The organism is Agrobacterium sp. 22-221-1, from assembly GCF_053522445.1.
In genome coordinates this window covers 56,542-111,016 of record NZ_JBNWCL010000007.1, presented here as the reverse complement: position 1 = coordinate 111,016, position 54,475 = coordinate 56,542, and the positions used below count along the sequence as shown (strand labels likewise).

Sequence of the window (54,475 nt, the reverse complement as noted above, 5' to 3'; positions counted from 1 at the left end):
CGGCACGCCACCGAAAAAATAGACCGTATTAAGCTGGCAGATTTGTCGATGACAGTCTGCTTCCCGGACCACCACGTCCTTTTGGACGAGAAAGGCAATCTCTCATGTTCGGAATTTCTCCGCTCGGCTGGATCCATACGCTTGGAAGCCTGCCGGCCATTCCCGCCGCCGTTTACATGTTTGCCCGCCACGGTCGAATCGTTCCCCGATCAGCGCCAGGCACTCTTTATCTTGTCTCCATGCTGATTGGCGCTGCGACGGTCTTCCTCGTGGCGCATCAGCCGATCAGTTACGGCGTTGGCGTCCTGACCATCCTGTTCCTGCTCGCAGGTTACGGCATTGAAGGTGTTCTGGGTTCAACGCGCGCGGCCAAATATATTGAAACCATCTGTCTCAGCATCAGTGCGTTTCTTTTGATGGTCCCGACGGTCAGCGAAATCCTGCGCCGTGTTCCAGACGGTCACCCTCTGGTTACGGACCTGAAATCGCCGCTGCTTCTCGGCGCTCAGGCAGGGTTGCTGGCGATCCTTGTGGTCGGCCTGACCGCCCAAATCATCTATCTCACACGACAAAACAGAAACGCCGCGAACTAGTCGCGGCGTCATCTTTACAGGACCGTGTAGAGTATAGTCCTTATTCCCATTCGATCGTGCCGGGCGGCTTGCTTGTCACGTCATAGACGACGCGGTTGATGCCGCGTACTTCGTTGATGATGCGGGTTGCCGCACGACCAAGGAAATTCATGTCGTAGGGATAGAAATCCGCCGTCATGCCATCCACCGAGGTCACGGCGCGAAGCGCGCAGACGAAGTCATAGGTACGGTAATCGCCCATGACGCCCACGGTCTGCACCGGCAGCAGCACGGCGAAAGCCTGCCAGATGGTGTCGTAGAGACCGGCCTTGCGGATTTCATCGAGATAGATCGCATCCGCCTTGCGCAGAATATCCAGCTTCTCACGGGTAATCGCACCGGGGCAGCGGATTGCCAGGCCCGGACCGGGGAAGGGGTGGCGGCCGATGAAGCTGTCCGGCAGGCCGAGTTCACGGCCGAGCGCGCGCACTTCATCTTTGAAGAGCTCGCGCAGCGGCTCGACGAGCTGCATGTTCATCCGCTCGGGAAGGCCGCCGACATTGTGGTGGCTCTTGATGGTGACCGAGGGGCCGCCGGAGAAGGAGACGCTCTCGATGACGTCAGGATAAAGCGTGCCCTGCGCCAGGAAATTCGGTGCGCCCTTGCCGTCGGCGGCAATCTTGGCCGCTTCGGCCTCGAAGACCTCGATGAACAGGCGGCCGATGGTCTTGCGCTTCACTTCCGGATCGGAAACGCCCGACAGTTCGCCGAGGAACAGGTCGGCGGCATCCACATGCACAAGCGGAATATTGTAGTGGTCGCGGAACATGCCGACGACCTGCTCGCTTTCGCCAAGCCGCATCAGGCCGTGGTCGACGTAAACGCAGGTGAGCTGGTCGCCGATCGCCTCATGAATGAGGATGGCCGCAACCGAGGAGTCGACGCCGCCGGAAAGCGCGCAGAGCACGCGGCCGGTGCCGACCTGTTCGCGGATCTTGCGGATCATTTCGGCGCGATAGGCCGCCATCGTCCAGTCGGATTTGAGCCCGACGATCTTGTGCACGAAGTTGGAGAGCAGCTTGCCGCCGTCAGGCGTATGCACCACTTCCGGGTGGAACATGGTGGAGTAGTAGTGACGCTTCTCGTCCGCGGCGATGGCGAAAGGTGCGTTCTCGGAGGTCGCGATGACCTCGAAACCTTCCGGCAGCTTCGTCACGCGGTCGCCATGGCTCATCCAGACCGGATAGCTCTTGCCCTGTTCCCAGAAGCCGTCGAACAGCGGGCTTGCCTTCTTGATGTCGATATCGGCGCGGCCGAATTCCGCCGCATGGCCACCCTCGACCACACCGCCGAGCTGCGTGCAGAGCGTCTGTTGGCCGTAGCAGATGCCGAGGATTGGAACCTTGCTGTCGAACACCGCCTGCGGTGCACGCGGGCTTCCTTCCGCCGTGACAGATGCGGGGCCGCCGGAGAAGATCACGCCCTTGGGCTGAAGCTTCTCGAACGCCTCTGCGGCATTCTGGAACGGATGGATTTCGCAATAGACCCCGGCTTCGCGGATGCGGCGCGCAATCAGCTGCGTCACCTGGCTGCCGAAATCGATGATGAGAATGCTGTCGGGATGGGCTATCTGGGTCATGGCGAGCCTTTAAAGAAAATGGCGGCTTTAGGCAACCCGGAAGCGGGCGTCAAACAGCGGAAATTTGCGAAAATCGCAAGGTTCTAAAGGGCAATCGCGCCGTCCTCTATGGCGCGGCAAAGCCGGTGGACGGCATCCGCCAGCTTTTCATCGATGATGTGCAGGTACTCCGTCCAGTCGTCCACATGGTTCACATCCACCTTGCCATCGGAAATGCCGCGCAGACTGACGAGCGGTACGCCGAAGCGCTGGCAGGCTCTTAATACCGCGAAGGTTTCCATTTCCACCATATCGGCGTCGATCAGCCCGTAGGCCTCGCCCGAAACGACATTGGCGCCCGTGGAAAGCCGCGCCTCGGCAATTTCGGGTATCCGCAAAGGCAAGGCCACTTCTGCGGGCAGATCGAGCAGCGGCGTGCAGCCCTTTTCGAAACCGAAGGCGGAGGCGTCCATGTCGCGATAGGAAACCGAAATCGCCTGATAGATGCCGGTTTGCTCCAGCGTCCGCGAACCGGCGGAACCGAGCGAAACGACGAGGTCGGGCAGGTGATCGGCCGCATCGAGACCGGCAAGAACGGCCGTGACCGCAATCGCCGCCTCGACCGGGCCGATACCCGTCATCAGCGGCGCAATGCGTGCCTGGAGATGGGGACCGTATTCGGGGGAAGCCGCCATGACGAAGAGGACGGATTTATCCGCAACATGCAAAAGCCGGTAGCTCATCCGGTAATATCCTCGCGCCCCTTCACCACCATCATCGTGCCCGTCATGGAGGCGATCAGCTTCGCCGGTCCGTCGGACAGCGCATAGGCGCGGCCATCGGCGACGATCAGGTTGTTCCCTGGCTTGATGATCTCGCCGCGAAACAGGAACCGCTCGCCGCGCCCGGGCGACATGAGATTAACCTTGAACTCGATGGTCAGCAGCGAGGCTTCCGGCTCGATGATCGTATAGGCGGCATAGGTGCAGGCGGTGTCCAGACCGGCGGCGATGACGCCGGCATGCAATATGCCGTGCTGCTGCGTCAGCTTTTCATGAAAAGGAAGCTCGATTTCCACCAGCCGGTGTTCGATACGGCTGATCTCGGCGTTAATCGCCTGCACCACGCCCTGCCGCGCAAAGCTTCTTTCTATCCGCTGACGAAAATCGCCGGGATCCGTGATCTCCATGGCCTACCTGCCTGCTTCTGCCTCATCGCAAACTGACATGGCGCGTGGCGGCAGGCAAGGCAAGGGCGGTGCGGGGATTTAGTTCAACATGCCGATGCTTGCATTCAACACCGTGGCAAAGGCGACCCACACGGCATAGGGCACAAAAAGCCACATGGATATGCGGTCACGACGGTAGGCGAGCGCCACAAAGGCGACGATGCAGATCAGCATTGGAATAATAATGATGAGTGCACCTGCCGGGCTCTGCATTCCGAAAAAAATCGGAGACCACAGGAAGTTCAGCACCATCTGCGTGAACCAGAGCCGCATGCGCGTTCCCATCGGCTTGCGGATCCATGTCCGTGCGCCGGCAATGCCGATCAGCACGTAAAGCGCGGTCCAGACGGGTCCGAAAATCCAGTTGGGCGGATTGAAGAAAGGCTTCTGCAGCGATTGATACCATTCGCCGGGCACATTGTTGACGCCGATCAGCGCCCCCACGGCAACAACAGCAACCACAAAAACGACATAGACGGCAAGGTTTCTCATGATCCGTCCAATGCGCCGGCCGGGCTTTTGTTCCCCTTTCTTTTCAGTATTTTAGCTGGACAGACGCACGATGTGCTGGTCCCACGCCACGTCACTGCGCCGGGTCTCGAAAAAGCCGTCATAGGAAGAAACCGCAATGCCTCTCGCGGCGGGCGCGACGCCTGCCGCTTCCCGCACGGTTGTCTCGGAAACGACGCGCCCGGTTTTCGCATCCAGCGTCACGGCGGCGTTGCCGTTGGGCGATGTCAGGCCCACCAGCCCATCGCGCCGGTTGACGGCGATGGCCCCGACATAATTGGCAAGGCGCACCGTCGTTTCTTCCGGCAGATCGACGAAGGTGAGAGCCTCGCCCCTGGAGAAATGGCCGACAAGCGGCGGGAGATCGTTGCGCGGTCCCTCATATTGGCAGGCGAACCAGATACGCCCGTCATCGCCGAGATCGACATGGCGGGTGGAAAGCTGCCGCAGATGCGCCGGCATGGCGTGTTTCTGGATCACTTGCCCGGTCGAGGCGTCCAGAAGCACGAGGGACGGCTGCATATTGTCGATATTGAGTTTGGTTCGGCCGAAATCCGGATGGGTTTCGATGCCGCCATTGGCGATCACGATCAGCCGGCCGTCATCGCTCACCGTCATGTCATGCGTGCCGATGCCATGCGCATCATATTCGCCGATGCGGGCAAAGCCGTTGCGGGTGTCATAAAGCCCGATAACGCCGCGATTGCCGTCGAAGTCGTTTTCGCTGGCATAGAGGATTGCCCCGTCAGGGGAGAATTGCCCGTGGCCGTAGAAGTGGCGGTTTTCCGGCGTGTGTATCACGGTCGGTTCGCCACGCCGCGCGGGGTCGAAGGCCATGAAGAAGGTGCCGGGCCGGCGCGCAAAGGCCACGGTCATGCCGGTCGCGTGGCTCGTCGCCATTCCATGGGCGCGGGCAGGAAGCGCCACGCGGTCGATGATCTCGCCGCGTTCGCTCACCGTCGCAATGCCGTAGGACCCGTCGCGGGCGCGGAAGGCGGAGGCAAAGACCGCGTCTGTCCGCTCCAGCGCATAAAGTGAACGGGGAGCCAGCGCGGCGAGGAAGGGAACTCCCGCCGCTTTGATGAAGCTGCGCCGATCTATCAGCATCCGTTTGGTGCCGGAGATCATCGGCTCAGTCCCCATCGGCGAAGGAAAAGCCGGAGCTGAGGCCGATGGCGCCGCCATATTGATCGTTCAAGCGGTAGATCAGGTCTTTGCCATTGAGCAGCAGATAATCCACCTTGGCGCGCTGATCGTCCTGATCCAGCGCCTTTTGCACATCCGTATCGATGGTCCTGGCAACGCGGATCATCGATTTGGCGATGAAATCGATGGAGTTGACGATGGAGCGTTGATCGGGCGGTACGAGTTCGACCATATCCGCCGTGTGCAGCAGGGCCTGAACCGCCTTGATATTGGTGGAAATGCTCTGCCATGTCAGGCCGGAGCGCCAATAAATGGCGGTGCGGGGAAATCTTGCCTTATCCGGTCCCTTGTAGAAGGTTTCGATCCGCTGGTCACGAATGGCTTCGGAGCCATGGACGAGAATGCCGAGCAGGGCGACCAGCGCCTCGCGCTCGTCACGAAAGACGGGGTTGTCCGCTCCGGGCTGCGTCCAGTTTTTCTGCGCGCCGTCAGGTGCATTCCAGCTGTCGGAAAGTTCCGCCGCCACATTGGCGATGTTGCCGGCGATGGCCGCACCGTAACGGCAGCGGAAATCACCCTTCCTGTCGAGCAGTTCTTCCGCTCCGGTTCCGTAAAGCACGAACTCAAGAGCGCCGAGCCCCTGCGCCGCAACGCTCTTGCCGCTCAGGCCATCCGCACTCGTGACGCTCTCGTCCTTTTCGGTAAGATAACGCTGCACCTGTTTCAGCCCGAGACCCTTCTTGTCGGGATAATAAAGCACACGTTCGAAACGGTTCTTCTCGATGACAGGGCCGACACGCACGATCTCGATGGTCGACCAGCTTGACACCGTATCGACAAAGGCAGTCTTGGCCGCCGCTGCGGTCGTTTCGGAGGGGGCGGTGCAGAAAGCTTTCATGCGGCCTTCCAGCGTCTCCGCCGACTGCCGGAAGCGGTCATAGCCGGGACGGATGAAGCCGTTCACCGCCTTTTCCATCACGCCTAGCACCTCAACCGGGTCGAGCGGCGGCGGCGGCATCAGTTCCACATCCTGCGCCCTCGCCGGCGGCGTGGTCAGAAGCAGCAGCACGGACATGACGCCCGAAATTTTTCGCATGGCATTTTTCATCAAAGGGACTCCAGAAAGGCCAGCAAAGCCTGCCGGTCGGATTTTTGCAAGGCGGCAAAGGCGTCGCGCGCTTTTTGCCCTTCGCCACCGTGCCACAATATCGCTTCCGTCAGGCTGCGCGCCCGCCCGTCATGCAGGTAAAAACCGTTGCCATTGACCTTTTGCGTCAGGCCTATGGCCCAGAGCGGCTGGGTTCGCCACTGCCGTCCGCTGGCTTCGCCCACCTGCTGGCCATCGGCAAGTCCCTCGCCCATGTCATGCAGCAGAAAATCGGAATAGGGCCAGATCAGCTGAAAAGAATGCATGGGGTCGGCAGCGTCGCGGCGTGTGACGAATTTCGGGGTGTGGCAGCCCGTACAGCCGGAGGCGTAGAAAAGCTGCTTTCCCTGCAGGATCGTCGGATCATCGACATTGCGGCGCCGCGGCACGGAGAGATTTTCGGTGTAGAAGGTCACGAGATCGAGAACCGGATCGGGCGCTTCCACCGGCCCGAGCCTCAGCTGCACGCCGGTCGGCATGGCGAGACAGTCCTTCTGGACGTCCGTGCAGTCGCCATAGGCATTCGGCGCATCCGGCGTGGAAATGCCGATATCGTGGGAGAAGGCGCTGGCGCTCTGGTCTCGCACGCTCGCATTCTGCGCTTTCCAGCCAAACCGCCCGAGTTTCACCTCGCCGGTGCGATGGTCTTTGACCCATGCGGGACGCCCGGCAATGCCGTCGCCATTGTTGTCGTCCGGGTCGGCCTTGGCCAGAATATCGGCCTCGGCAATGGCCTCGATCAGGCCAAGACCGAGGGTGGGCATGGCGATGCGCGCCGAAAGCGTCGTGTCGGCACCGAGCGGACCATATTGCAGGTTCGCCACGGCATAGTCAGGCTTGCGCAGCATCACCACCTCGCCATCCGCCAGCTGAACCGGCTCTTCCGTATAGGTGATGACCGGTTTGCCTTCGGCGGCGAGGCCGGGAATGGCCAGGTTCTGAAGCTGCCGGCCATAGGTCTCATCGGGAAAATTCAGGACCTGGTGGCTGGCAATGGCCTGTCGTTCGGCTTTATTGCGGGCCGGTCGCGCCAGCCGCAGAAACAGTGAGACGGCGTCTTCTCCGGCAAGAGGCGGTCGACCCCTGCCATCCTTCACATGGCAGGTCTGGCAGGATCGAGCGTTAAACAGCGGCCCGAGCCCGTCCGAGGCCTGTGTGGAGGACGGAGAGGAGACCCAGAGCTTCTGGAACAGCGCATTGCCGAGCTTGAAATCCTGCTTCCGTTCGAGCGGCATGGTGGCGGAAGGATGCGAGAACGCGCCGCTGTCGGCCTTGCTGGTGCTGGTCGTCGCTCCGCCGGCCATGGCTTCGAAAGGTTCCGGCCCGGTAAAATCCGCCGTTGGCGCGGTGACGGCCAGCACACGGCTTCGATCTTTTTCCGTCAGGTCGTCCCGAAGCGGTTCGGCAAGCGCCATCGACGCCACAAGGCAGGCTGCCCCGGCGAAGAAGAATGGCTTGCGGATCGGCGGCAGCAAAAATTGCATGACAATAAGGGCGGGTGAAAAGTAACGGGCCGCAGCGATCTGCGGCCCGTTTTACCGCTTATTTGAAGACGGCGTTCGGATTGTCGAGGCTGTCGGAGCCTTCAAGCTCGATCTTGCCGAGATCGAGCGCCGCGATGACGCGTTCGACAGTCTTTGTCTGGTCGAGAAGGCCGTCGATGGCCGTCTGAACCACGGCGTTGCCTTCCTTGTTGCCTTCGCCGATCATCTGGTCATAGGCCTCGACGGTCTGCGCGCGCTTTTCCATCGCATGCATGGCGTCGAGCGTCTTGTTCAGCTTCGCCAGCATCTCGTCGTTCAGCGCCTTGTCCTTGGCGCCGACCAGTTCCGACAGCGAGGAGCCCGTCATCTTCGTTCCGTCTGCGCGGGTATAGTCGCCGGTATAGGCCGAGGCGATACCGATCGCGTCGTAAAGATGCGAATTGTAGGTGTTGTCGGAGAAGCAATCATGCTCCTCTTCCGGATCGTGCAGCAGAAGGCCGAGCTTCATGCGCTCACCCGCCAGCTCGCCATAGGAGAGCGAACCCATGCCAGTGAGAATGGCGGTCAGGCCCGCTTTCGGATCGGCTTCCACCGTTTTCGTGGCTTCGCCTTCCGGCGCCCAGGCATCCACCATCTCCTGAAGATCCTTGACCAGCAGGGTCGAGGCGGATTTCAGGTAATCGGCGCGGCGGTCGCAATTGCCGTTCGTGCATTTCGCCTTGTCGTAATCGGTGTAGGGGCGGTTGCCTGCGCCCGGTCCGGTGCCGTTCAGATCCTGACCCCAGAGCAGGAATTCGATGGCGTGGTAACCGGTCGTCACATTGGCTTCGACATCGCCCGCCTCGTGCAGACTTTCGATCAGCTCGGGGGTGATCTTGGAGGCGTCGACCTCTTCACCGCTGATCTTGATCTTCGGATTGGCGATGATGTTGGCAACGTAAAGCTCGTTCTCGTCGCTTTCCGTGCCATAAGAACCGTCGACATAGTCGATCAGGCCTTCATCCAGCGGCCAGGCATTCACCTTGCCTTCCCAGTCGTCGACGATCGGGTTGCCGAAACGATAGACTTCCGACTGCTGATAGGGAACGCGGGCCTTGATCCATGCTTCCCGGGCGGCCTTCAGGGTTTCTTCGCTCGGCGTTGCGATCAGCGCATCGATGGCCTTGTCCAGCGCCTTCGCCGTGGTCAGCGAATCCTCATATTTCGCATGCGCGACATCGGCATAATGCTTGACGACGGCGGCCGCGTCGGTGGCGGCCCGGGCGGGAAGCGCGGTGAAAGCCGCAGATGCGGCAAGAAGCGCAAAAGAAGCGCTGAGAATGGTTTTGCGGATCATGATCCCTCTCCTTCGGCAGGCGTGAAATGACTTCGCGCCGCGGCAAGCGAGTTCTGACCCAATCACAAACTTGTGTCAAACATTCTAGTTTAGAATGCTTTGAAACAAGACCTGGTGTTGTTTTCCAAGTAAAATCAGTGCTTGCAAAGACGGTGTTATGCTTTGCGTTTCATCAAGCAGAAGAAGAAGCCATCCGTATCTGTGGTTGCAGGCGTCAGCGTCACCGTCTTGCCGTCGGAAGAATGCGGTTTATTCGCGTTGCCGCCGAAAGTCGTCTGCCAGCGTTCCAGTGCGGAGCCGATGGAAAATTCCGGATTTTCCGCGCAGAAACGCCTTACCTGCTGTTCGTTTTCTTCGGGCAGAACCGAACAGGTGACATAAAGCAGCTCTCCGCCCGGGCGTACGAAGCCCTTGGCCTGCGAAAGCGCCTCGCCCTGCTGCTGCACGCGCTCTTCCAGATTGCGGGCCGTCAGCCGCCATTTGGTGTCGGGCCGGCGACGCCATGTCCCGGTGCCGGTGCAGGGCGCGTCCACCAGAACGCGATCGAATTTCTCCTGGAACGGCGTCAGGCCGGAGGCGCGGTCGTGCACCTGCACATTGCGCGTGCCAGCCCGCTTCAGCCGTTCGATGATCGGCGCAAGGCGCTTGCGGTCGGCGTCGAAGGCGTGGACCTGGCCCTTATTGTTCATGCTGGCCGCCATGGCCAGCGTCTTGCCGCCGCCGCCGGCGCAATAATCGAGGATCTGTTCGCCTTCATGCGCGCCGGCAAGATCGGCAACGATCTGGGAGCCTTCGTCCTGTACTTCGAACCAGCCCTTCTGGAAGGACAGTTCGGCAGTGACGTTCGGCAGGCGGGAAGGACCTTCGCCAGCGGGGATGCGCACGCCCTGCCGGGCGATATGCGTGGCTTCCGCGCCGCTTTCTTCCAGAGCCTTCAGCACCTTGTCGCGCGTTGCTTTCAATGTGTTGGCGCGCAGATCAAGCGTGGGCCGCTCATTCAGCGCCTGCGCCTCGGCGAGCCAGCGCTCTCCAAAGGCGGTTTCGAAGGAGGATTGCACCCATTCGGGTATGTCGCCCTGAATATGGACCGGTGCATCGCTGAGGGAGCGGGACAGAAAGGCCTGCTGCCTTTGTTCATCCGGTGCGGCCGGGGCGAATTTGTCGCCGTCGAATTCCGCCGAAAGGTCCGAAAAGCTCTTGCCCCATTGGCGCAGCAACACGGCATAACCAAGCGAGGCAGCGCTGTCGTCATCCATCAGCCAGGCGTGCGACAGTTTCATGCGCAGCGCGTCATAGACGATGTTGCCGATTGCAGCCCTGTCGCCGGAACCGGCGAAACGATGGGCAAGGCCCCAATCTTTCAGAGCATCGGCGACGGGACGCCTGCGTCCCTCAATATCCGCCAATACTTCGATTGCTCCGGCCAAACGCCCGCCTAAACGCATTGTCTACCTCGTTCTTGTGCTAAGCCCGGTTGGTAGACGCGAATGGCGGCGAGGGCAAGGCTCAATCGGCCTTGACGACCTCGTAGCAGACCTTGGCAGTGCCGGAGTTGATCATGCCGATGTTCTTGGCGGCTGCCTTGGAAAGATCGAGAACGCGGCCCTTGATGAACGGCCCACGGTCATTGATGCGCACCACAACGGCCTTGCCATTGCGCGCATTGGTCACCTTGACCTTGGTGCCGAACCGCAGCGAGCGGTGGGCGGCGGTCAGGTTGGCGGCGTTCATGCGCTCGCCCGAAGCAGTCTTGGAGGTCAACGCATACCACGATGCGCCTCCACAACCATTTGCCGCATTCGCCTGAAGAGGCGCAATGATGGAACAGGCGGCGATAGTTGCAGCGGTGAAAGTTATACGACGGATATTCAACAAACTGTGCTTCCCTGAAAATCGGCCCCGCGCCGATTGATTGTGCCCTTGCTAAACGGCCATGAACTGGCCTGAACGCCTTTTGATGCGAGATTGTAGGGCGAGGGAAAAATGGCGAAAAAAAGCTGACCTCAAATCACGAACTGTTACAGTCTGTAATATTCGTGATCGTTAGCCGGAAAGCTGTCGGCAGGGCATCCCGTCGAAAAGCTGGAAAAAATAACGCAGAATCAATGGATAACGGAAATGCTGTTGCAGGTCACGGCTTCGTGAATCCAGTTCACGAAATGTGAGTGAAATATTTTTCTAATGACTACGATTTTAGTGATTTTTGGATGGTTAATAAAATCCTAATTGGCTGAAATAAGACGAAAACCATCCGCAAAAGTGGGATTGGAAGGATTTTTCATCGCTTTTCAGGGTGGGATTTTTCAGCCTCGCCAGAGGCCGTTTTCCCACAATTGTCTGAGGGAGAACCTGTACTCCGGAAAGCGGAAATCGAAGCCCAGATCGCGTATTCTGGCATTGGAAACGCGCTTGTTCTCGCCATAAAAAGAGCGCGCCATCGGCGTCAGATCGGCGGTCTCGAAGGCCTGCTCGGGTGGCGGTTCCACCCCTATCAGCGATGCTGCGAAACTCACCACATCCTGCGGCGGGCAGGGTTCGTTGTCGGTCACGTTGAAGATGCCGCGTTCGTTTTTCCGTGCCAGAAAGGCGAGTGCGGCACCGATATCCTCGACCCGGATGCGATTGAACACCTGATCTTTCTTGACCAGCCGCCGTGCCGTTCCCTTTTCGAAATTCATGAAGGCATTGCGTCCGGGGCCGTAAATTCCGGAAAGGCGCAGGATGGAAAGCGGCACAGCCACCTTTTCCGCTGCCGCAGTCCAGGCGGTTTCCGCAGCCACTCGTTCCACGGATCGCGCGGAGACCGGGCGGCAGGGCGTTGTCTCGTCCACCCAGGCGCCGCCATGGTCACCATAAACGCCGACGGTGGAAAGATAAGCGACCCATTTCAGGTTGGGCATGAGCTTTTTCAGATCGCCGCCCAGAAGCGCAAGCAGCGGATCGCCATCCTTGCCCGGCGCGACGGACTGTACGAGATGCGTGATATTGCCCATTGCGGCGACGAGCGCGTCATTGAGCTGAACGCCGTCGAAAAGCAACGGCGTCATGCCTGCGGCGGCGAGGTTTGGGAACTTGTCCTGGCTGCGTGTGGTGCCGGAAACGCTTGCTGCTTCGGTTCTCAGCGCGTTAGCGATGGCTTTCCCCGAATATCCCGCGCCGAAAATCATCACATGCATGCGTCACGCCTCTGCCAGTTGCCATTCCATTTCCGCCTCCGGATCAGGCTCCGGTGCGCGACCGGCAGAGTATGTACGGAATTCGTCCCTGTCCATAAGCCGTGACAAAGCCCATGCGGCCATGCCGCGTACTTCGGGCGAAGGGTCGGTTTCGGCAAGCGCCTTGCATCGTTCCACGAATTGCCGGTCCGCGGAGTTGCCCGCCGCGATCAGCACATTGCGGATGAAGCGATTGCGGCCGATGCGCTTCACCGGCGAGCCGCTGAAGAAACCGCGAAAGGCGGCGTCATCGAGCGTGAGCAGGAAGGCGATGGAGGGTTCCTTCAGATCCTCGCGCGCCTGCAATTTCATCTCGGAGGCGCTGGCCGCGAATTTGTTCCATGGACAGGCGGCAAGGCAGTCGTCGCAGCCATAGATGCGATTGCCGATCATCGGCCGGAATTCGTGCGGGATCGGCCCCTTGTGTTCGATGGTGAGATAGGAAATGCAGCGGCGCGCATCCAGTTGATAGGGCGCGGGGAAGGCGGCCGTCGGACAGGCATCGAGACAGGCGCGGCAGGAGCCGCAATGGTCCCTCTCAGCCTCGTCAAGACAGAGTTCGGCCGTCGTGAACATGCTGCCGAGAAACAGCCACGAACCATGGGTGCGGCTGACGAGGTTGGTGTGCTTGCCCTGCCAGCCGAGACCGGCGGCGGCGGCAAGCGGTTTTTCCATTACCGGTGCGGTATCGACAAAGACTTTCACATCCTCACCGGCGCGCGCGGCAAAACGGGTGGCGATTTCCTTCAGCCGCCCCTTGATGACGTCGTGATAATCGCGATTGCGGGCATAGACCGAAATGGCCGCCTTGTCGGGTTTGGAAAGCAGGCCGCGCGGATCTTCTTCCGGACCGTAGTTCAGCCCGAACATGACGATGGAGCGCACGTCTCCCCAGAGCGTTTTCGGCTCTGCCCGGCGGGCCTCGGTTTCCTCCATCCACGCCATCGTGCCGTGATAGCCATTGTCGAGAAACTGTCTCAGCCGTTCCGGTGCGAGCGGAATGCTGTCTGGGGCAGTGATGCGGCAGAGATCGAAGCCAAGCGAAAGCGCTTCCTGACGAACGAAGTCCGTCAGTTTACGCGCGCGTATTCGCTGCTTTTCGCTCGCGACGTTGATGGTCGTTTCTCCTGCGGGTTATTCTGCGGCATATATAATGCATGTCGCCCGAAAGTGTGCAGCGGTTTCGGGACAACGACATGCTTTAGATACAGCCGCAGGCCACAGCAAATAACCGGGAGGCCAGACCTCAGAAGTCCAGATCGGCGTAGTGGGAGGAAGGGGCAAGGCGCGGAATGCGCTCGCTGAGGAACGGCCGGAAGGAAGGCCGGGATTTCACCCGCTGATACCATTCCTTGGCAATCGGCGCTTCGAGCCAGTTGATCTCACCGAGATAATCCAGCACCGAGACCGCGGCAGCAGCGGCAAGATCGGCATAGCTCAACCGGTCGCCGGCCAGCCAGGTGCGTGAACCGGCCAGCCATTCCAGATATTTGATGTGCTGGCGAATATTGTTGCGGGCGGTGCGCAGCAGCTTGGAATCCGGCGGTCCGCCACCCTGCGCTGCCGTCATCTGCAATTTATAGACCCGTTCCCGCACCAGCGGCCGGGTCACGTCGTTTTCCATCTTCTGCAGAAACCATTCCGTCAGGCGGCGGATTTCTGCGCGCTGAAACGGGTCTTCTGCAAGAAGCCGACGGTCGCGCTTCAGAACCCCGTGCGTTTCGTCAAGAAATTCCGCAAGCACATAGGGCCCGCTCAGCGAGCGCATATTGTCGTCCAGATAGACCGGCAGGGTACCAGCAGGATTGAGCGCCAGAAACTCCCGCCGTCTTTCCCACGGCTGCTCTTCCACGAGATCGGTCTGGAACCCGTATTCCGCGAGGATCAGACGAACGAACCGGGATGCGGTCGACATCGGAGAGTGATAGAGAGTTGGCATCGGTACTCAATTTTTACGATTGGTTGTCATGATCGGCATTTGCCGAAAAACTTTTTCAGTTTCGCTTCATCAAGACGCTATAAGAGCTTGGCTACTTTAAAACAAGTTTAACGCAATTGCCTTCCATTGCCACTTTCCCCCTGAAAAGAAGGATACCTCATGGGTGACCAATCGATCATCAGCGCGCTTCTGCTGGGTATTATCGAGGGTCTGACGGAGTTCATTCCCGTCTCCTCAACGGCGCACGTGCTGCTGGCCGGGCATTTCCTCGGCTTCAAATCACCCGGCAACACCTTTGCCGTTCTTATTCAGCTTGGTGCGATCCTTGCGATCCTTCTTGTTTATTTTCAAAAGCTTGTGTCGATTGCACTCGCTCTGCCGACAAGCGCGAAAGCGCGCCGCTTCGTGCTGGCCGTTGCTCTCGCTTTCCTGCCGGCGGCGATAATCGGTGCTTTGGCGCATGACTTCATCAAGACCGTGCTGTTTGAAACGCCGATGCTCATCTGCGTGGTGCTGATCATCGGCGGCGTCATTCTGCTCGGCGTCGACCGCATGCCGCTGAAACCGAAATATACCGACATCATGGACTATCCGCCGTCGCTTGCCTTCAAGATCGGCCTCTTCCAGTGCCTTGCGATGATTCCCGGCACGTCGCGGTCCGGCGCCACAATCGTCGGGTCGTTGCTGATGGGAACGGACAAGCGCTCCGCCGCCGAATTTTCGTTCTTCCTGGCGATGCCGACCATGCTCGGCGCTTTCACGCTCGATCTTTACAAGAACCGCGATGCGCTGAGCTTCGATGACGGCGCGCTGATCGCCGTGGGTTTCATCGCCGCTTTCGTCTCGGGCCTCTTCGTCGTTCGCTCCCTGCTGGATTTCGTATCGCGGCGGGGCTTTGCACCCTTCGCCTGGTGGCGCATCGCCATCGGTTCGCTGGGACTGATCGCACTTCTGGTTCTGGGTTGAACCAGGGGCGGGAATAATCTCCGTTCGCGACGAACGAGCAGAAAAAGAAAAAGCGCCCCCGTAGAACCGGCGGCGCTTTTTCTTTGAAACTTTTAAAGGCCAATCAGTTGGTGCTGATCGAAGCCGTTGCGCAGGGGTCGACGCCATAGGCGGGAGCGCAACCGCTCTTACCCGCTGCAACCGTTCCCGGCGCCATGAAAGAACCCGCCAGAACCACCAAAGCCGCACACGCAAAAAAGAGTGCGATAGATCTGCCCATTTTATGATTGCCTTTCAGACGTTCGTTCGCGCGGATCATGCCGCCGTGTGTGAATTGAGTGGTCGGGATATGTTTGGAATGTGGCGAATATCAATAAAGCAGCTTGTTGAATACCGGGTTAATACGAAGTCTTTTCCACAGTTGCGCTTGTGCCACGCTTGCCTGTGGAGGCCGGACCGCCGTTAACTTTTACCCGGCTTTGCAAAACAGCCCTGGTTCACTCAATACCTCCCCTGCAGTTGAGGGGAAAATGCACGAATAGCGGTTTGGTTGCAATTGAATTGCGCAAAAACAAAAAGCGGGAATGGCTCCCGCTTTCGTTTATGATCGATGAAGCTGAAGGTGGGCGTCAGGCCGCTTTTCCGGCATTGGAGAACTGGCCGTGCGGGCGGTATTGCACCATGTAGGAAGGCAGAATGGACGCGACGCGAACGGGAGTGATGCCGATGCCTTCCAGCGTCAGGCCGTTCTTTTCGGCGTCAGTGGAAACGACATTGTCCTTTTTCAGCATGGTCACCTGATCGGGCGTCAGCGGCGGCGCAATCAGCGGCACCATTGAAGCGATCTTGCCAATCATCGACGCGACGCCGAAGGGCAGGTTGACGAAGGGACGCTCCCGATAGGTTGCGGCAAGAACCGCCTCGAGACAGTCACGGAACGTCATGACATCCTGACCGCCGAGTTCATAGATCGCGCCGGGCTTCAGCTTGCCATCGACGCCAAGGGCGACGGCTTCCGCGACATCCTCGACATAGACCGGCTGGAACCTGGTTTTCCCGCCACCGATCAGCGGCAGGAACGGCATGCCGCGGGCCATCTTTGCGAACTTGTTGAAGAAATCGTCTTCCGGTCCAAAAATGATCGACGGACGCAGGATCACGGCGCCAGGCAGAATGGAATGAATGGCGGCCTCGGCGCGGCCCTTGGTGCGGCCATAACCGGTCGGCGAACTGGCATCGGCGCCGATGGCGGAGATATGCGTCAGCGTCGCACCCGCGTCGCGGGCCGCCTCGGCAATGGCTTTCGCGCCGAATTCCTGTATGGCGTCAAAGGTGTTGCGACCGCTTTCGGTCAGGATGCCGACGCAATTGACCACATGGTCGGCGTCTTCCACGGCTTTGACGATGGAATCGCGATAACGCAGGTTCGCCTGGGCGAAGGAAATCTGGCCGACATTGCCGAGCGGCTGCAGGAAACCGGCGAGATCCGGGCGGCGCACGGCGACGCGGATGCGATAACCGCGCTTCGCAAGTATCCGCACGACATGCCGCCCGACAAAACCCGAACCGCCGAAAACGGTGACGAGGGGTGGAAGGTTGGCCAAGGTCATGGGAGGCTCCTCAGAAGCTGTCGATAAAGCGTTTTTCAGTCTCTTAGCCCAAAGCCGCGCGCGCGTGAAGAGATGTTGTCGCGAGGCTAAAAGCCGGTTTGGGAAATGCGGTTGACGGTCGTCAAATTCCTTCGACGATCATCATCTCCGCATCCGCGACTTCCTGGCGGATTTTGGCCGCGGCCTGATATTCGGGAGAATTATAGCAGTCGATGGCGTGCTGCACCGAGGGGAACTCGATGACGACGTTGCGTGCACGCGCCTTGCCCTCCAGCTCGGTCAGCGCGCCGCCACGGGCCAGGAAATTGGCGCCGAACCGCTCGAAAGCGGGCTTTGCCGTCGTGACATAGTCCTTGTAACGCTCACTATCGCGCACATCGACGCGGGCGATCCAATATCCCTTTGCCATTTCATCTCCTCCGATTGTCGTTACTGATTGGCCGGAAAGCTGGCGCGCAGCATGTCGTCAAGAATGGCGCGGGCCGCCGCTTTCGGGTCTTCCGCCCTGACGATCGGGCGGGCGACGACCAGATGGCTCGACCCGGCCTTGATGGCGTCATAGGGTGTCATCACCCGCTTCTGATCGCCGAGATCCGCGCCGGCCGGGCGAATGCCGGGGGTGACGACGGCAAGGTCCGGACCGAGGATTTCGCGCACGGCGGTCGCTTCTTCCGCCGAACAGACGATGCCGCCCATGCCCGCCTCGCGTGCCTGCTCCGCCCGGCGCAGCACCAGCGAACGGGCGTCAGAGGCATAACCCGCCTCGGCGAGATCGACGTCGTCCATCGAGGTCAGCACGGTGACGCCCAGCAGGCAGAGACCGGAGCCTTCGGCGGCCTTGACGGCAGCGCGCATCGCTTTGGGGTAGGCATGCAGCGTCAGCATCGACATGCCCATGCGGGCGATGTTTTCGACACCGGAGGCGACGGTGTTGTCGATATCGAGCAGCTTCATGTCGAGAAAGACCTTCTTGCCGCTCTGGACAAGGTCGCGCGCGAATTCGAGACCGCCGGCAAAGACCAGCTGATAACCGATCTTGTAGAACAGAACCTCGTCGCCGATTTTCGACACGATGTCTTCGGCCTGCTGCACAGTCGGAACATCCAGCCCGACGATAAGTTTTTCGCGCGCGGTCATTGTCTTATCCCTGCCATGTTTCCATTGCCGTCCAGTCGCATGTGGGGGACGCGGCTGCAAGTGAAAAGTCGGCGATGGGGAAGCGAAAGAGATTGCCGCCGCCGGGCGGCTGGTCCTTGCTGCGGCTGATGCCGCGGCCTTCGATATGGCATTTCAGAAGCGTACCTACACCACCATGGCCGACAAAGGCAATCGGCTGCTGCGGGTCGTGCCGGTCAAGAATGGCCTTGACCGCCCCGACGATCCTTGTCTGAGCGTCGATTGCACGCTCCCAGCCGTGAAAACTTTCCTCGGGGTGGGCGAAGAACCAGTCCGCCGCCTTTTCGAATTCCGGCGGCGGCAGGAAGCCGGTGGCGGACCGGTCGTTTTCATGCATCCCCTCGACGATGTCCATTTCCGCCCCGGAGGTTTCAGCCAGGATGCGGGCGGTTTCGATCGCCTTGGTCTCGGCGCTGGAAACGATGCGGCACAATGACCGTGCCCAGGGCAGGCGGCTCGCCTCGCGCGTCCGCTCGGCACCCCTGTCCGAAAGCCCCCATTCGGGAACGGGAACAACCGGATCGATCTTGACCTGGGGGTGGGTGATGTAGAGCGCATGCATGGCAATCGGTCCTCAAGGGCGATGGAAAGGGCAAATCAACACCCTAACCATTCGTCACGACCGGGAAATGACGGGTTCCGGCACTCTGTCGAATATCAGGCCCGCGTATAGGTCCACAATTGCGCCGGCGGAATATTGCGCACGATGAAATCGAAATGGCGGATGTGGTAGAGATGCGGCTGCGCGACGATGGGGGAAATCGGACCGTAGGATATCTGCACGACGGGGCGGCCATGGGGCACGCGCTTCAGCAATTCGTCGAGAAGCTTGATACGGGCGGCCATGGGGAAATTCAGCATCGGCACGGCGGAAACGACGCTGTCGAACATCTGGCCCTTGTGTTCGCCAAGCGTCGCATCGAGATCGAAGGCATCGCCATTGACGAAATTGACGCCCGGATAGCTCCTGAGCAGCTGATTGTAGAAATCGGTCGAATATTCGATAGCGGTCAGGTTCTCCGGCTTGATGCCGCGCGCCAGAATGGCCTTGGTGATGACACCCGTGCCCGGGCCGAGTTCGAGAACCGGCAGGCCGGAATGGGGATTGATGACACTCGCCATTTTTTTCGCCGTGATGGACGATGTCGGCACAATGGCCCCGACTTTTTTCGGCTGGCTGACCATACCCTTGAAAAAGCGGATTTCTTCTTCAAATTTCTGTTCAAGCCGTTGCTTCAGGTTAAGTGCCATAGTTCCCTCAGATGCTTTTGGTCATTGTCAAAAAACTGTTACGCAATGTTGATCCCATTTGGCGCAAAAACAAGGCAAAATGTCGTAACTGGAAAAATTCGCTTACGGTTTGAAATGCGCCTTCGCCGAATCAAAAAAGCCGGTGAAGTGTTCCACCGGCTTTTTTGATGAAATTTGCGGAAAATTCCCGTTTCAAACGCGCATCGGCATCAGAACATAAAGCGCATCGTCGCCGGCGGTGTCGCGAACGAGCGTCGGCGAACCGGCGTCGGCCAGCAGGAAAATCGCGTCGTCGCCGGAAAGCTGCGAGGTGATGTCGAGGAGGTATTTGGCGTTGAAGCCGATTTCCATCGAATCATTGTCGTAACCGACAGCCACTTCTTCCGTAGCACTTCCCGAATCCGGGTTGTTGACGGTCAGCGTTAGCTGGCCGTTGGTGAGCGCGAGCTTCACGGCGCGGCCGCGCTCGGAAGAAATGGTCGAGACGCGGTCGACAGCCTGCGCGAAGGTCTGGCAATCGACCCGCATTTCCTTGTCGTTGCCGGTCGGGATCACGCGCTGATAATCCGGGAAGGTACCGTCGATCAGCTTCGAGGTCAGAACGACCGAACCGATGGTCAGGCGGATTTTTGCATCCGAGACTTCGACGGTGACTTCCAGCTCAGGGTTGTCCATCAGCTTCTGCAGTTCGCCGACGGTCTTGCGCGGAATGATGATGCCCGGCATGCCTTCGGAACCGGAAGGCGCATCCACATCGGCGCGCGCCAGGCGGTGGCCATCGGTCGCGACGGCGCGCAGCTTCAGGTCGCCATTGCTTTCGATGGTATGGAAGAAGATGCCGTTCAGGTAATAACGCGTTTCTTCGGTCGAGATCGCAAATTGCGTCCGGTCGATCAGCATCTTCAGGTCGGTCGCCTTCAGTTTGAAGGTGTGGCTGAAGGTGCCGGCGGTCAGATCAGGGAAATCCGTTTCCGGAAGGCATTGCAGCGAGAATTTCGAACGGCCGGAGGCAACCGTCATCGAGGAGCCGTCCGGATTGGTCGCCAGAAGCACCTCGGAACCGTCCGGCAGCTTGCGCACGATTTCATAAAGCAGATGCGCCGGCACGGTGGTGGCGCCTGCCTGCTCCACCATGGCCGGCGTCGCTTCGGTGATTTCGAGATCGAGGTCGGTCGCCTTCATGTCCAGATTGGCGCCGGAGGCACGCAGGAGGACGTTGGACAGGATCGGGATCGTGTTGCGACGCTCGACGACCCGGTGCACGTGGTTCAGCGATTTCAGAAGGTTCGACCGCTCAAGAGTAATACGCATGGACGCTACCGCTTTCAACCGTTGCGAACCGGCCACCGCCGGATCGGCAAGAAGAGTCTTCACCGGCCAGAAAGCCGGATAATGTGGACGGGCAAAATGGCAGAGTTATTGCAGGAAATGCAAGAGCCGAGTGCATCTGCCGCGGGTCATTTTGCTGCTATACAGCATGATCCACAGGCTGGGGGCGTCCGTGGACCTTGTTCGCCGGTTTTCTATTGCCCATAAAGAGAGGAAACCAGCGGCCGCGAATAGTCGGCCAGAATGATTGGAAGCCGTGTGACGGAAGAAATATCGAACAGCGACACCAGAGATGCGACAAAGAGCTTCAGGATCGGCACGGCCACGATTCCGGCGCGGCCGCTGGAGCCGGCGCTTTATCTCGTGGCCACGCCCATCGGCAATCTTGGCGATATCACCATCCGCGCGCTGGAAACGCTGGCCTCGGCCGATGTTCTCGCCTGCGAGGATACCCGCGTCACCCGCATCCTGCTCGAACGTTACGGCATCCGCACCCGCCCGCTCTCTTATCATGAGCACAATGCAAACGAAGCGGGGCCGAAGCTCATTGCGGCGCTTGAGGCGGGAAAATCCGTGGCGCTGGTCTCGGATGCTGGAACGCCGCTCGTTTCCGATCCCGGTTACCGCCTCGGCCAGCTCGTGCTCGAAGCCGGGCATCGTGTCGTGCCGGTGCCGGGGGCATCTGCGCCGCTTGCTGCCCTCGTGGGTTCGGGAATGCCGAGCGACGCTTTCCTGTTTGCCGGCTTCCTGCCGGTGAAGGATCGCGGCAAGCGCGATCGTTTTGCCGAACTCGCGAAAATCCCGGCCACTTTGATCTTCTTTGAATCGCCGCATCGCATCGGCGCTTCCGTCAAGGTCGCGTCCGAAGTGCTCGGCCGCGACCGCCGCGCCGTGGTCTGCCGCGAGCTGACCAAGACCTTCGAGGAGTTCCGACGCGGCACGCTGGGCGAGCTTGCGGATTATTACGGTGGCGACCGTGTGGTGAAGGGTGAGATCGTGCTTCTGGTGGAGCCGCCCTCCTATGACGAGATTCCCGATATCGAGGATGTCGAGAAGCTGCTGAAGGATCTCGTTGCCACCATGCCCGCCGCCAAGGCGGCAGGCGAAGCAGCGAAGCTGACGGGCCTGCCGCGCAAGGAGCTTTATCAAAGGCTGCTGGATATGAAGGAAACGGATGGCCGCTGACGGGCGAAGCAATAAAAGGCGCAAGGCCGAGCGACGCGGCCATGCCGCGGAATATTGGGCGGCACTTTATCTGCTGCTGAAGGGATATCGCATCCTCGCCATTCGTTATCGCACCCGGCTGGGGGAAATCGATCTCATCGCCCGCAAGAAGGACCTCGTCGCCATCGTCGAGGTCAAGGCGCGAACGTCCGGCGAAGGTGCCGTGGATGCCGTCGGTTTCCATTCGCAGCAACGCATTCGGGCGGCGGCCGATCTCTGGCTCGCCCGTCGCAAGGATGCCGCGCGGTTTTCACTGCGTTTCGATATTGTCGCGGTCCTGCCGCGACGCCTGCCGCAGCATTTTATCGACGCCTTTTGAGGGGAGGGAAACAATGTCCACCGAGCGGGAAAAAATGGCTGCGGGCGAATGGTACAGCTGCATGGATGCCGAGCTGGATATATTGCGCTGGCGGGCACGAGGGGCCGTCCACCAGCACAATACGATGCCGCCGGATGAGCGCGGGGCAATGGCCTCCTTGCTACGGTCTCTGTTCGCTTCTGTTGGTGACGGGGTATTTATCGAAGCGCCGTTTCATTGCGCTTACGGTTTCAACATCACACTGGGCAAAAATGTTTATCTCAATGCCGGCTGCACCATTCTCGATTCCGCGAAAGTTACGATAGGCGATGGCGCGATGCTCGGGCCTGCGGTGCAGATCTATTGTGCGGAACACCATCTGGACCCGGTGCCGCGTGCGCAAGGCATTGAAATCGCAAAGCCCGTCACGATCGGCCGTGATGTCTGGATCGGCGGCGGAGCGATCCTTCTGGCTGGCATTACCATCGGTGACGGAGCGATTGTCGGCGCCGGTTCGGTGGTGACGCGCAATGTGCCGCCGGGCGTGACGGTGGTGGGAAATCCGGCTCGGCCCATAAAGCGCATGACCGACTGAGATTTTCGTCAGTCGCTGTAATAAATCTGACATGGAACTGTCAAAGAGGCGTCATGGAACGTCTCTATTCGCATCCTCATCCCAATAAATGGTGGAGAGGATTTAGTAATGTTGAAGAAGATTTCCATGGCCGCAGTGGCCGTCAGCATTTCGGCGACGTCTTCCATGGCTGCGACCAACATCACCTGGTGGCACGGCATGGGCGGCCGCAATGGCGAAGTCATCAACGAAGTCGCCCAGAAGTTCAACGAAGCCCAGAAAGAATGCGCTCTGACGCCGGTTTCCAAGGGCTCTTACGAAGAAGCCCTGGCCAGCGGCATCGCTGCTTTCCGCTCTGGCGAACAGCCGAACATCCTCCAGGTTTTCGATGCTGGCGCCGCGACCATCATCAACGCCAAGGGCGCTGTCATTCCCGCCGAAGATCTCATCAACAAGGCCGGTTACAAGTTCGACCGCGACGCTTTCATCAACGGCGTGCGTTATTTCTACGCTGCCGCTGACGGCAAGTTCGTCGGCATGCCGTTCAACTCCTCCGCTCCCATCATGTACGTCAACGACGAAGCCCTGAAAAAGGCCGGCGTCGAAGCCCCGAAGACCTGGGAAGAGTTCGAGCAGGTTGCGCCGAAGCTGAAGGAAGCCGGCTACATTCCGCTCGTTCAGTCGCAGCTCACCTGGCAGTTCACGGAGAACTTCTTCTCCCGCAACAACATCCAGTTCGCCACCAACAATAACGGCTATGACAGCGTCACCGACACCAAGCTCAAGGTCACCGATCCGAACCTCATCATGATGTTCGACAAGCTGAAGGACTGGAAGGACAAGGGCCTGTTCGCCTATTACGGCGCCGGCTGGAACGACAACCAGAAGCCCTTCGAAGAAGGAAAGGTCGCGTTCTGGATCGGTTCTTCGGGCTCCTTCGGCGGCCTGCAGAAGACGGCGACCATGCCGTTCTCGGCAACCTTCCTTCCCTACTGGGGCTCCATCAAGGGTGCCGGCACCAACTCCTTCATCGGCGGCGCTGCGCTCTTTGCAATGTCGGGCAAGTCTGAAGCCGAAAACAAGTGCGTGGCCGACTTCTTCCAGTTCCTGACCTCGCCGGAAATCCAGGTCTTCTACCACAAGGCAACCGGTTACGTCGCCATCACCAAGGCCGCTTACGAAAAGGCCAAGGCTGAAGGCTTCTACAAGGAAAAGCCGGTGGCGGAAGTCGGTATCCAGCAGCTCTCGCTGCCGGGCGGCGAATGGTCCAAGGGCTACCGCCTCGGCTTCTACCCGCAGATCCGCGCCGTCATGGAACGCGAATATAACCGCATCTTCTCCGGCGAAGTTACGCCGAAGGCTGCTTTCGAGATCATCGAGAAGGAAGGCAACGACCTGCTCGCCCGTTTCGCCAAGACGGCCGGCTGATCGCCTGTTTCGAAACCAATGACCATTGCCGAGCCTCCTTTCCCACGGAAGGGAGGCTCGCTCTCGGATAAGGAAGCGCAAGCGTGGCCTATACATCGTCTCAACCGCGCCGGTTTTTGTCCGGCTGGTCCGCAAAGGCTGGAAAGCCAGCCAAACCTGCCGACGCCGGCATGAAGCGCGTGCAGTTCTCCTCGTCCTACGTACCCTACCTGTTTCTGGCGCCGCAGCTTGCGGTGATTTTCATCTTCTTCTACTGGCCATCGGTTCAGGCCATACATTCGTCCTTCTATATCGAAGACCCGTTCGGTTTCGGCGCTTCCTTCGTCGGACTTGCCAATTATTCGGATGCGATCTTCAGCGCCGAATATCTCAGCATCGCCAAATTCACGGTTGTCTTCACCGTGCTGGTCACCTTCTTTTCGCTGGCGCTCGGCCTGCTGCTCGCCGTCAAGGCGGATGCGGTCATTCGCGGCAGCTCGACATACAAGACGCTGCTGATTTCCGTCTATGCCATCGCGCCGCCGGTCGCCGGTCTCATCGGCATGATGTTTTTCGACCAGCATATCGGCCCCTTCGTCAAAATGGCCGCATTCCTCGGCTGGGACATGAAGGTCGGCCTCAATTATTTCGATACGGCCTTCGCCATGATCGTCGTCGCGGTCTGGAAGCAGATCCCTTACAACTTCATCTTCTTCCTCTCCGGTCTTCAGGGCGTTCCGGTCTCCGTGCGGGAAGCCGCCGCCATCGACTGCCGCTCGGGCTTTCGCCGGTTCTGGACGGTGATCATGCCGCTTCTGGCGCCCACGGCCTTCTTCCTGCTCATCATCAACATCACCTATGCGCTCTTCGACACATTCGGCGTCATCGACGTGATGGTGAAGGACAAGGCCGCCAACAACCCGATCACGCTGGTCTACAAGGTGTTTCTGGACGGTTTCCGCGGCAATGACATCGGTGGCTCCTCGGCCCAGTCCGTCATCCTGATGCTGGTCGTCTTCGTTCTCACCATCATCCAGTTCCGCTTCATCGAAAAGCGCATCCATTACAATTGAGGGAAAAGACCATGTACAAGACAAAACCCCTCGATCATCTGGTGCTGATCATCGGTGCGCTGTTCCTGATCTTGCCGGTCATCGTGGCCTTCATGACCTCCACCCACACCGCTGCGGAAATCCACCGCAGCGGTCTGACGATGGTTCCCGGCGATAATTTCATCGAGACTTATGAAAAGGTCCTGACCCAGAAGGGCGGCTTCACCGGGCAGATCACGGGTCTCAACATGGTGCTGAATTCGCTGATCCTCGGCATCGGTTTTGCCGTCGGCAAGATCGTCCTGTCGATGACGGCGGCCTATGCGATCGTCTATTTCCGCTTCCGGTTCGCAACGCTCGCCTTCTGGATCATTTTCACCACGCTGCTTCTGCCGCTCGAAGTGCGCATCATGCCCTCCTACGAGGTGATGAGCAAACTCGGCCTTTTGAACTCCTATACTGGCCTCATCGTGCCGCTTCTCGCTTCGGCGACGGGCACCTTCTATTTCCGGCAGTTCTTCAAATCCGTGCCGGAGGAGTTGCTGGAGGCTGCCCGCATTGACGGCGCAGGGCCGGTGAAATTCTTCATCGATGTTCTCATCCCGCTGTCCCGCACCATGATGGCGGCGATCTTCATCATCATGTTCGTTTATGGCTGGAACCAGTATCTCTGGCCCATGCTGATGACGACGGATGAGGGCTTCTTCACCCTGATGCGCGGTATCAAGTCGATCCTGCAGGTCTGGGTCGGTTCGCAAATTCCCGACTACAACGAAGCTTTCGCGCTCGCCGTGCTGGCCATGCTGCCGCCGGTGCTGATCGTCGTCATTTTCCAGCGCTGGTTCATCAAGGGCCTGACCGAAAGCGATAAATAAGGAGACCGAAATGGCCGCGATAGAAATCAGTCAGGTCTGCAAGGATTATCACGGCGGTGTGCGCGCCGTGCACCACGTCGATATCGACATCAGGGATGGTGAGTTCATCGTTCTGGTCGGGCCCTCCGGCTGCGGCAAATCCACGCTTCTGCGCATGGTCGCAGGGCTTGAGGATATTTCCGAAGGCACAGTGAAGATCGGTGACCGGGTGGTCAATCAGGCCGATCCGGCTGACCGGGATATCGCCATGGTGTTTCAGAACTATGCGCTTTATCCGCATATGTCGGTGCGCCAGAATCTGGAATACGGGTTGAAGAACCGCAAGACGCCAAAGACGGAGATCGATGCGCGTGTGGCCGAAGCCGCGCGTATGCTGCAGCTCGAACCCTATCTGGACCGTAAGCCGCGCGCCCTTTCCGGCGGCCAGCGGCAACGTGTCGCCATGGGTCGCGCCATCGTGCGTAAACCGGCGGCCTTCCTGTTCGACGAGCCCCTGTCCAATCTCGATGCCAAGCTGCGCGTTTCTATGCGCGGCGAGATCAAGCGCCTGCAAAAGCGCCTCGGCACCACCTCGATCTACGTCACCCACGATCAGCTGGAGGCCATGACGCTCGCCGATCGTCTTGTGGTGTTGAATGGCGGCCGTATCGAACAGATCGGCGCACCGCTCGATGTCTATCACACCCCTGCTTCGACCTTCGTTGCGAGTTTCATCGGCTCTCCCGCCATGAATTTGCTGAACGCCGAGTTGCATGGCGATAGCCTCGCCATTGGTCCGTCGCTCTTTGCGCTCAACGGTTTCGCGCCTGTCTCCGGCCCCGTAACGGTGGGCATGCGGGCGGAAGATTTCCGCCTCGCTGCGGCCGGTGAGCAGGGCTTCCCGCTTCGGGTCGATTACATCGAAGAACTGGGGTCGCAGCGCCTTATCCACGGCATGATCGGCGACCAGAGCCTGACAGTTGCTTTCCCGCCGGATGTCGAGGTTCCGTCTGCGCCCTCCGTCACGATCGCGCCGGAAAAACTGCATTTCTTCTCCAGCGAAACCGGCAAGCGCATTGCCGGCAAAGCGGAGCAGCTCGTGGCGCAGCCCGCGCAAATGGCGACGGCCTGAGTGCTTCGCGGAAATCGGCGCGATGACTAAAATTGCGCCGATTGTCAAAACCGCTTCGTTACGATCCCGATGATAGAAGACCTCCAATATTTCACGGGGGTTTTCTAATATGTCCTTCAAAATGATGTTCGCTGCCGCGGCAACCATGGCGATCCGCACGGTGCCGATATTGCCGGCCTATTTGCGCCGGTCAAAAGACGAGGCTGTCGTCAGCGCATCCTGCACCGATCTGCGGCTTCAGCCGGCCCCCATCAATCCGGAATGGATCATTTCCGGCAACCCCCAGGCGCGCGCGGCGGATCATTCCAGAAGCGGCGACCGTGCCTCCAGCACCGCCATGTGGGATTGCACGGCGGGTGAGTTCCGCTGGTTCTTCGGCTGGGATGAAACCGTCTATATTCTCGAAGGCGAAGTGCATGTGACCGCGGAAGACGGTTCCATCAGTATCCTGCGGGTCGGCGATGTCGCCTATTTCCCTGCGGGAACATGGGCCACCTGGCGAGTGGATGATTATGTCCGCAAGGTTGCCTTCATGCGCCGCCCGTTCCCCAAGGCGCTGGCTTTTGCCTATCGTGTCAAGAACAAGCTGTTTGCCGGCCGTTCCTATAAGCTGGCGGCCTGAACCCATAAAACATTCCAGTCGGCGGGTGCCTGCATGGGCTTCGCCGACGGAATTGTGAAGGTTCAATAAAACTCACACAAACCACCGCTTGCAGCAGTTGCCTTTGAATGGTCGCTGCCCTACATCTTCAGGGTTTTCTGAAGCATTTCCGGGTTTCTACCGGTCCTGCAGGGAAGCTTGAAAAGGCGAGGCAATGGGCACCGCGGGCCGACAAAGCGTCTGCATGCTGCAAGAGGAACATGCGCATGGCGAAGATCAAGAACGTCGCGATCCAGATGGATCATGTCTCCGGCATCAATATCGCCGGTGACTCCACCTTCGCCATGAGCCTTGAGGCGCAGGCACGCGGATACCGGCTGTTCCATTATACACCCGAGCGCCTTTCCATGCGCGATGGCAAGATTTACGCCACCGTCGAGCAGATGGAACTGCGCGACATCAAGGGCGACCATTTCTCGCTGTCCGAACCGGAACGCGTCGATCTGTCGACCATGGATGTCATCCATCTGCGTCAGGACCCGCCATTCGACATGGCTTACATCACCTCGACCCATCTGCTGGAACGCATTCATCCGAAAACGCTGGTGGTCAACGATCCCGCCTGGGTGCGCAATTCGCCGGAAAAGATTTTCGTCACCGAATTCGCCGATCTGATGCCGAAGACGCTGATCACCAAGGATGTGGAGGAAATCGCCCGCTTCCGCAATGAAATGGGCGATATCATCCTCAAGCCGCTTTATGGCAATGGTGGCGCAGGCGTCTTCCATTCCGCGCGCGACGACCGCAATTTCTCCTCTCTGCTGGAGATGTTCGGCCAGATGTTCCGCGAGCCTTATATCGCCCAGCAATATCTGCCTGACGTCCGCAAGGGCGACAAGCGCATCCTCCTGGTGGATGGCGAGCCGGTTGGCGCAATCAACCGCGTGCCGGCGGAAAACGACGCCCGCTCCAACATGCATGCCGGCGGCCGGCCGGAACCGACGGAACTGACGGCGCGCGAGAAGGAAATCTGCCGCCGCATCGGCCCTGCCTTGCGGGAACGTGGTTTCCTTTTCGTCGGCATCGATGTGATTGGCGACTATATGACGGAAATCAACGTCACCTCGCCGACCGGCATTCGCGAAGTGCGGAAATTCGGCGGTGCGGATGTCGCAAGCCTGTTGTGGGATGCGATCGAGAAAAAGCGCGAAGCCCAGGATTTCTGAGGCGAGCTTTCGCCGGTCCAGCTTTGTTCCGCGAGTACAACTAGACACAACTAAAATACATCGTCAGCGAGAAATTGTTCGCTGGATGTTCTTGTTTTATTCTTTGCCCTGTGGCACGTTGCTTGCGGGTGGCCGCGATAGGGCATGAAGCTCTGACCAGCGCGGCCGGTTTGCGGGGGCAGGCCATGGTGGCAAGGGTCAATACGGTTGCATTTCAGGGCATAGAGGGTGTGCCCGTCGAGGTGCAGGTCATGGTCGCGCCGGGAAAGGTGGGCATCCAGATTGTCGGCCTGCCCGATAAGGCGGTGGCCGAAAGCCGCGAGCGGGTGCAGGCCGCCCTGCATGCCTCCGGTTTGGCGCTGCCGGCAAAAAAAGTCACCGTCAATCTCGCGCCTGCCGATCTGCCCAAGGAAGGATCGCATTTCGATCTTCCCATTGCGCTTGGCCTCATGGCCGCTTTGGGCGCGATACCGGCAGAAATGCTGGCACGTTATGTGGTTCTCGGCGAACTCAATCTCGATGGCACCATCGGTATGGTTTCGGGCGCCCTGCCGGCGGCGATCGGCGCAAATGCGCTTGGCAAGGGGCTGATCTGCCCGGCTGAAAGCGGACCGGAAGCGGCCTGGGCCGGCGCCGGTATCGATATTCTCGCCCCGCGCAGCCTGATTGCGCTGGCCAATCATTTTCGCGGCACCCAGCTTCTCGCGCGCCCGACGCCCGCCATCCGCGCCAACCCGGTCAATCTGCCGGATTTAGCGGATATCAAAGGACAGGAGAGCGCCCGGCGCGCGCTGGAGGTGGCGGCCGCCGGCGGCCACAACCTGCTCATGGTCGGGCCTCCCGGCTCCGGCAAATCCATGCTCGCAGCCCGCTTGCCTTCCATCCTGCCGCCGCTGGAGGCGGCGGAATTGCTGGAAGTGTCCATGGTCCATTCCATCGCGGGCCAATTGTCCGGCGGCAAGCTTTCGGACCGCAGGCCGTTCCGCACCCCGCACCATTCCGCTACCATGGCGGCGCTGATCGGCGGGGGGCTTCGCGCCAAGCCGGGTGAGGCTTCGCTCGCCCATCACGGCGTTCTTTTTCTGGATGAGTTCCCGGAATTTTCGCCGCAGGTGCTGGATGCACTGCGCCAGCCGCTGGAAACGGGCGAATGCATCATTGCGCGGGCCAATCATCGCGTCAGCTATCCGGCGGAAATCCAGCTCGTTGCGGCGATGAACCCCTGCCGTTGCGGCATGGCGGGAGAGCCGGGCTTCACCTGCGCCCGAGGCCCGCGTTGTGTGACGGATTATCAGGCCCGCATTTCCGGCCCGCTGCTGGATCGTATCGATATCCGCATCGACGTTCCCGCCGTCTCCGCCGCCGATCTCATCCGCCCCGTCGCGTCCGAGCCGAGTGCCGCGGTTGCCGCCCGTGTCGCCCGGGCGCGCCTTGCGCAGCAGGAACGTTACGCGGCGGCGGGATTTGCCGCCATTCGCACCAATGCCCGCTGCACGACGACCCTGATAGAAAAATATGCCGAGCCGGATGCATCCGGACTGCAATTGCTGCGCGATGCGGCCGAGCGGCTGAAGTTCTCCGCGCGCGGTTATCATCGCATTCTCAAGGTTGCCCGCACCCTGGCCGATCTGGATGGCAAACAGACGGTCGGCCGTATCCATGTGGCGGAAGCCGTGTCCTATCGTATCGCTGGCGAAAGGCTGACGGCGGCGGCATAGAGCATTTCCAGTAAAAGCACGAAGCGGTTTTTTTCGGGAAAGTGTGTAAAAACAAAGAAGTAGAGAACGTCCAACGATTCCGTCTAAACCGGATATGCTCCCAGAAGGTCGCCTTTTGTGCCTTCCCTGAAAAAACATTGTGCCGCCAGCGGAGCCGGCGGCACATAAGAATATTCGCTAATCTCGCGCGCGATCGTACCGCGCTTGAAAGTTTGGCTTAAAGTCCAAGGCCTTCGAAAAGCGCTGTCGAAAGGTAGCGTTCCGCGAAGGAAGGAATGATGACGACGATGTTCTTGCCGGCATTTTCTTCCCGCGCGCCGACCTTGATTGCCGCCGCCAGCGCCGCACCCGAGGAGATGCCGACCGGCACGCCTTCCAGCCTTGCCGCCAGACGTGCGGTTTCGAAAGCCTCGTCATTGGTCACGGTGACGATCTCGTCATAAATGCCGGTATCGAGGATGGCGGGTGCAAAACCGGCGCCGATGCCCTGAATCTTGTGCGGGCCGGGGTTGCCGCCGGAAAGAACCGGGCTGTCCGCGGGCTCGACGGCAATCACCTTCACCTCGGGCTTGCGGGATTTCAGCACCTGACCCGTGCCGGTGATGGTGCCGCCGGTGCCGATACCCGAGACGAGAATATCGACCGTGCCTTCGGTGTCGTTCCAGATTTCTTCAGCCGTCGTCTTGCGGTGAATATCGGGATTGGCGGGGTTTTCGAACTGCTGCGGAATGATGGCGTCAGGCAGGGTCTCGGCCAGTTCCTGCGCCTTGGCGATGGCGCCCTTCATGCCCTTGGGACCTTCGGTCAAAACCAGTTCGGCGCCGAGCAGGGCCAGCATTTTCCGGCGTTCAACCGACATGGTTTCAGGCATGGTCAGGATCAGCTTGTAGCCCTTCGCGGCGGCGGCGAAGGCAAGCGCGATGCCCGTGTTGCCGGATGTCGGCTCCACCAGCGTGGTCTTGCCGGGGGTGATCTTGCCCTGCGCTTCCAGCGCTTCGATCATGGCGACGCCGATGCGATCCTTCACGGAAGCGATGGGATTGAAAAATTCGAGTTTGGCGAGAAGGTTGGCCTTCACGCCCTTCTCCTTCGCCAGCTTGTCGAGCCGCACGATCGGTGTGTCGCCGATTGTTTCCGTAATCGAGGAATAGACGCGTCCGCGTCCGGGCTTTCTGGCTTCGGGCATGATGCTCTCCTGTGTAAGACCGCAAGATTTGAGCGGCAGAATAGGAGCAATAGCTTTCGCAAGCTAGCGAACGTTCGTCCTAATATCCCTAAATTGCAGGAATAATTTCACGATAAATCGCATAAATGCACGAATTTGTTTTACGTGCTGCGGATCGCGATCATGGTGGCGGTTCCGGCCAGAATACCCGCCGCCGTGCGGTTGAGGATCGTCAAGGCGCTCGGCCTTTTCAGGAGGTTACGCGCCTTGGCCGCAAGCAGGATGTAAGGCAGGAGAACCGCCATCAGCACGACGAAGGTGATGGCGAGAAGGGTCGCATATTCCGAAGGGCCGATCATGCGGATATCGATCAGCGTCGGCACCAGCGCCACATAAAACAGCATGGTTTTCGGGTTGCCGAGCGTGATCAGCAGTCCGGACAGGAAGGACATGGGCATGCTGGTGCTTTTCTTGGCCTTCAGTTCCTGTGGCAGCAGACCGGCGGTCCAAAGCTTCCAGGCAATATAAAGGAGATAGGCCGCGCCCGCGAATTTCAGCACCATGAAGGCTTCCTGAAAGGTCTGCGCGACGAAGGCCAGGCCCAGGATCACAGCGGTCAGGTAAATCATGTCGCCCAACACCAGCCCGAGACCCATGAAGAAGGTTTCGCGAAAGCCCGAACCCAGCGCCCGCGCCACGATCGCCGTCATGCCGGGGCCGGGAATGGCAGCGGCGATGAAGAGGGCGGTGGCATAGGCGAAAAGGGTCGTCAGCGTCATGATCGTGTTTCCCGAAAAATCCGCTAAATCCATAACGAAATTGCCGGGTAAAGACAATCAGTCCGCGCGTCTGTCCTAGCGGCGTCGCTAAACCCCGGTGGAGCCGAAACCGCCGGCGCCCCGCGCCGTCTGCGAGGTCTCCGTCACCTCACTCACAACAACCTGGGTTACCGGCGCAATCACCATCTGCGCAATGCGCATGCCGCGCTCGATGACAAAAACGTCCTGGCCAAGATTGGCGAGGATGACTTTCACCTCGCCGCGATAATCGCTGTCCACCGTGCCGGGAGAGTTGAGGCAGGTGATGCCGTTCTTGATGGCGAGGCCGGAGCGGGGGCGGATTTGCGCCTCGTATCCCTGCGGAACCTCGAAGATGAAACCGGTCGGGACCAGGGCGCGTTCGCCCGGTTGCAGTGTCAGCGGTTCACCGGCAGGTACGGCAGCGCGCAGGTCCATGCCGGCGGCGCCACGGGTTTCGTATGACGGCAATTCGAGGTCAGCGCCATTGGCGAGGCGGACGAGCCGGAGAGGGGGGCGATTGTCGTTTTGAAGGGTCATGCGGCATTAGTTTGCCGAGATCGCGGCAAGGTCAATTGCAAAACCGGGCCTGAAACGCTAGATAGCCCGCAATTCCACAGGATTTGTCAGATGGCCGAAACACTTGCCGAGGCGGTCTCCCGCCGCCGCACCTTTGCTATTATCGCGCACCCGGATGCGGGTAAGACCACGCTTACCGAAAAACTGCTGCTGTTCGGCGGAGCGATCCAGCTTGCCGGTGAGGTGAAGGCGAAGAAGGACCGCATCCAGACCCGTTCGGACTGGATGAAGATCGAGCGTGAGCGCGGCATTTCGGTCGTTACCTCGGTCATGACCTTCGAATATAACGACCGTGTCTTCAACATTCTCGATACGCCCGGCCACGAGGACTTCGCCGACGATACCTACCGCACGCTGACGGCGGTGGATGCGGCGATCATGGTCATCGACGCCGCCAAGGGTATCGAGCCGCGCACGCTAAAACTCTTCGAAGTCTGCCGCATGCGCGATATTCCGATCATCACCTTCATCAACAAGATGGACCGCGAAAGCCGCGACCCCTTCGAGATACTGGATGAAGTGGAAGAGAAGCTCGCGCTCGATACCGCGCCCATCACCTGGCCGGTCGGTCGGGCAAAGACCTTCTGCGGCGCCTATAATCTCGCCGACAGCACCTTCCGTGGCGTCGATACGCAGGTGGAAGCCATGCCGGTCAACGGTCCGCAGGCGGTTGCCGATCGCCTGCCGGAAAATGAGCGCCATCTTTTCGTCGAAGAAACCGAACTGGCGCTGGAAGCCTGCCGTCCTTTCGATCGTCAGGCGTTTCTCGAAGGTCATATGACGCCGGTGTTCTTCGGTTCGGCGCTGCGCAATTTCGGTGTGCGTGACCTCATCAATGCGCTTGGCGATTTCGCGCCGCCGCCGCGCGATCAGGTGGCCGATACCCGCACCGTACATGCGGCTGAAGAAAAAATGACGGCCTTCGTCTTCAAGATTCAGGCCAATATGGATCCGAACCATCGTGACCGCATCGCTTTTGCCCGCATCTGCTCCGGCAAGCTGGAGCGCGGCATGAAGGCGCGGCTTGCTCGCACCGGCAAACAGATGGGCCTCACTGCGCCGCAGTTCTTCTTCGCCTCACAGCGCCAGCTGGCCGATACGGCCTTTGCGGGCGACGTGGTCGGCATCCCGAACCATGGCACGCTGCGCATCGGCGATACGCTGACCGAGGGTGAAAACCTCGTTTTCCAGGGCGTGCCAAACTTTTCGCCGGAAATCCTGCGTCGCGTGCGTCTGGAAGACGCCATGAAGGCGAAGAAACTGAAGGAAGCCCTGCAGCAGATGGCGGAAGAAGGCGTCGTGCAGCTCTTTTCGCCGGAAGACGGCTCGCCGGCCATCGTCGGCGTTGTCGGCGCGCTGCAGCTCGACGTGTTGAAGGAGCGCCTGATGGGCGAATATGGCCTGCCGGTCTCCTTCGAAATGTCGCGCTTTTCCGTCTGCCGCTGGATTTCTTCCGATCAGCCGGCGGAAATGGACAAGTTCCTCAACGTCAAGCGCGGCGATATCGCCCGCGATCTGGATGGCGATCCGGTGTTTCTGGCGCAGGACGCTTTCTCGCTCCGCTATGAGTCCGAGCGTTTTCCGGCGATCAAGATGGTCGCGATCAAGGAATATCATGTCGCCAAGGCGGCGTGACAAAGGCGTGATTGCACTTTGTATGCCAAGGGCTTAGTTTCCCCTGAAACGGGAAACTGGTCCGGCATCATGACGCTTTCAGGCAAACATATTCTCCTCATCATCTCTGGCGGCATCGCGGCCTATAAGAGCCTCGATCTCATCCGCCGCCTGAAGGAGCGCGGCGCTAAGGTGACGCCGGTGATGACGAAGGGCGCCCAGGAATTTGTCACGCCGCTTGCCGTTGGTGCACTTTCCGCCACCCATGTCTTCACCGATCTCTTTTCCCGGCAGGATGAACAGGATGTCGGCCATATCAGGCTGGCGCGTGACTGCGACCTCGTGCTTGTGGCGCCCGCCACCGCCGATCTGATGGCGAAGATGGTACATGGTCTGGCAGACGATCTTGCCTCCACCATTCTTCTCGCGACGGATCGAAAGGTGCTGGTGGCACCGGCGATGAACCCGAAAATGTGGGCGGCAAAGCCCACGCTGCGGAATGTCGAAACGCTGAAAAAAGACGGCGTGTTTTTCATCGGACCCATGGCCGGCGAGATGGCGGAGAAGGGCGAGGCTGGTTTTGGCCGTATGGCCGAGCCATTGCAGATCGTCGAAGCCATCGCGGCATTGCTGGATGAGGGGCCAAAGCCGCTGAAGGGCAGAACGGCGATCGTCACCTCCGGCCCCACGCATGAACCGATTGACCCGGTGCGCTACATCGCCAACCGCTCCTCGGGCAAGCAGGGCCATGCCATTGCGGCGGCTCTGGCGGAACTGGGGGCAGAGGTTACGCTGGTTTCCGGCCCGGTCACCATCGCCGATCCTGCCGGCGTCACGACGATCCATGTCGAGCGCGCCGAGGAGATGCGCGATGCGGTGATATCGAGACTGCCGGCGGATATCGCCGTCATGGTCGCCGCCGTCGCCGACTGGCGGGTGACGGGCTCGTCGGAGCAGAAGATCAAGAAGCAGCCGGGCGATGCGCCGCCGGCGCTGCAACTGACGGAAAATCCCGATATTCTCAAAACCGTCGGCCACCATGAAAAACGCCCGAAGATTGTGGTGGGCTTCGCAGCCGAAACGCAGGATGTCGAGAAGAACGGCCGGGCGAAGCTGGAGCGCAAAGGGGCGGACTATATCGTCGCGAATGATGTTTCGGCGGAAACCGGCATCATGGGCGGGGATCGCAACAGCGTGAAGATCATTTCCGCAGATGGCATCGACGCCTGGCCGGATCTCGACAAGGCCGACGTTGCAAAACGCCTGGCGGCCCTGATTGCGGAGAAACTCGCATGAGCCTGTTCGATCGCAAGACATTCGACAAGGTGCTCGGCAAATGGCCGGGCGTGCGTTTTGTCGATCAGTGGGATTCCCATGTCGCCAAGGTGGGCGACAAGGTCTTTGCCGTGCTTGGCGAGCGGGAGGACTGGCGGCTGGTCGTGAAATGCTCGGAAGAGAGCTTCGAAATATTGACCTCGCTGGAAGGCATAGGGCAGGCGCCCTATTTCGCCAAACGCAAATGGATATCGATTGGCGATCATTCCCCGCTCGAACAGGAAGAACTGGAGCACTATGTGCGTCGCTCCTATGAGCTTGTCGCAGCCGGTCTGACCAAAAAACTGCGGGGCGAACTCGGTATCGTGATCGATACTGCGCGTGCCCTGTAGTTTTTCGGTTCAGTCGAGTTTGGTGTCCTTGCCGATGATCTGACGGACGCCTTCCTTGGTGAAGGGCTGCAGGAGCTGCGGCAGGAATCCTTTCGCAATCTTGCCCTTGATACCGATATCGGTGGAAGAAGGCCTGTCGGGATTATGGTAGGAGCCGAAGATCAGATCGAAGAAGACGAGATTCTCGCCGTAATTGGTGTTTCCTTCCGGAAGCTGCTTCGAATGGTGCCAGCGGTGCAGGCGTGGGGTGCTAAACACGTAATCGAGCGGCCCCGTTTTCATATCGACGTTGCAATGGGTCAAAATACCGATGAATGCGGTAACGGCACCTAGCCACCAGAAAACCTGTAGCGGCGCACCCATGAAATAGAGCGGAATCTGGCTGAGCGCGATCTTGAACAGGGAATCGGCCACATGGAACCGTCCCGTATTGACGACCCAGAGCCGCACGACGCTGTGATGCAGTGCATGGAAACGCCAGAAGAATACGGTTTCATGCGCAATACGATGGGACCAGTAGAGGCCGAATTCGGCAATCGTCACCGCAAGGGCGACCTGAACGATCATCGGCAGATGAGACGGCCACAGGTCGAAACGCATGGCGGCGAGCGGCTGCAGCACATTGGCGGTCACCATCGGGAAGATTGCCGCTGCGGCGGCTGCGAGCTGGACCAGCCCTTTCGTCAAAAGCGTATGGCCGATGCTGTTAACGGTCTCGCCATCACCCTCAAGCCATTGGATTTCGTAGGGAATATAGCGTTCGAGAAGAAACAGGCTCAAAACCGCGCCCGCATAAACGGTCAAAAAGGCCGCGATCGGATGGCTGCTCGTGAAAGCGAAATAGGACCCCACGAGGCCGCCGACGAACACCAGCGGCCACGAAGAATAGGAAAGGGCCTCTTTCAGTACTTGAGCTTTTGCCATCAAAATCAAATCCCGTCCGGCATCATCCGTCTATACCGCCGGCGCAATTCCGCGCAGGCATCAAAGTAGCCCTTACCCCGCATCGATCACCTGTCTCGATTGGAGATCAGGCCCTTATCGTTCCAATGCATTACACAAACATGGCACTCACCGGTGCCGAGATGCTCAGCTTATCCTGATTGCGATGTAAAGAAGCGTCAGCGCTATGACCCAGAGTGCCGCCCGTCCCCATTTGGTGTGGCGCGCTTCCGCCTTGCCGATGGCTTCCGCCGTCTGCGCGTCGAAACGCAGGCCGTTCTCGCTCATATACATCAATTCGGAATGCAGCTTCTCCGTCTTGGCGGCGATCTCCGGCGCTGCCTCGGCAAGCTTGAGGGCCGCCTTCACGCCGTCCTTCAGATCGGTGACGATGCGTTTCGGGCCGAGATTGTCCCTGATCCAGCCGCCGACGACCGGGTCTGCCGCCTTCCACATGTTGAAGCGCGGATTGAGCATGCGCGACACGCCTTCCACCACCACCATGGTCTTTTGCAGCATCACCAGTTCCGGCCGCGTTTCCATGTCGAAAAGCTCGGTCACTTCAAACAGCAGGGTCAAAAGCTTGCCCATGGAGATCGTTTCGGCCGGCTGGCCGTGGATCGGCTCGCCAATGGCGCGGATCGCCTGGGCGAAGCTCGCTATATCGTGATGGCCCGGCACGTATCCAGCCTCGAAGTGCACTTCCGCCACCCGCATGTAATCGCGGGTAATGAAGCCGTAGAGGATCTCGGCAAGGAAGCGGCGTTCCTTTTTGCCGAGACGTCCGGCAATGCCCATGTCGACGGCGACGATCTCGCCCTCAGCATCGACGAAGAGATTGCCGGGATGCATGTCTGCATGGAAGAAGCCATCGCGCAACGTGTGCCGCAGGAAGGACTGGATCAGCGTGTCGGCGAGTTTGTTCAGGTCGTGGCCGGCGGCCTTCAACCCTTCGATGTCCGACATCTTGACGCCGTCGATCCATTCCATGGTGACGACATCGCGCCCGGTGCGTTCCCAGTCGACCTCGGGAACTCGGAATCCGGGATCGTCCCTGGTGTTTTCCGCAAGTTCGGAAAGGGCGGCGGCCTCGAGCCGCAGATCCATCTCGATCTTGGTGGTCTGCTCCAGCGTGCGTGTCACCTCGACCGGGCGCAGGCGACGTGCGGAGCGGACGAAACGCTGCTGCAGATCGGCGATCAGATACATCGCCTCGAGATCGTTCTGGAAACGCTGGCGCACGCCGGGGCGGATGACCTTGACGGCCACCTTGCGCGGCCCCTTCGGCGTATCCACCGTTGCCGGATGAACCTGGGCAATGGAGGCGGCGGCGATAGGATCGCCGAATTCCCTGTAGAGATCGGACACCGAACGGCCGAGCGAGCCTTCGATATTGGCTTTCGCCGCAGCCGCCGGGAAAAAGGCCATGCGGTCCTGAAGGCTCGCGAGATCGTCGGCGAAGTCGGCGCCCACCACATCCGGTCGGGTGGCGAGAAACTGACCCATCTTCACATAGGAAGGACCCAGCCGCTCCACAGCCACCGCCAGACGGTCGCTGCGCTGCGCCCTTTTCGCCTTGCTGCGGGCGAACGGCTTCAGCAGCGCTTTCAACAATTGGGCGGGAGCAGGCAGGTCATCGGAAGGCAGGGCCAGCACGACGCCTTCGCGCACAAGAACCCAGCCAACCCTTGCGAGGCGGAAATATGCGCCCAAAGTACTCATGCTTATGCTTGTCTCCTGCGTCTGCCGGCCATGATCTTAAAGCTTCCAGCCGGAATGCAGGGCGGCGATGCCGCCGGTGTAATTGGTATAGGTGACACGGGAGAAGCCGGCGGTGCGGATCATCGTCGCGAAATCCTCCTGATTGGGGAATTTGCGGATCGATTCGACCAGATATTGATAGGGCTCGGCGTCACCCGTGATCATCTTGCCGAATTGCGGGATGGCGTTGAACGACCAGGCGTCGTAAACGCGGTCAAGCAATGGCATTTCGACCTCGGAAAATTCCAGCACAAGCAGCCGCCCGCCGCGCTTCAGCACGCGATGGGCCTCCTTCAGCGCGACGTCGATGCGCGGTACGTTGCGAATGCCGAACGCGATTGTATAGGCGTCGAAACTGTTTGCCTCGAAAGGCAGTTCCTCGGCATTGGCTTCCACGAAGGTCAGATTGTCGGAAAGCTTCTTTTTTATCGCGCGTTCTTCGCCGACGGCCAGCATTGAGCCGTTGATGTCGAGAACGGTGGCGTGCGCCAGGCGGTTGGAGGCTTCGATGATGCGGAAGGCGATATCGCCAGTGCCGCCGGCAACGTCCAGAACCTTGTAGGACGCATCCTTGCGCGGCGAAAGCGAAGAGACCATGGCGTCTTTCCACAGTCGGTGCAGGCCAGCCGACATCACATCGTTCATGATGTCGTAGCGTTTGGCCACCTTGTGGAAGACCTCGTTGACCAGCCCCTGCTTTTTGCCTTCGTCCACCTTGTGGAAGCCATAGGACGTTTCCATGCCGCCTTGGGCAGTGGTACGGGCGTCGGTCATCGTCTGTCTCCATATTTATTGCGTGGCGGACCATAGCGGAAACGCCATGGCAACGCTATCTGTTGCCGCATCGCCTGGGCGCGACATTTCGCGTGCACTGTATAGACCACATGGTCCTAACGATAAACTGTCGGATAAGCCAGATGCCAGAATTGCCAGAAGTCGAAACCGTCAGACGCGGCCTTGCGCCCGCCATGGAAGGCGCAAGGGTCCGCAGGCTCCATCTCGGCCGCCCCGATTTGCGCTTTCCATTCCCGCAGGATTTTGCAGCGCTTATCGAAGGTAAGAAAATCCTGTCGCTCGGGCGCAGGGCGAAATATCTTCTGATCGAACTGGAGGATGGGCTGACCATCGTTTCCCACCTCGGCATGTCCGGCTCGTTCCGCATCGAGGCGGAGGTGGGTGAGGCCGGTGATGCCCCCGGCGTGTTTCACCATGCCCGTTCCAAAGACGGCAAGCATGACCATGTCGTCTTTCATCTGGATAAAGGAGGAGAGCGTGTCTGCGTGATCTATAATGATCCGCGCCGCTTCGGCTTCATGCATTTGGTGGAGCGCAACAAGCTCGACCTTTATCCTGCCTTTGCCGAGCTTGGCCCGGAGCCGACAGGCAATGCGCTGAGCGCGGATTATCTGGCGAGCCGGTTTGAAGGTAAAAGCCAGCCCCTGAAAAGCACGCTGCTGGACCAGAAGGTTATTGCCGGTCTCGGCAATATCTATGTCTGCGAGGCGCTGTGGCGCGCGCATCTTTCGCCTTTGCGGGCGGCGGGAACGCTGGTGACGAAAGGTGGCAAGCCCAAAGCACAGCTCGTCGATCTGACGGAGAAAATCCGCGACGTGATCGCCGACGCCATCGCCGCTGGCGGCTCCTCATTGCGAGACCATATACAGACGGACGGAACGCTCGGTTATTTCCAGCATTCCTTTTCGGTCTACGATCAGGAAGGCCAGCCTTGCCGGACACCCGGCTGCGGGGGTACGGTTGAAAGGGTGGTGCAGGCCGGTCGTTCGACTTTTTATTGCGCCGCCTGCCAGAAGTAACGGAGCCGGAGTGCCGGAAGGGGAGATTGCCGTGGACTATGAAACGATACTGGTCGAGAAACGCGATGAGGTGGGTGTCATCACCCTCAACCGCCCCAAGGCGCTCAACGCTCTCAATTCGGTGCTTCTGAAAGAGCTGCGGCACATTCTGTCTTCGTTTTCCGCCGATGATTCCATCGGTGCGATCATTATCACCGGTTCGGAAAAGGCGTTTGCGGCAGGCGCCGATATCAAGGAAATGCAGGGACTGGATTTCGTCGATGCCTATGTCGGCGATTTTCTCGGCGGCTGGGACGAGGTTGCGGCCACCCGCAAGCCGGTCATCGCCGCCGTATCCGGCTTTGCGCTGGGCGGCGGCTGCGAGCTGGCGATGATGTGCGATTTCATCATCGCTTCGGACACGGCAAAATTCGGCCAGCCGGAAATCACCCTCGGCGTCATCCCTGGCATGGGCGGCTCGCAGCGGCTGACACGGGCGGTCGGCAAGGCGAAGGCCATGGATCTGGTTCTGACCGGGCGCATGATGGATGCGGCGGAGGCTGAGCGCGCCGGTCTCGTGTCGCGTGTTGTGCCGGCTGCAAATCTTATGGACGAGGCGGTGGAGGCGGCAACCCGCATCGCTTCCCTGTCGCGAGCTTCCGTTCTCATGGCCAAGGAAAGCGTCAATCGCTCCTTCGAGGTGCCGCTTGCGGAAGGACTGAGATATGAAAGACGATCCTTCCAGTCGCTCTTTGCGACAGTGGATCAGAAGGAGGGCATGGCCGCCTTCGTGGAAAAGCGCAAACCCGCTTTCCGGAATCGCTAAGGATTCGGAATATCGGCGCTTTTAAGCGTTTTGCGCGTTGACGGGCGTAAGCTTTAGCGGTATATGCCCGCCCACGGTTAAGGAAAGCCATCCGGCTTGTCCGAAATTACTCCCGCATTCTTGGGTTACGTGAGGTCTTCGAACGACCCGATCCTATGGTTGCGGAATTTGGTTTGAATTCGAAGAGAGGCATACATGGCCAATACAACTTCGGCGAAAAAGGCGACCCGCAAGATCGCTCGCCGTACCGCAGTCAACAAGGCTCGCCGTTCGCGCGTTCGCGGCTTCATCCGCAAGGTCGAGGAAGCCATCGCTTCCGGTGATCTCGCAGTCGCCACCGAAGCTCTGAAGGCAGCTCAGCCCGAGATCCAGCGCGCCGCCACCCGTGGCGTTCTGCACGGCAACACCGCATCCCGCAAGGTGTCGCGTCTCGCACAGCGCGTTAAGGCTCTTTCCGCCTAATCCGGCTAATCACAAATAATTATTCAAAAAGCCTGGTCTTTTGACCGGGCTTTTTGTGATTCTAACTGCCCGTTAACCATTGCTGCCGTAACGTGACAAACGCATGTCAGATGGACGACAGGAAATTTGTAATAAAAACAACGGCTTGCTGGAGGTCTCTGGAAAACTCGGGGGCTTTCTCTACGGAAGTCGCGGCTAGTTTTGAGTCAAGAAGATTTTTATTTTTTTGCCAAAATCAGCTCTCAAAAATTGCCAAAATTGAATCTCATTGATTCATAAGCGATTCTGCTTCGCACCTCGTCGGTGATGCAAAACGGCCTTTGCGAGTCAATGGCCGATCTGAGTTTTTGCAGAAAAAACGCCATTGATCTCTCCCCACGATCCTGCCTAAATGCATTTCAACAAGGGGTGCGGATCTCAGTCCACAGATTATCTCGATGATCGTATCGACGATATTCACCTTCTTGCTGGCGGGTCTTTCGGGGTCCGTTTTTTCAGGTCATGGAGCTTTTTGTGCCGTTTCGGTCTCCGGAACGGGCGGGAGTTTTTTGTCCTCAAGAATGCGCCTTAAGGTTGTAACGAAAGGAGCGTTTTAGCGTGTCGCAGGCCTCTCCATGAGGGGGAGGGAAATGGGATAACCGGCTCGCAAACGAGTAGTCGCCTTTGACGTTCTTTCGAGAGGAACGCTGGAGGCAAAAATATACGAGGGGGATCTCTGGCGATCGATTTTTGATCGTCAGGCTATGATTGGCAATTTGAAAGGCGGCAATATGCAATTGAATTTGGCGATGGGTGCGGTGGCTGATGGGGACCGCGCACCAAAGACGCGTGATGCAGCTTGCTCAGATGCGGCAGGGGACAAATCGGCAATGACGCACGATGCGCTGTTTGAACGTTTTAGCGCGCGGCTCAAGGCACAGGTTGGTCCGGAGGTCTATGCAAGCTGGTTTGCACGGCTCAAACTCCATTCCGTTTCGAAAAGCGTCGTCCGTTTTACCGTTCCGACGACCTTTCTGAAGTCCTGGATCAACAACCGTTACATGGATCTGATCACGAACCTCGTCCAGAGCGAGGATCCGGATGTGCTGAAGGTGGAGATTCTGGTCCGCTCGGCCAGCCGCCCGGTCCGTCCGGCTCAGACCGAGGAAAGGGCGCAGCCCGTTCCGGAAGTCGGCGCGGTTCAGCGTAACAAGTCCTTCATTCCGTCGCAGCCCGCGACGCCTGCCGCACAGCCTGCGGCTTCGCAGGCGACCATGCGTCAGGGCGGTTCCGGGCCGTTGTTCGGTTCGCCGCTCGACACACGTTTCACCTTCGATACCTTTGTCGAAGGCTCGTCCAACCGCGTCGCCCTTGCGGCGGCAAAGACGATCGCCGAAGCCGGTGCCGGCGCCGTGCGCTTCAACCCGCTGTTCATCCATGCGGGTGTCGGCCTCGGCAAGACGCATCTTCTGCAGGCAATCGCCAATGCCGCCATTGACAGCCCACGCAATCCGCGCGTGGTCTATCTGACGGCCGAATATTTCATGTGGCGTTTTGCCACTGCGATCCGCGACAATGACGCGCTGACGCTGAAGGACACGCTGCGCAATATCGACCTGCTCGTCATCGATGACATGCAGTTCCTGCAGGGCAAGATGATCCAGCACGAATTCTGCCATCTGCTGAACATGCTGCTCGACAGCGCCAAGCAGGTCGTGGTTGCGGCTGACCGAGCGCCGTGGGAGCTGGAATCGCTCGATCCGCGTGTCCGTTCCCGTCTTCAGGGCGGCATGGCCATCGAGATCGAAGGTCCCGACTACGACATGCGCTATGAAATGCTCAACCGCCGCCTCGGCTCGGCACGGCAGGACGATCCGTCCTTCGAGATTTCGGATGAAATCCTGACCCATGTGGCCAAAAGCGTGACGGCAAGCGGACGCGAACTGGAAGGCGCCTTCAACCAGCTGATGTTCCGTCGCTCCTTCGAGCCGAACCTCTCGGTTGATCGTGTCGATGAGCTGCTGTCGCATCTCGTCGGGACGGGTGAGGCCAAGCGTGTACGCATCGAGGATATTCAGCGCATCGTCGCCAAGCACTATAATGTGTCGCGACAGGAGCTGGTGTCCAACCGCCGCACCCGCGTCATCGTCAAGCCACGCCAGATCGCCATGTATCTGGCCAAGATGCTGACGCCGCGGTCTTTCCCCGAGATCGGTCGCCGTTTCGGCGGTCGCGATCACACCACGGTTCTGCATGCCGTGCGCAAGATCGAGGAACTGATTTCCGGCGACACCAAGCTCGGCCATGAGGTTGAGCTGTTGAAACGCCTGATCAACGAAAACAACGCATGAAAAAGCGGCCTTCGGGCCGCTTTTTTATTGTCGTCTTGTTTATTGGGCTAAAGCTGGGGTGGAGGCCGGCGTCAGCAGGCGAGATCGGCCACCACCGCATCCAGAATAAGCATGCCGGAAGGCGTGCAGCGCAGGCGGGAATTGCCGAGCCTCTCCACGAAACCGTGCTGAAGGAGAAATTCCTCCTTCTCCGGATCGAGATCGCGGCCGGAAAGGTCGCTCCAGCGGGCGAGATCGATGCCTTCGCGCAGGCGAAGTCCCATCAGCAGCAATTCATCGGCCTGCTCATCGACGCCGAGCAGCTCCTGATCGACCATGCCGTGGCCTTCCCGCTCAACGGTTTCGAGCCAGTTTTCCGGGTGGCGCTCGGTGGCGGTTGCGAGCTTGGAAGCGCCTCGCGTCAGGCGTCCATGCGCGCCGGGGCCGATGCCGGCATAATCGCCATAACGCCAGTAGGTCAGGTTGTGGCGGCTTTCAGCGCCCGGCCGGGCATGGTTGGAGACCTCATAGGCCGGCATGCCGTAACGCTCGGTGATTTCCTGCGTCGCTTCATAAAGCACGGCCGAATGTTCGCCATCCGGCACGATGAGCTTGCCGGCCTTGTGCAGCCCGTAGAAGGGCGTGCCTTCCTCTATGGTCAGCTGATAGAGCGACAGATGGTCGACAGCGTAGGAGACAGCCTCTTTCAGCTCTGCGTCCCATTCGGCCACCGTCTGGTTTGGGCGGGCATAGATGAGATCGAAGGACATGCGCGGAAAAATCTCCCGCGCCAGCCGGATGGCCTTCAAGGCATCGGCAACATCATGCAGGCGGCCAAGGAACTTCAGGTCCCGATCGTTCAGCGCCTGCACGCCGAGCGAGACACGGTTGACGCCCGCCGCGCGGTAACCGCGAAAACGCTCCGCCTCGACGCTGGAAGGATTGGCTTCCATGGTGATCTCGATACCATCCGGCACATGCCAGAAGCGCGAGACACCATCGAGAAGTGCTGCGACCGTCTGCGGGTCCATCAGCGATGGCGTGCCGCCGCCCATGAAGATGCTGGTCACAACGCGCGGGCCGCTCAGCGTCCGCATATGTTCCATTTCACGGAGAAAGGCCGCCGTAAACCGTTCCTGATCCACCGGCCGGTGGCGGACATGGCTGTTGAAATCGCAATAGGGACATTTGGCCGCACAGAAGGGCCAATGCAGATAGATCCCGAAACCGGGATCGCCCGTATCCGGCAGAAGCGACGCGCCGGGGGCAGAAAGTTGATGCTCCCCGACCATCGGGTTCATGCCTCCAGGCAGGTTTCTACGAATTTTTTAAACGCCCGGGCACGGTGCGAAAGCGCGAAGGCGTCGCCATGTTTCCAGCCGTGTTTTTCATCCGCGCTCATCTCGCCGAATGTGGTGTCGTATCCTTCCGGTTTGAAGACCGGATCGTAACCGAAACCGCTCGTTCCGCGCGGCGGCCACACCACCGTGCCTTCCACCTCGCCGCGGAAATATTCGAGATGCCCGTCCGGCCAGGCCAGGCACAGCACGCTGACGAAGCGGCCGGTGCGGTCTTCCGGCTTCGATGCGCCGCGCTCGGCCAGCGCATCCTCGACCTTCTGCATTGCCATGGCGAAGTCGCGCGTGCCATCGGCCGTTTCCGCCCAATTGGCGGTATAGACACCCGGCGCACCATCCAGCGCATCGATGACCAGACCGGAATCGTCGGACAAAGCCGGAAGGCCGGATGCCTTCGCGGAGGCAAGCGCCTTGATGGCGGCATTTTCCTCGAAGGTCGTACCCGTCTCATCCGGCTCTTCGAAATTCAGTTCCGCCGCCGATTTGGCGGAGAAGCCGAAAGGCCCGATCAGATCGGCGATTTCGGCGATCTTGCCCTTGTTATGGCTGGCGACGACGATCGTTCTGGTATCGAGCTTGCGCATGGTGCTTTCCTGTCGGCTCAGGCGATCGCCTGTTTCTGAAGGGCGACCAGTTCACTGCAACCGGCCTTGGCAAGACCGAGCAGCGTCAGGAATTCTTCCTCGGAGAAGGGGGCGCCTTCCGCCGTGCCCTGAACCTCGACGATGCCGCCGGAGCCGGTGATGACGAAATTTGCATCGGTCTCGGCGGAGGAATCCTCGAGATAATCGAGATCGATCACCGGCTGGTTGGCGAAGATGCCGCAGGAGATCGCGGCGATATGGTCCTTCAGAACCTTCTCGACCTTGATCATGTTACGGGTTTCCATCCATTTCAGGCAATCGTGGAGCGCAATCCATGCGCCGGTGATGGAGGCGGTGCGGGTGCCGCCATCGGCCTGGATGACGTCGCAGTCGATGCTGATCTGGCGCTCGCCAAGCGCCTGCAGATCGACGACGGCGCGCAGCGAACGGCCGATGAGGCGCTGGATTTCCTGCGTGCGACCGCCCTGCTTGCCGGAAGCGGCTTCGCGCTTCATGCGCTCATGGGTGGAGCGCGGCAGCATGCCATATTCGGCGGTGACCCAGCCCTTGCCGCTGTTGCGCAGCCACGGCGGCGTCTTTTCTTCAAGGCTTGCGGTGACGAGCACATGCGTGTCGCCGAATTTCACGAGACAGGAACCTTCGGCATGTTTCGAGAAATTGCGCTCGAAGGAAACCTTGCGCATCTGGTCGGTTTTTCTGCCTGAAGGCCGCATATGATCCACTCTCCATGTTGGTCCCTGCCTTCTAAGGCGAGGTCCGGGCTTTTGCAAAGCCAATTTCCATTTTGCCGCGGCGTTGCAACGCATTATATTGATGCGAGCTGGTTTGAACGACAAAGAACGGACGAAATGGGTTTTTCCGCACCGCTATCAAAAGATCAGGCATCGCTGCTGGATGAACGGTCTCGGGAAATTTTCCGGCGCATCGTCGAAGGTTATCTCGATACGGGCGAGCCGCTCGGATCGCGCAGCCTGTCGCGGCTGTTGCCGATGTCGCTTTCACCCGCCTCCGTTCGCAATGTCATGAGCGATCTCGAAGAGCTTGGCCTCATCTATTCGCCGCATATCAGCGCCGGTCGCCTGCCGACCCAGACGGGGCTGCGCTTCTTTGTTGACGCCTTCATGCAGGTGGGTGACCTGCCCGCCGAGGAAAGGGCGACTATCGACCGTCAGATCGGGCCGGTCGCCGGGCACGAGCAATCGCTGGAAGGGCTGTTGACGGAGGCTAGCCGCATGTTGTCCGGCATGTCGCGCGGCGCGGGCCTCGTATTGACGGCGAAGAACGACGTCATCCTCAAGCATGTCGAATTCATAAGGCTGGAGCCCACCAAGGCGCTCGCCGTGCTGGTGGGCGACCACAATCAGGTCGAAAACCGCATCATCGAATTGCCGGCCGGCATCTCTTCGTCGCAATTGACCGAAGCGGCGAATTTCATCAATGCCCATCTCTCCGGTCAGACGCTGCATGAGTTGCGCGGTCAGTTTCAGACGCAGCGGGCGGAACTGCAATCGGAACTCGGCATATTGGCGCAGGACCTCGTGGAGCGTGGTCTTGCGGTATGGGCGGGAGATAATGAGGAGGGCAAGCTCGGCCGTCTCATCGTTCGCGGTCGCTCCAACCTGCTTGAAGGTCTCGCCGGTGAGGAAGATATCGATCGGGTGCGCCTGCTGTTCGACGACCTGGAGCGCAAGGAAAATCTCATCGAAATCCTCAATCTCGCGGAAAGCGGCTCGGGGGTCAGGATTTTCATCGGCTCGGAAAACAAGCTTTTTTCGCTGTCCGGTTCGTCGCTGATCGTCGCGCCCTATCGCGATGAGGACAATCGTGTCGTGGGTGCGGTCGGCGTCATTGGCCCGACCCGGCTGAATTACGCCCGTATCGTGCCGATGGTGGACTATACGGCGCAGATCATGGCTCGCCTTTCCCGCAAGCAGAGATAGGACAGACCCGCAAGGTCAGGGAATGCGGCAAGCTTTTCGCCGCAAGCCTTGATTTTTGCCCGTCAAAGCTCGATATCGGGCGCAACCAACATATTCAAATCTGGAGAACGTCATGACCGACGATACAAAAAAGCCCGGACCTGACGCGGACGTCGCCGAAGAGTTTGTCGAACCCGCGCTCGCCGGGGAAGAGCCGATTGACGCTGCCGAACCCGATCCGGTCGAGCTGCTCAAGGCTGAAAATGCCGACCTGCGTGACAAGTTCCTGCGCCTCGCGGCCGAAATGGACAATCTTCGCCGTCGCACGGAACGCGATGTCAAGGATGCGAAAGCCTATTCGCTCGCTGGTTTCGCGCGCGATATGCTCGCCGTTTCCGATAATCTTCGCCGCGCGCTTGAAGCCATTCCCGATGAACTCAAGACCAATGGCGAAGCCGGTCTCAACGGTTTGATCGAAGGCGTCGAGATGACGGAACGTTCGATGCTGTCGACGCTGGAACGCCACGGCGTGAAGAAGATCGACGCGGAGGGCCAGAAGTTCGACCCGAATTTCCATCAGGCCATGTTCGAAATTCCGAATCCGGCGGTTCCGAACAATACCGTGCTGCAGGTGGTTCAGGCCGGTTTCACCATCGGCGACCGCGTCCTGCGCCCGGCAATGGTCGGCGTCGCCAAGGGCGGCCCGAAGGCGGAAGTTGCGGCATCGGCCGAGCCGGGCACCTCGTCTCTTAATGAAAAGGACGCGTAAGGCATCTATCCTTACGTCATAAAAAACGCGCCTTTAGGGCGCGTTTTTTATTGCCGTTAAACTGAGGGAGTTAGCCCGCGATCAGGCCGCGGTCGCCTGCTCCTGATTGAGGAAAGCGTAGATTGCGGTGTCGGAATCGGTGGCGCGCAGCTTGGCGACCAGTTCAGGGTCGCGCAGGGCGCGTGCAATTCTGGACAACGCCTTCAGGTGATCCGCGCCGGCGCCCTCGGGCGCGAGCAGCAGGAAAACCAGATCGACCGGCTGGTCGTCCAGCGCTTCGAAATCGACCGGTGTTTCAAGACGTGCGAAGACGCCGGTGATCTGATGAATGCTGTTGAGCTTGCCATGCGGAATGGCGATGCCGTGGCCCACACCGGTGGAGCCGAGTTTCTCACGCTGGAGGATGACGTCGAAAACTTCCCGTTCCGAGACTCCGGTAATTCTGGCTGCCTTTGCGGCCAGCTCCTGAAGCAACTGCTTTTTGGAATTCACCTTGAGGGCGGGAATAATCGCATCTTGTTGCAGCAAATCTGCCAACGCCATTCTCTTTTTCCTTCATGCCATCGAGACGATGCAGGAGGCAGATGCACTTTCGCGCTCTGCCTCCCACGTCTTGTCAGACTGTTCAGCTCTTGATCGTTTCCGCGTCGATCCAGCCAATATTGCCGTCATGACGCCGGTAAACGATGTTGAGATATTCCTTGCCCGGGCTGCGGAACAGCAGAACCGGTTCGTCCGTCATGTCGAGCGCCATCACGGCGCTGGCGACGGACATTGTCTTAATCTGTTTCGAACTCTCCGCTACGATGGTGGGTGCGTAATCTTCAGGAACCTCGTGGTCCTCATCGGGAATAGCATCCATCACCGTATAGGCGATTTCCTGCGACACGCCATTCGCACCATTGTGGTGGTCCTTAAGCTTGCGCTTGTAGCGGCGCAGGCGCTTCTCGATCCGCTCTGCGGCGGCATCGAAGCTCGCCTGCGGATCATTTGCCTGACCCGCCGCATGCAACACAATGCCGGTATCGAGATGCAGCTTGCAGTCCGCGGCAAAACGCGATCCGGACTTCTCCACGGTCACCTGGCCTGAATACCCCCCATCGAAGTATTTGGTAACCGCCAGACCTATATTGTCCTCGATCCGCTGACGGAAAGATTCACCGATCTCCATATGTTTACCAGATACACGCACACTCATGGAAATTTTCCTTTTTGTAGTGATTTGCGAGTACCAGCTTACGTCAAGCCGCGCGCGCATCCAAGCGTTTCGAAGACCTTAAAAAGCCCTCATTCGAATTTTACGCCCATGGACGGTGGAGATGAATCCGTTACAAATGACCTTGCTTACGTGTGCGGCGGGCTTCTAGCCCTTGCCGTGGCAAGAGTCAATGGTGCGGCAAAAAACCGCCATAAACGTGATCGCGGCCGCCGCTCAGAAGGCGGACAGCTTGGCCAGCGCCTTCTTTTCCCGACGTCTCTGCACGGAGGAGGGGATGTTCATCGCCTCGCGATATTTGGCGACGGTGCGGCGGGCGATATCGATGCCGCTCTTTTTCAGATTGTCGACGATATCATCGTCTGAAAGAACCGCCTCGGCGGCCTCCTGCGCGATCATTGCCTTGATGCGGTGGCGCACCGCTTCCGCCGAATGGCTGTCTCCGCCTTCCACGGCGCTGATCGACACGCTGAAGAAATATTTCAGTTCGAACAGACCGCGCGGCGTCAGCATGTATTTTTTCGATGTCACCCGGCTGACGGTGGATTCGTGCATCTTGATGGCGTCGGCCACCGTCTTGAGGTTCAGCGGGCGCAGGTGATCCACGCCATTGACGAGAAAGGCGTCCTGCTGGCGCACGATTTCCGTCGCCACCTTCATGATTGTCCGGGCGCGCTGATCGAGGCTGCGGGTCAGCCAATGCGCCGTCTGCATGCACTCAGTCAGGAAATCCTGATCCTCGCCTGCACGCGCCTTATGTTTCGACACCTCGGCGAAATAACTTTGGTTGATGAGCACCCGCGGCAGCGTCTCGGGATTGATTTCCACCAGCCAGCCGCCGGTGGAGGAGGGACGAACGATAATGTCGGGAACGATGGTCTCCGAAACCATCGAATCGTAACCCGCGCCGGGGCGGGGATTGAGCGTGCGGATTTCCGCCAGCATGTCGAGGAGGTCTTCCTCATCGACGCCGCAGATTTTTTTCAAGGAGGCGAAGTCGCGTTTCGCCAGAAGTTCCAGATTGTCGACGAAAGCCCGCATGGCCGGGTCGAGCCGGTCCTTCTGGGCAAGCTGGATCGACAGACATTCGCTTAGGGAACGGGAAAATACACCCGGTGGGTCGAAACCCTGAAGCGTCTTCAGAACGTGCTCGACCGCCGACGGTGCCGCGCCCAGCCGTTCGGCGACGTCGTCGACGGCATCCGCCGCAATATAGCCGGTCTCGTCAAGCTGCCCGATCAGCGCATCGGCGATCATCCGGTCTTCGGCGGCGGATATGGCGAGCGGCAGTTGCTGATTGAGATGGTCGCTGAGGCTCTGTCTGGCCGCGACGAAATCGTCGAGATCGTAACTTTCCCCCGACTCCTGGCCGGGCATGGATTTCCATTGGCTAGCCAGTTCGGGCGCATCGGCCTTTCTGGGCTCGGCGTCGTCGGGAAAGACATTTTCGAAGCTGGTGTCCAGTTGCTCGCCGAGATTTGCGGCGCGGTCGCCATACCAGTCGTCGCTGTCGGGCGTCACCGTTGCGGATCTCTCCGAGCCTTCGCCGTCCGCGTCACCGAAACTCTCGGTCTCTGCCGGGGCATCGCTGCTCAAATCGCCATCGTTTGCCGCAATTTCCAGCAGCGGATTGCGCTCCACCTCCTGCGCGATGAACTGCGTCAGCTCGAAATGCGTCATCTGAAGCAGCTGGATGGACTGCATCAGTTGCGGTGTCATCACGAGAGACTGGTTTTGACGCAGCAAAAGGCTGGCAGACAATGCCATGGCGGACGCGAAACTCCCCTTACAGCTTCTCCGTCGCCTGATTTTCCAGAAATTTTACTGAGACGACGGAACTTGGCCCAAAAATTGCTTTTTTATCTTGTTTGGTCAAGCGTCAGGGCGGGGCGCGATGAAGAATCTTTCGCGCGCCGATCATGATGATTTTAGGCCGAAACGACCTGAAATCTTAAATCATGATCTAGATCATATAATTAGAGCGGGATTTCAAGCGAAAACCGCACACACTTTTCGCTATCCCGCTCTAGGCGTTTAAAGGCTAAAATTATTGCCGAGATAGAGGCGGCGTACATCCGGATTGTTGACGATATCGTCCGGACGTCCATGCGTCAGCACCTCGCCGGCATGGATGATGTATGCGCGGTCAATGAGACCGAGCGTTTCACGGACATTGTGGTCGGTCACGAGAACGCCGATGCCGCGCGCTGTCAGGTGTCTCACCAGATTCTGGATATCGCTGACCGAAATCGGATCGACGCCCGCGAAAGGTTCGTCGAGCAGCATGAAGGTCGGATCGGTCGCGAGTGCGCGCGCGATTTCCAGCCGCCGCCGCTCACCACCTGAAAGCGCCACGGCAGGCGACTTTCGCAGTTGCACGATATGAAACTCTTCCAGCAGCTCATCGAGCTTGCGGTTGCGCTTGGCAGCGTCCGGCTCATGCACTTCCAGCACGGCGCGGATGTTTTCCTCGACCGTCAATCCCCGGAAGATCGATGCTTCCTGCGGCAGATAACCGACGCCGAGACGGGCGCGTCTATACATCGGCATGGTGGTGACATCATTGCCGTTGATGGCGATCTTGCCGGTATCCACGGGCACCAGGCCCGTGATCATGTAAAAACAGGTGGTTTTGCCCGCACCGTTCGGGCCGAGCAGTCCCACGGCCTCACCTCGGCGCACGACCAGCGAAACCCCGTTGACGACACGGCGCGTATTATAGGTCTTCGTCAGGCCATGCGCGATCAGCGTGCCCTGATAGGGGGTCTTGTCCGCCGGCGAGGCCGCGTCCGCGGATCGGCTGCGCCCGCCGCCGAATATCTTTGAGATCGAGGGTATCTTCACGAGGAAAGACTACTGTTTTTTCTGCGATTTCGGATCGAGCATGATCCGGACAGGGCCGCCGCAGCTTTCGAGCTTGGCCTGTCCCGTATTCATCAGAACGGTGAGCTTGCAGCCGGTGAACACATTCGTGCCCTCCGAAAGCACGACCTGCTTGCCGGTCAGAATGAAGGTCTGCGCCGCCATGTCGAATTCGCCGTGATCGGCCGTCGCCTTCTGGGTCTCGGACGTCAGATAGACATTATTGTCGACGAAGATTTTTTCGATATTGGCGTCGCCGCTGGTGAGCGAAGAACCTTCGCCCTTGTAATTCACGGTCATCTTGCCGGCCTGAAGGGTGGTCGTTCCCTGCACCACTTTCACATTGCCGGTGAAATAGGCCTTGCGCTCCTGATCGCGAATCTCGAGCTGATCGCTTTCAATCGCGATCGGCTGGTCGCCGGAGAGCTTGACGCCCTGCATGTTGCTGGTGGTGTTCTGGGCGAAAGCCACAGTTGCAAGACACGAAAAAACAAGACCTGCGGCTGCAAGGCCGGCGGATTTGCCAAGGGAAACGGGACGGGAAATTTGCATCATCTGGACCGGGCTCTCACTTGCCTTCATTCTTGATATTGGATGCAGCGATACGTGCCCGTACCTGCCCCGAAAATGTAATTGTCTTGCCATTATCGGCGATGTCAATCGATTGCGCAACAATCGAGCCGTCGTTTGTTTTGATCGAAACCGGCTCCTGGCTGCTCATTTTCCCAGCCTTCAGATCGACATCCGCAGACTGGAACTTCGCTTGTATGCCATTGCTGAGATTGATGTCAAAAGGGGCGGTCATCTTCAGCTTGTTGGTCGCCCGGTCGAAAATGCCTTCCTGGGCGATCACCTGCGCGACGCTGTCGTTTACCGGCACTGCCGCCAGAACCTTCTCAAGCGTCATGAGGTTGGGGTTGGCGATGTCCTGCAACGCACGGTCGGCGTTCATGGAATAATCGATCCCCTTCTCGTTGCGGCCGGCAACAGCGGGTTTTTCCATCACGATCTTGCCGTCTTCAATTCGTGCGCTCTCAAGAGAGACCTCGTCGGGCGCCCAGGTTCGGATAACCGAAACAGCGATGAAGGCGAACGAAATGATTGCCGCGCCGAGCGGCAGAATGATTTTCAGCCGCTTCACGCGCGCAGAATGCCGCAGCGCGGTGTCATAGGCGCCGTTCTGGTCATTGGGCAGCGAAAATGCTGGCGCGGGTTCGCGGAGTCTTTCGAGCATAAGAG

Annotated in this window: 54 protein-coding genes and 2 pseudogenes; 22 read left to right on the top strand and 34 right to left on the bottom strand. The window is 59.4% G+C overall.

Annotated elements, in window-relative coordinates:
- Positions 1-104 precede the first annotated feature (104 nt).
- Positions 105-593, top strand: a complete 489-nt coding sequence (locus ACQZ5N_RS12815; RefSeq protein WP_448733087.1) for a hypothetical protein — start codon at positions 105-107, stop codon at positions 591-593.
- 40 nt (positions 594-633) lie between these two features.
- Here the strand turns inward: ACQZ5N_RS12815 and guaA are convergent, their stop codons facing one another.
- The 13 genes from guaA to ACQZ5N_RS12750 all read right to left on the bottom strand — a co-directional run bounded on the left by guaA (position 634) and on the right by ACQZ5N_RS12750 (position 14,195).
- Complete coding sequence (gene guaA / locus ACQZ5N_RS12810; protein ID WP_448733086.1) at positions 634-2,211, bottom strand: glutamine-hydrolyzing GMP synthase; 1,578 nt, start codon at positions 2,209-2,211, stop codon at positions 634-636.
- A gap of 83 nt (positions 2,212-2,294) precedes the next feature.
- Positions 2,295-2,933 (bottom strand): 5'-methylthioadenosine/S-adenosylhomocysteine nucleosidase, encoded by a 639-nt coding sequence (locus ACQZ5N_RS12805; RefSeq protein WP_448733085.1) that lies wholly within the window; start codon positions 2,931-2,933, stop codon positions 2,295-2,297.
- A complete protein-coding gene (locus ACQZ5N_RS12800) occupies positions 2,930-3,379 on the bottom strand; it encodes a PaaI family thioesterase (protein ID WP_003520131.1) in 450 nt (149 codons plus the stop codon). The genes ACQZ5N_RS12805 and ACQZ5N_RS12800 overlap by 4 nt, the downstream gene beginning before the upstream one ends.
- A gap of 78 nt (positions 3,380-3,457) precedes the next feature.
- Positions 3,458-3,910, bottom strand: a complete 453-nt coding sequence (locus ACQZ5N_RS12795; RefSeq protein ID WP_020812396.1) for a TspO/MBR family protein — start codon at positions 3,908-3,910, stop codon at positions 3,458-3,460.
- Positions 3,911-3,961: 51 nt separating this feature from the next.
- Positions 3,962-5,056, bottom strand: a complete 1,095-nt coding sequence (locus ACQZ5N_RS12790; protein WP_448733084.1) for a DUF1513 domain-containing protein — start codon at positions 5,054-5,056, stop codon at positions 3,962-3,964.
- A gap of 4 nt (positions 5,057-5,060) precedes the next feature.
- Positions 5,061-6,182 (bottom strand): imelysin family protein, encoded by a 1,122-nt coding sequence (locus ACQZ5N_RS12785; RefSeq protein WP_448733083.1) that lies wholly within the window; start codon positions 6,180-6,182, stop codon positions 5,061-5,063.
- Entirely contained in the window at positions 6,182-7,705 is a 1,524-nt protein-coding gene (locus tag ACQZ5N_RS12780) for a di-heme oxidoreductase family protein (RefSeq protein WP_448733082.1), read from the bottom strand. The genes ACQZ5N_RS12785 and ACQZ5N_RS12780 overlap by 1 nt, the downstream gene beginning before the upstream one ends.
- 58 nt (positions 7,706-7,763) lie before the next feature.
- Entirely contained in the window at positions 7,764-9,041 is a 1,278-nt protein-coding gene (locus ACQZ5N_RS12775) for an imelysin family protein (protein ID WP_448733081.1), read from the bottom strand.
- Positions 9,042-9,196: 155 nt separating this feature from the next.
- On the bottom strand, positions 9,197-10,486 hold the full coding sequence (locus ACQZ5N_RS12770; RefSeq protein ID WP_448733080.1) for an RsmB/NOP family class I SAM-dependent RNA methyltransferase: 1,290 nt from the start codon (positions 10,484-10,486) through the stop codon (positions 9,197-9,199).
- 61 nt (positions 10,487-10,547) lie between these two features.
- Positions 10,548-10,916 (bottom strand): septal ring lytic transglycosylase RlpA family protein, encoded by a 369-nt coding sequence (locus ACQZ5N_RS12765; protein WP_059759243.1) that lies wholly within the window; start codon positions 10,914-10,916, stop codon positions 10,548-10,550.
- Positions 10,917-11,344: 428 nt separating this feature from the next.
- A complete protein-coding gene (locus tag ACQZ5N_RS12760; protein WP_448733079.1) occupies positions 11,345-12,217 on the bottom strand; it encodes an SDR family oxidoreductase in 873 nt (290 codons plus the stop codon).
- Positions 12,218-12,220: 3 nt separating this feature from the next.
- On the bottom strand, positions 12,221-13,372 hold the full coding sequence (queG, locus tag ACQZ5N_RS12755) for a tRNA epoxyqueuosine(34) reductase QueG (protein ID WP_448733195.1): 1,152 nt from the start codon (positions 13,370-13,372) through the stop codon (positions 12,221-12,223).
- 130 nt (positions 13,373-13,502) lie between these two features.
- Positions 13,503-14,195, bottom strand: a complete 693-nt coding sequence (locus ACQZ5N_RS12750) for a glutathione S-transferase family protein (RefSeq protein ID WP_003520121.1) — start codon at positions 14,193-14,195, stop codon at positions 13,503-13,505.
- A 159-nt stretch (positions 14,196-14,354) separates the two neighbouring features.
- On the opposite strand from ACQZ5N_RS12750, the gene ACQZ5N_RS12745 reads away from it, so the two are divergent.
- Entirely contained in the window at positions 14,355-15,161 is an 807-nt protein-coding gene (locus tag ACQZ5N_RS12745; RefSeq protein ID WP_080852772.1) for an undecaprenyl-diphosphate phosphatase, read from the top strand.
- Positions 15,162-15,769: 608 nt separating this feature from the next.
- Here ACQZ5N_RS12745 and ACQZ5N_RS12740 read toward each other — a convergent pair.
- The 6 genes from ACQZ5N_RS12740 to dnaN all read right to left on the bottom strand — a co-directional run bounded on the left by ACQZ5N_RS12740 (position 15,770) and on the right by dnaN (position 20,488).
- Positions 15,770-16,750, bottom strand: coding sequence for a complex I NDUFA9 subunit family protein (locus tag ACQZ5N_RS12740; RefSeq protein ID WP_448733078.1), 981 nt, complete (start codon positions 16,748-16,750; stop codon positions 15,770-15,772).
- 121 nt (positions 16,751-16,871) lie between these two features.
- Positions 16,872-17,159 (bottom strand): DUF1330 domain-containing protein, encoded by a 288-nt coding sequence (locus tag ACQZ5N_RS12735; protein ID WP_003520118.1) that lies wholly within the window; start codon positions 17,157-17,159, stop codon positions 16,872-16,874.
- A gap of 20 nt (positions 17,160-17,179) precedes the next feature.
- Positions 17,180-17,887, bottom strand: coding sequence for an orotidine-5'-phosphate decarboxylase (gene pyrF, locus ACQZ5N_RS12730; protein WP_196378115.1), 708 nt, complete (start codon positions 17,885-17,887; stop codon positions 17,180-17,182).
- Between the two features lie 4 nt (positions 17,888-17,891).
- The gene (locus tag ACQZ5N_RS12725; protein ID WP_448733077.1) at positions 17,892-18,488 is read right to left on the bottom strand and encodes a histidine phosphatase family protein; all 597 of its coding nucleotides are present in this window, start codon (positions 18,486-18,488) and stop codon (positions 17,892-17,894) included.
- 95 nt (positions 18,489-18,583) lie between these two features.
- Positions 18,584-19,177: a phospholipid N-methyltransferase PmtA gene (gene pmtA / locus ACQZ5N_RS12720; RefSeq protein ID WP_003520115.1), complete on the bottom strand. Its 594-nt coding sequence runs from the start codon at positions 19,175-19,177 to the stop codon at positions 18,584-18,586.
- 192 nt (positions 19,178-19,369) lie between these two features.
- Positions 19,370-20,488: a DNA polymerase III subunit beta gene (gene dnaN / locus ACQZ5N_RS12715; protein ID WP_031233744.1), complete on the bottom strand. Its 1,119-nt coding sequence runs from the start codon at positions 20,486-20,488 to the stop codon at positions 19,370-19,372.
- Positions 20,489-20,749: 261 nt separating this feature from the next.
- Here dnaN and rsmI point away from each other — a divergent pair, with 261 nt between their 5' ends.
- The 11 genes and pseudogenes from rsmI to ACQZ5N_RS12660 all read left to right on the top strand — a co-directional run bounded on the left by rsmI (position 20,750) and on the right by ACQZ5N_RS12660 (position 30,592).
- Positions 20,750-21,691 (top strand): 16S rRNA (cytidine(1402)-2'-O)-methyltransferase, encoded by a 942-nt coding sequence (gene rsmI, locus ACQZ5N_RS12710; protein ID WP_448733076.1) that lies wholly within the window; start codon positions 20,750-20,752, stop codon positions 21,689-21,691.
- A complete protein-coding gene (locus ACQZ5N_RS12705) occupies positions 21,681-22,049 on the top strand; it encodes a YraN family protein (protein ID WP_080852768.1) in 369 nt (122 codons plus the stop codon). Before rsmI ends, ACQZ5N_RS12705 begins: the two co-directional genes overlap by 11 nt.
- Positions 21,967-22,224, top strand: a pseudogene (locus ACQZ5N_RS12700) (maltose acetyltransferase domain-containing protein); the annotation flags it as partial. The gene ACQZ5N_RS12705 and the pseudogene ACQZ5N_RS12700, both read left to right, overlap by 83 nt.
- 222 nt (positions 22,225-22,446) lie before the next feature.
- A pseudogene (locus ACQZ5N_RS12695) lies at positions 22,447-22,611 on the top strand (DapH/DapD/GlmU-related protein); the annotation flags it as partial.
- A gap of 120 nt (positions 22,612-22,731) precedes the next feature.
- Entirely contained in the window at positions 22,732-24,030 is a 1,299-nt protein-coding gene (locus ACQZ5N_RS12690) for an extracellular solute-binding protein (RefSeq protein ID WP_137452457.1), read from the top strand.
- Between the two features lie 83 nt (positions 24,031-24,113).
- Positions 24,114-25,082: an ABC transporter permease subunit gene (locus tag ACQZ5N_RS12685; RefSeq protein WP_448733075.1), complete on the top strand. Its 969-nt coding sequence runs from the start codon at positions 24,114-24,116 to the stop codon at positions 25,080-25,082.
- Positions 25,083-25,093: 11 nt separating this feature from the next.
- Positions 25,094-25,936: a sn-glycerol-3-phosphate ABC transporter permease UgpE gene (ugpE, locus tag ACQZ5N_RS12680; protein ID WP_003520108.1), complete on the top strand. Its 843-nt coding sequence runs from the start codon at positions 25,094-25,096 to the stop codon at positions 25,934-25,936.
- Between the two features lie 10 nt (positions 25,937-25,946).
- Entirely contained in the window at positions 25,947-27,047 is a 1,101-nt protein-coding gene (locus ACQZ5N_RS12675) for a sn-glycerol-3-phosphate import ATP-binding protein UgpC (protein ID WP_448733074.1), read from the top strand.
- A 109-nt stretch (positions 27,048-27,156) separates the two neighbouring features.
- Complete coding sequence (locus ACQZ5N_RS12670; RefSeq protein ID WP_174055919.1) at positions 27,157-27,669, top strand: cupin domain-containing protein; 513 nt, start codon at positions 27,157-27,159, stop codon at positions 27,667-27,669.
- Between the two features lie 245 nt (positions 27,670-27,914).
- The gene (gene gshB / locus ACQZ5N_RS12665; RefSeq protein WP_003503823.1) at positions 27,915-28,874 is read left to right on the top strand and encodes a glutathione synthase; all 960 of its coding nucleotides are present in this window, start codon (positions 27,915-27,917) and stop codon (positions 28,872-28,874) included.
- 185 nt (positions 28,875-29,059) lie between these two features.
- Positions 29,060-30,592, top strand: a complete 1,533-nt coding sequence (locus ACQZ5N_RS12660; protein ID WP_448733073.1) for a YifB family Mg chelatase-like AAA ATPase — start codon at positions 29,060-29,062, stop codon at positions 30,590-30,592.
- A gap of 217 nt (positions 30,593-30,809) precedes the next feature.
- On the opposite strand, the gene cysK is transcribed toward ACQZ5N_RS12660, so the two are convergent.
- The 3 genes from cysK to dut form a co-directional block, all read right to left on the bottom strand.
- Positions 30,810-31,778, bottom strand: coding sequence for a cysteine synthase A (gene cysK / locus ACQZ5N_RS12655; RefSeq protein ID WP_003520103.1), 969 nt, complete (start codon positions 31,776-31,778; stop codon positions 30,810-30,812).
- Between the two features lie 140 nt (positions 31,779-31,918).
- Positions 31,919-32,536 carry a LysE family translocator gene (locus tag ACQZ5N_RS12650; RefSeq protein ID WP_003520102.1) on the bottom strand — a complete coding sequence of 206 codons (618 nt, stop codon included), beginning with the start codon at positions 32,534-32,536 and terminating at the stop codon, positions 31,919-31,921.
- Positions 32,537-32,623: 87 nt separating this feature from the next.
- Positions 32,624-33,094 carry a dUTP diphosphatase gene (dut, locus tag ACQZ5N_RS12645; protein WP_035264085.1) on the bottom strand — a complete coding sequence of 157 codons (471 nt, stop codon included), beginning with the start codon at positions 33,092-33,094 and terminating at the stop codon, positions 32,624-32,626.
- Positions 33,095-33,184: 90 nt separating this feature from the next.
- Here dut and ACQZ5N_RS12640 point away from each other — a divergent pair, with 90 nt between their 5' ends.
- From ACQZ5N_RS12640 to ACQZ5N_RS12630, 3 genes are all read left to right on the top strand, one after another.
- Positions 33,185-34,768, top strand: a complete 1,584-nt coding sequence (locus ACQZ5N_RS12640; protein WP_003520100.1) for a peptide chain release factor 3 — start codon at positions 33,185-33,187, stop codon at positions 34,766-34,768.
- Positions 34,769-34,837: 69 nt separating this feature from the next.
- Positions 34,838-36,043, top strand: a complete 1,206-nt coding sequence (coaBC, locus tag ACQZ5N_RS12635) for a bifunctional phosphopantothenoylcysteine decarboxylase/phosphopantothenate--cysteine ligase CoaBC (protein ID WP_448733072.1) — start codon at positions 34,838-34,840, stop codon at positions 36,041-36,043.
- A complete protein-coding gene (locus ACQZ5N_RS12630) occupies positions 36,040-36,414 on the top strand; it encodes an MmcQ/YjbR family DNA-binding protein (protein ID WP_003520098.1) in 375 nt (124 codons plus the stop codon). The genes coaBC and ACQZ5N_RS12630 overlap by 4 nt, the downstream gene beginning before the upstream one ends.
- Before the next feature lie 9 nt (positions 36,415-36,423).
- On the opposite strand, the gene olsE is transcribed toward ACQZ5N_RS12630, so the two are convergent.
- The 3 genes from olsE to ubiE all read right to left on the bottom strand — a co-directional run bounded on the left by olsE (position 36,424) and on the right by ubiE (position 39,891).
- On the bottom strand, positions 36,424-37,338 hold the full coding sequence (gene olsE, locus ACQZ5N_RS12625) for an ornithine lipid hydroxylase OlsE (protein ID WP_065654590.1): 915 nt from the start codon (positions 37,336-37,338) through the stop codon (positions 36,424-36,426).
- A 165-nt stretch (positions 37,339-37,503) separates the two neighbouring features.
- Positions 37,504-39,078, bottom strand: a complete 1,575-nt coding sequence (gene ubiB, locus ACQZ5N_RS12620) for a 2-polyprenylphenol 6-hydroxylase (RefSeq protein ID WP_174055925.1) — start codon at positions 39,076-39,078, stop codon at positions 37,504-37,506.
- Between the two features lie 36 nt (positions 39,079-39,114).
- Positions 39,115-39,891, bottom strand: coding sequence for a bifunctional demethylmenaquinone methyltransferase/2-methoxy-6-polyprenyl-1,4-benzoquinol methylase UbiE (ubiE, locus tag ACQZ5N_RS12615; protein ID WP_448733071.1), 777 nt, complete (start codon positions 39,889-39,891; stop codon positions 39,115-39,117).
- 143 nt (positions 39,892-40,034) lie between these two features.
- Here ubiE and mutM point away from each other — a divergent pair, with 143 nt between their 5' ends.
- The 4 genes from mutM (at position 40,035) to dnaA (ending at position 44,528) form a co-directional block, all read left to right on the top strand.
- Complete coding sequence (gene mutM / locus ACQZ5N_RS12610; protein WP_448733070.1) at positions 40,035-40,931, top strand: bifunctional DNA-formamidopyrimidine glycosylase/DNA-(apurinic or apyrimidinic site) lyase; 897 nt, start codon at positions 40,035-40,037, stop codon at positions 40,929-40,931.
- A 31-nt stretch (positions 40,932-40,962) separates the two neighbouring features.
- Positions 40,963-41,736, top strand: coding sequence for an enoyl-CoA hydratase (locus ACQZ5N_RS12605; RefSeq protein WP_003520092.1), 774 nt, complete (start codon positions 40,963-40,965; stop codon positions 41,734-41,736).
- A gap of 195 nt (positions 41,737-41,931) precedes the next feature.
- Positions 41,932-42,198, top strand: coding sequence for a 30S ribosomal protein S20 (gene rpsT, locus ACQZ5N_RS12600; protein ID WP_003493474.1), 267 nt, complete (start codon positions 41,932-41,934; stop codon positions 42,196-42,198).
- Positions 42,199-43,067: 869 nt separating this feature from the next.
- Positions 43,068-44,528: a chromosomal replication initiator protein DnaA gene (dnaA, locus tag ACQZ5N_RS12595; protein WP_448733069.1), complete on the top strand. Its 1,461-nt coding sequence runs from the start codon at positions 43,068-43,070 to the stop codon at positions 44,526-44,528.
- 71 nt (positions 44,529-44,599) lie between these two features.
- Here dnaA and hemW read toward each other — a convergent pair whose 3' ends face one another.
- From hemW to rph, 3 genes are read right to left on the bottom strand one after another with little or no spacing between them, the layout of a single operon-like run.
- Entirely contained in the window at positions 44,600-45,799 is a 1,200-nt protein-coding gene (gene hemW / locus ACQZ5N_RS12590; protein WP_059759503.1) for a radical SAM family heme chaperone HemW, read from the bottom strand.
- A gap of 5 nt (positions 45,800-45,804) precedes the next feature.
- Positions 45,805-46,449, bottom strand: a complete 645-nt coding sequence (gene rdgB, locus ACQZ5N_RS12585) for an RdgB/HAM1 family non-canonical purine NTP pyrophosphatase (RefSeq protein ID WP_003520089.1) — start codon at positions 46,447-46,449, stop codon at positions 45,805-45,807.
- Positions 46,450-46,466: 17 nt separating this feature from the next.
- Complete coding sequence (gene rph, locus ACQZ5N_RS12580) at positions 46,467-47,183, bottom strand: ribonuclease PH (protein ID WP_003503798.1); 717 nt, start codon at positions 47,181-47,183, stop codon at positions 46,467-46,469.
- A 135-nt stretch (positions 47,184-47,318) separates the two neighbouring features.
- On the opposite strand from rph, the gene hrcA reads away from it, so the two are divergent.
- Entirely contained in the window at positions 47,319-48,410 is a 1,092-nt protein-coding gene (gene hrcA, locus ACQZ5N_RS12575; protein ID WP_020811203.1) for a heat-inducible transcriptional repressor HrcA, read from the top strand.
- 112 nt (positions 48,411-48,522) lie between these two features.
- The gene (gene grpE, locus ACQZ5N_RS12570; RefSeq protein ID WP_080852756.1) at positions 48,523-49,158 is read left to right on the top strand and encodes a nucleotide exchange factor GrpE; all 636 of its coding nucleotides are present in this window, start codon (positions 48,523-48,525) and stop codon (positions 49,156-49,158) included.
- Positions 49,159-49,239: 81 nt separating this feature from the next.
- Here grpE and ptsN read toward each other — a convergent pair whose 3' ends face one another.
- The 6 genes from ptsN to lptC all read right to left on the bottom strand — a co-directional run bounded on the left by ptsN (position 49,240) and on the right by lptC (position 54,470).
- Entirely contained in the window at positions 49,240-49,701 is a 462-nt protein-coding gene (gene ptsN / locus ACQZ5N_RS12565; protein WP_003503792.1) for a PTS IIA-like nitrogen regulatory protein PtsN, read from the bottom strand.
- 82 nt (positions 49,702-49,783) lie between these two features.
- Entirely contained in the window at positions 49,784-50,356 is a 573-nt protein-coding gene (hpf, locus tag ACQZ5N_RS12560; protein WP_059759321.1) for a ribosome hibernation-promoting factor, HPF/YfiA family, read from the bottom strand.
- A gap of 234 nt (positions 50,357-50,590) precedes the next feature.
- A complete protein-coding gene (gene rpoN / locus ACQZ5N_RS12555) occupies positions 50,591-52,141 on the bottom strand; it encodes an RNA polymerase factor sigma-54 (RefSeq protein ID WP_448733068.1) in 1,551 nt (516 codons plus the stop codon).
- Positions 52,142-52,408: 267 nt separating this feature from the next.
- The gene (lptB, locus tag ACQZ5N_RS12550) at positions 52,409-53,218 is read right to left on the bottom strand and encodes an LPS export ABC transporter ATP-binding protein (RefSeq protein WP_448733067.1); all 810 of its coding nucleotides are present in this window, start codon (positions 53,216-53,218) and stop codon (positions 52,409-52,411) included.
- 9 nt (positions 53,219-53,227) lie between these two features.
- A complete protein-coding gene (locus ACQZ5N_RS12545; RefSeq protein WP_003503784.1) occupies positions 53,228-53,791 on the bottom strand; it encodes an LptA/OstA family protein in 564 nt (187 codons plus the stop codon).
- A 13-nt stretch (positions 53,792-53,804) separates the two neighbouring features.
- Entirely contained in the window at positions 53,805-54,470 is a 666-nt protein-coding gene (lptC, locus tag ACQZ5N_RS12540; protein WP_003520082.1) for an LPS export ABC transporter periplasmic protein LptC, read from the bottom strand.
- Positions 54,471-54,475 lie beyond the last annotated feature (5 nt).

What these genes read in the sequence shown, in the direction of transcription:
- ACQZ5N_RS12795 (WP_020812396.1), bottom strand. Translation starts at nt 3,910, where the DNA reads ATGAGAAACCTTGCCGTCTATGTCGTTTTTGTGGTTGCTGTTGTTGCC.
- ACQZ5N_RS12670 (WP_174055919.1), top strand. Translation starts at nt 27,157, where the DNA reads ATGTCCTTCAAAATGATGTTCGCTGCCGCGGCAACCATGGCGATCCGC.
- mutM (WP_448733070.1), top strand. Translation starts at nt 40,035, where the DNA reads ATGCCAGAATTGCCAGAAGTCGAAACCGTCAGACGCGGCCTTGCGCCC.
- ACQZ5N_RS12760 (WP_448733079.1), bottom strand. Translation starts at nt 12,217, where the DNA reads ATGCATGTGATGATTTTCGGCGCGGGATATTCGGGGAAAGCCATCGCT.
- ACQZ5N_RS12745 (WP_080852772.1), top strand. Translation starts at nt 14,355, where the DNA reads ATGGGTGACCAATCGATCATCAGCGCGCTTCTGCTGGGTATTATCGAG.
- ubiB (WP_174055925.1), bottom strand. Translation starts at nt 39,078, where the DNA reads ATGAGTACTTTGGGCGCATATTTCCGCCTCGCAAGGGTTGGCTGGGTT.
- ACQZ5N_RS12780 (WP_448733082.1), bottom strand. Translation starts at nt 7,705, where the DNA reads ATGCAATTTTTGCTGCCGCCGATCCGCAAGCCATTCTTCTTCGCCGGG.
- ACQZ5N_RS12750 (WP_003520121.1), bottom strand. Translation starts at nt 14,195, where the DNA reads ATGCCAACTCTCTATCACTCTCCGATGTCGACCGCATCCCGGTTCGTT.
- ACQZ5N_RS12775 (WP_448733081.1), bottom strand. Translation starts at nt 9,041, where the DNA reads ATGATCCGCAAAACCATTCTCAGCGCTTCTTTTGCGCTTCTTGCCGCA.
- rpoN (WP_448733068.1), bottom strand. Translation starts at nt 52,141, where the DNA reads ATGGCATTGTCTGCCAGCCTTTTGCTGCGTCAAAACCAGTCTCTCGTG.
- dnaA (WP_448733069.1), top strand. Translation starts at nt 43,068, where the DNA reads ATGACGCACGATGCGCTGTTTGAACGTTTTAGCGCGCGGCTCAAGGCA.
- grpE (WP_080852756.1), top strand. Translation starts at nt 48,523, where the DNA reads ATGACCGACGATACAAAAAAGCCCGGACCTGACGCGGACGTCGCCGAA.
- dut (WP_035264085.1), bottom strand. Translation starts at nt 33,094, where the DNA reads ATGACCCTTCAAAACGACAATCGCCCCCCTCTCCGGCTCGTCCGCCTC.
- ACQZ5N_RS12650 (WP_003520102.1), bottom strand. Translation starts at nt 32,536, where the DNA reads ATGACGCTGACGACCCTTTTCGCCTATGCCACCGCCCTCTTCATCGCC.
- ACQZ5N_RS12785 (WP_448733083.1), bottom strand. Translation starts at nt 6,182, where the DNA reads ATGAAAAATGCCATGCGAAAAATTTCGGGCGTCATGTCCGTGCTGCTG.
- hrcA (WP_020811203.1), top strand. Translation starts at nt 47,319, where the DNA reads ATGGGTTTTTCCGCACCGCTATCAAAAGATCAGGCATCGCTGCTGGAT.
- rsmI (WP_448733076.1), top strand. Translation starts at nt 20,750, where the DNA reads ATGATTGGAAGCCGTGTGACGGAAGAAATATCGAACAGCGACACCAGA.
- cysK (WP_003520103.1), bottom strand. Translation starts at nt 31,778, where the DNA reads ATGCCCGAAGCCAGAAAGCCCGGACGCGGACGCGTCTATTCCTCGATT.
- ACQZ5N_RS12545 (WP_003503784.1), bottom strand. Translation starts at nt 53,791, where the DNA reads ATGATGCAAATTTCCCGTCCCGTTTCCCTTGGCAAATCCGCCGGCCTT.
- dnaN (WP_031233744.1), bottom strand. Translation starts at nt 20,488, where the DNA reads ATGCGTATTACTCTTGAGCGGTCGAACCTTCTGAAATCGCTGAACCAC.
- ACQZ5N_RS12725 (WP_448733077.1), bottom strand. Translation starts at nt 18,488, where the DNA reads ATGCATGCGCTCTACATCACCCACCCCCAGGTCAAGATCGATCCGGTT.
- rpsT (WP_003493474.1), top strand. Translation starts at nt 41,932, where the DNA reads ATGGCCAATACAACTTCGGCGAAAAAGGCGACCCGCAAGATCGCTCGC.
- ACQZ5N_RS12800 (WP_003520131.1), bottom strand. Translation starts at nt 3,379, where the DNA reads ATGGAGATCACGGATCCCGGCGATTTTCGTCAGCGGATAGAAAGAAGC.
- ACQZ5N_RS12815 (WP_448733087.1), top strand. Translation starts at nt 105, where the DNA reads ATGTTCGGAATTTCTCCGCTCGGCTGGATCCATACGCTTGGAAGCCTG.
- pmtA (WP_003520115.1), bottom strand. Translation starts at nt 19,177, where the DNA reads ATGGCACTTAACCTGAAGCAACGGCTTGAACAGAAATTTGAAGAAGAA.
- ACQZ5N_RS12805 (WP_448733085.1), bottom strand. Translation starts at nt 2,933, where the DNA reads ATGAGCTACCGGCTTTTGCATGTTGCGGATAAATCCGTCCTCTTCGTC.
- ubiE (WP_448733071.1), bottom strand. Translation starts at nt 39,891, where the DNA reads ATGACCGACGCCCGTACCACTGCCCAAGGCGGCATGGAAACGTCCTAT.
- ACQZ5N_RS12735 (WP_003520118.1), bottom strand. Translation starts at nt 17,159, where the DNA reads ATGGCAAAGGGATATTGGATCGCCCGCGTCGATGTGCGCGATAGTGAG.
- ACQZ5N_RS12690 (WP_137452457.1), top strand. Translation starts at nt 22,732, where the DNA reads ATGTTGAAGAAGATTTCCATGGCCGCAGTGGCCGTCAGCATTTCGGCG.
- pyrF (WP_196378115.1), bottom strand. Translation starts at nt 17,887, where the DNA reads ATGACCGCGCGCGAAAAACTTATCGTCGGGCTGGATGTTCCGACTGTG.
- rph (WP_003503798.1), bottom strand. Translation starts at nt 47,183, where the DNA reads ATGCGGCCTTCAGGCAGAAAAACCGACCAGATGCGCAAGGTTTCCTTC.
- coaBC (WP_448733072.1), top strand. Translation starts at nt 34,838, where the DNA reads ATGACGCTTTCAGGCAAACATATTCTCCTCATCATCTCTGGCGGCATC.
- rdgB (WP_003520089.1), bottom strand. Translation starts at nt 46,449, where the DNA reads ATGCGCAAGCTCGATACCAGAACGATCGTCGTCGCCAGCCATAACAAG.
- guaA (WP_448733086.1), bottom strand. Translation starts at nt 2,211, where the DNA reads ATGACCCAGATAGCCCATCCCGACAGCATTCTCATCATCGATTTCGGC.
- ACQZ5N_RS12770 (WP_448733080.1), bottom strand. Translation starts at nt 10,486, where the DNA reads ATGCGTTTAGGCGGGCGTTTGGCCGGAGCAATCGAAGTATTGGCGGAT.
- hpf (WP_059759321.1), bottom strand. Translation starts at nt 50,356, where the DNA reads ATGAGTGTGCGTGTATCTGGTAAACATATGGAGATCGGTGAATCTTTC.
- olsE (WP_065654590.1), bottom strand. Translation starts at nt 37,338, where the DNA reads ATGGCAAAAGCTCAAGTACTGAAAGAGGCCCTTTCCTATTCTTCGTGG.
- hemW (WP_059759503.1), bottom strand. Translation starts at nt 45,799, where the DNA reads ATGGTCGGGGAGCATCAACTTTCTGCCCCCGGCGCGTCGCTTCTGCCG.
- ACQZ5N_RS12790 (WP_448733084.1), bottom strand. Translation starts at nt 5,056, where the DNA reads ATGATCTCCGGCACCAAACGGATGCTGATAGATCGGCGCAGCTTCATC.
- ACQZ5N_RS12675 (WP_448733074.1), top strand. Translation starts at nt 25,947, where the DNA reads ATGGCCGCGATAGAAATCAGTCAGGTCTGCAAGGATTATCACGGCGGT.
- lptC (WP_003520082.1), bottom strand. Translation starts at nt 54,470, where the DNA reads ATGCTCGAAAGACTCCGCGAACCCGCGCCAGCATTTTCGCTGCCCAAT.
- ugpE (WP_003520108.1), top strand. Translation starts at nt 25,094, where the DNA reads ATGTACAAGACAAAACCCCTCGATCATCTGGTGCTGATCATCGGTGCG.
- gshB (WP_003503823.1), top strand. Translation starts at nt 27,915, where the DNA reads ATGGCGAAGATCAAGAACGTCGCGATCCAGATGGATCATGTCTCCGGC.
- ACQZ5N_RS12640 (WP_003520100.1), top strand. Translation starts at nt 33,185, where the DNA reads ATGGCCGAAACACTTGCCGAGGCGGTCTCCCGCCGCCGCACCTTTGCT.
- ptsN (WP_003503792.1), bottom strand. Translation starts at nt 49,701, where the DNA reads ATGGCGTTGGCAGATTTGCTGCAACAAGATGCGATTATTCCCGCCCTC.
- ACQZ5N_RS12630 (WP_003520098.1), top strand. Translation starts at nt 36,040, where the DNA reads ATGAGCCTGTTCGATCGCAAGACATTCGACAAGGTGCTCGGCAAATGG.
- ACQZ5N_RS12705 (WP_080852768.1), top strand. Translation starts at nt 21,681, where the DNA reads ATGGCCGCTGACGGGCGAAGCAATAAAAGGCGCAAGGCCGAGCGACGC.
- ACQZ5N_RS12660 (WP_448733073.1), top strand. Translation starts at nt 29,060, where the DNA reads ATGGTGGCAAGGGTCAATACGGTTGCATTTCAGGGCATAGAGGGTGTG.
- ACQZ5N_RS12740 (WP_448733078.1), bottom strand. Translation starts at nt 16,750, where the DNA reads ATGACCTTGGCCAACCTTCCACCCCTCGTCACCGTTTTCGGCGGTTCG.